The sequence below is a fragment of the Sphingomonas sp. genome, assembly GCF_036402235.1.
Taxonomy (GTDB): Bacteria; Pseudomonadota; Alphaproteobacteria; order Sphingomonadales; family Sphingomonadaceae; genus Sphingomonas.
In genome coordinates, this window is the sequence record NZ_DASWTG010000015.1 from 1 (window position 1) to 54,406 (window position 54,406).

Here is a 54,406-nt window from a genome sequence, read left to right on the forward strand (position 1 = left end):
GAAGCGCGCTTCGGATCGCCGATCCTTGCCCCGAGCTCCTCGGGACATGCCGGTGGAGAGCCCGGGGCTAGACGCCCGCCAGGAGTTGTCCCGCATGGGTGCGGTATCGCCGCCGATGTTCGGAACAAGACATGCCGCGAAGATGTGCGTCCGCGCCTGCGAAGTCAAACCGCTGGAGTTGCGAAACGGGAAAATGGTGACCCCGGCGCGATTCGAACGCGCGGCCCTCAGATTAGGAATCTGATGCTCTATCCTGCTGAGCTACGGAGTCACTCGACGCCTCAATAGCCAGCTTTGAAAGGCGCCGCCAACCCCGTTTTACAAGGGCAATCGGCATCAGTTGCGCTGTTCGGGCGGCACCACGGGCAGCGGAAGCGGCGCGACGGGCACGCCTTCCTCGATCAGCGCCTTCGCCTCCTCGGCGCTCGTCTGGCCGTGGATCGGAGCATGCGTCTCCTCGCCCAGGTGCATCGCCCGCGCCTTGTCCGCAAAGGCCATGCCGACCCATTGCGAGCCCTCGAGCATCTTCGCCTGCGCCTCGGCCAATGCGGCGATGAGCTGCTTGGGGTCCGGTCTTCCGGTTGCCGGAGCATCGCCGCGGCGATTGCCTTTGGCCGCGACATTCGGGGCCATCACCGCCTTGTCGATCACGCTGTCGCCGCACAGCGGGCAGACGATCAGCGTGCGCTCACGCTGGGTTTCATAATCGGCGCTCGATCCGAACCAGGCCTCGAACACATGGCCCCCGCCGCATTTGAGATCGAAGACGATCACGTCACGATCTCCACCGGAGGGATCGCGCGGCGATGCGCGAGCGCGGGGACGCGCGAGCGCACGTCGGTGACGCGCGACGGATCGATCTCGGCAAAGCCGAGGCCCGCGCCCTCGCCCATGTCGAGCAGCACCTCGCCCCACGGATCGATCGCCAGGCTATGGCCATAGGTCGCACGACCGTCTTCATGCTCGCCGGTCTGCGCGGCGGCGATGACGTGCACGCCCGCCTCGATAGCCCGTGCGCGCAGCAGCACATGCCAGTGCGCCGCACCCGTCGGGCGCGTGAAGGCCGCAGGCACCGACAACAGGGTCGCGCCCGCATCGGTCAGCGCACGGAACAAGTCGGGGAAGCGCAGGTCATAGCAGATGGCGAGGCCGAGCTTGCCGAGCGGGGTTGCGACCACCGCGGCGCCCGCGCCAGGCGCATAGGCATCGGATTCGCGCCAGCGCTCGCCCGTGGGCAGGTCGACGTCGAACAGGTGCAGCTTGTCGTAGCGCGCGCGGACCTCACCAGCGCCGTCGATCACGAAACCGCGATTGACGAAGCGCCCGTCCGCCTCGCCCTTCAGCGCCAGCGATCCCAGATGCACCCACAGGCCGTGCTTCGCCGCCGCCTCGCGCACTGCGGCCAGAACGCGATCGTCACCCTCGGCGGCGATGTTCGCCGCGGCCCGCTCGCGCTTGCGGTCGAGCAGGCCCGACATCTCCGGCGTGAACAGCATCGCCGCACCGCGCGCCGCTGCCTGCGCGATGCCGTCAGCCAGCGCGCGCGCATTGGCGAGCGGGTCGATCCCGCTCGTCATCTGGAGGATCGCAGCCTTCATCGGCCCAGCAGCGCGTCCAGCCTGCCCTCGCGCTCAAGCGCCGCCAGATCGTCCGATCCGCCGATATGGTCGCCGTCGATGAAGATCTGCGGCACCGTGGTCCGGCCGTTGGCGCGCTGGATCATCTCCTGCCGCTTGGGTCCGCCCATCGTGAGGTCGAATTCCTCGTAATCGGCGCCCTTGCTGTCGAGCAGCGCCTTGGCCCGCGCGCAGAAGCCGCAGAATGCCTTGGTGTAGATTTCGATCTTTGCCATCGCCTTCTGAGGTGAGAGCGCTGGCCGCCCTTGTCAATCTCCGGGATCGTCGGGGTCGAGCACGCGCGCCCAGCACAACACCGTCACCCGCGCGGCGCCCGCGCGCTTGAGCACGCGAGCGCAGGCATCGGTGGTCGCGCCGCTGGTATGGATGTCGTCGACCAGCACCACCGCCCGGCCCTTGAGCCTTTCCCATGCGCCGGGTGCCGTGCCGAATGCCCCCGCCACCGCCTTCGTCCGCCCCCGGGCGCCAAGCCCGCGCAGCACGGGCGTCGCCTTCACCCGGCGAAGCAGATCGATCTCGGCTGCAATGCCGGAGCGCCGCGACAGCTCCCGCGCGATCAACGCTGCCTGATTGAAGCCCCGCCCCCAGATCCGCCAGCGATGCAGCGGCACCGGGACGAGCAGGTCGGCGTCTTCGGGCATCAGCCGCAGCATGAGCCGTGCGGCGGTGGCGGCGTAGGCGGTGCGCCCGCCATATTTGAGCTTGAGCGCGAGCGTGCGCGCCGCCGGGCCATAGGCGACCGCCGCGCGCACTCCGTCATGCACGGGCGGCGTCGCGAGGCACTGGCCGCATTGCGCCACGGGGCCGCGGTCATAGTCGAACGGCAAGTTGCAGCTCGCGCACCAAGGCGGCGCGATCAGCGTCAACTGGCTCCAGCACGCCGCGCAGAAGCGATGGTCCGCCTCCACCACCTCGCCGCAGCCCGGGCAGCGTGGCGGGAGCGCCAGCGCGACGAGCTTCAGAACCGGTTCGGCTACCCCCATCGCGCGCCCCTCACAGCCTGCTTGTCGCGCGGGTGCGAACGCGGCACAAGCCGCCGCGTGACCGCCGCGACTCCCCCCGAAATCTTCGACCGCGCCCGCCGCCGCGCCCGCCGCGACCGCGCCGCGCCCCGTTTCTCCGAGGCATCCTTCATCCGGGACTGGATGCTCGAAGGGATCGGCGAACGGCTCGGCGCGGTGCGCCGCGACTTCACCGATGTGCTTGACCTGGGCTGTTTCGACGGCGGTTTCATGCCGCCGCCGGGCGCGCGCGTGACGCGGATCGACGCCGGTGCACGCTTCGCTGAAATGGCGGGCGGGATGCAGGGCGAGGAGGACCAGCCGCACTTCCCCGAGGCCAGCTTCGACCTCGTGATCGCTGCGGGCAGCCTCGATACGGTCAACGACCTTCCCGGCGCGCTCAGCCTGATCCGCCGCGCGCTGCGCCCCGACGGGCTGTTCCTCGGCGCGTTCCTCGGCGGCGGCACGCTGTCGACGCTGCGCGCGGTGCTGCTCGAAGCCGAGGCCGATCGTCCGGCAGCACGCGTCCATCCACAGATCGATGTGCGTGCCGCCGGCGACCTGCTGATGCGCGCCGGCTTTGCCTTGCCCGTCGCCGATGTCGAGACGCTCAGCGTGCGCTACGCCAGCCTGTTCGATCTGGTACGCGACCTGCGCGGCATGGCGGGCGCCAGCCTGTTGCCGTCGTCACCGCCGCTGAGCCGCGCCACGGTCGCCCGCGCTGCCGCGGGCTTTGCGACCCGCGCCGACGCCGAAGGGCGCACCACCGAGCGATTCGATGCGATCTTCCTCACCGGCTGGGCGCCTGATCCCTCACAGCCCAAGCCTGCCCGGCGGGGTTCGGCGACGGCATCGCTCGCCGCCGCGCTCAAGCCGAAGCGCTAGATCAAGGCCTCGAGCAGTCCGATCAGCGGCTTGTCCGCCGGCGGCATTTCGAGCCGGTGCAGCTCGAGCGGCCGCACCCATTTGAGCGCGGTCGCATGGTGCGCTTGCGGCACGCCACTCCATTTGCGCAGCGCGTAGAGGAGCAGCAGCAGGTGCCGGTCGCCCAGCGATTCGCTCGCGAAGGTCGCAGGGGCGAGGCAGGCGCGCTCGACGCCGATGCCCAGCTCCTCCTCAAGCTCGCGGCACAGCGCCGCCTCAGGCAGTTCGCCCGGGTCGACCTTGCCGCCGGGAAACTCCCAAAGGCCGGCCATCGGCTTGCCCGGCGGGCGCTGCTGCACCAGCACGCGGCCATCGCCATCCACCAGCGCCGCGGCGACCACCATCAGCAGTCCACGCTTCGACATCTCCAGATCGGAGTTTCCCATTCTCTGCATCGACAGTTCGTTAATCTTGCTTCTCTAGGTTCCGATAGCCCTAATCGGAGAAGGCCGCATGATGCGACCGATGAAGCCATTGCTGGCCCGCCTCCTGAATTGCCGTCGCGCCGCGACGGCAGTCGAATATGGTTTGATCATCGCCCTCATCGTCCTTGCGATGGTCGCGGCGCTCACTGAATTCGCGCGCACCACCACAGGCATGTGGAACAATATCAGCGAAACGGTTCAGGGCGCCCACTGACGCCGCGCGCGACTCCGCGCCTCTAAGTCCTTTGTTAACTTCCCCCCCGTAATTTCCGTCCTTGCTGGACTCGGGCTTTACCCGCGGACAGCCGGGTAACTGAAGCCAAGTGAACAGGATGGAGACCGGTATGAAGACGATCCGCAAGATTTTTGGCAACAAGAAGGGCGCCACCGCCATCGAGTACGGCCTGATCGCCGCTCTGATCGCCGTCGCCGCGATTGCCGCGATGCAGGGCCTGGGCAACCAGCTCACCAAGACCTTCACCAACGTTTCGTCGCACATGGCGAAGGGCTGAGCCCTTTCGCTTCAAAGACGGAAGACGGGGCGGCGGACCATGGGTTCGCCGCCCTTTTTTATTTGCCGGGGCAAACCGGTCCGCGGGTTCAGGGTCGAAACTCGATTAGAACGAGGATCGAGATTGCCCGTGGAAGGCCGCCGACAAGGAGTGCAGCGCAGACGCGTAGCGGCGCTACGCGCAAGCAAGCGACGCAGCTCGGCGGCCTTCCACGGGCAACCGCGCAGCGGCGGGCCGAATTTGCCGACAGGACGTCGTCGCGCGTCGGTCACGATGCGCCGCATCGCTTCCTTCTTGCTTCTCGCCTGCCGACAAATTCGGCTCCGTCTCGACCTCGTTCTAATCGAGTTTCGACCCTAGGCGCGGCCCATCGCCAAGAACTTGGCGCGCCGGCCCTGACGCAGCGTCTGGGCATCCTGTCCTGCCAGCTCGGCCAGCGCCCGCTCGATCGCGTCGCCCAGCGCATCGATCGCCGCATCGCGGTCGCGGTGCGCGCCGCCCAGCGGCTCCGGCACGATCGTATCGATCACGCCCAGCTCCTTGAGGTGCTGCGCGGTGATCTTCATCGCCTCGGCCGCGTCCGCCGCCTTGTCCGCGGTGCGCCACAGGATCGAGGCGCAACCTTCGGGCGAGATCACCGAATAGACCGCATGCTCCATCATCAGCACGCGGTTGCCCGCGGCGAGCGCCACCGCGCCGCCCGACCCGCCCTCGCCCAGGATCGACGCCACCAGCGGCACGCCGGCGTTGAGGCATGCCTCGGTCGAGCGGGCGATCGCCTCGGCCTGCCCGCGCTCCTCGGCCTCCATGCCGGGAAAGGCGCCGGAGGTATCGACCAGCGTGATCACGGGAATGCCGAACTTGTCGGCGAGCTCGACCAGGCGGATCGCCTTGCGATAGCCTTCGGGCTTGCCCATGCCGAAATTATGCTTGAGGCGGCTGGCGGTATCGTCGCCCTTTTCGTGCCCGATCACCATCACGCGCTGTCCACGGAAGCGGCCGAGGCCGCCCTGGATCGCCGCATCGTCGGCAAAGGCGCGGTCGCCGCCCAGCGGCATGAAATCGGTGATCAGCCGCGCGACATAATGCTTGAAGTGCGGCCGCTCCGGATGGCGCGCCACCAGTGTTTTCTGCCACGGCGTAAGGCGCGCATAGGCATCGCGCAGGAACTTGTCCGATTTCGCCTGCAACTTCGCGACTTCGCTGTCGATGTCGACCTCGCCGCCGGCCGCTGCGTCGCGCAGCTCGTCGATGCGGGCCTGAAGCTCGGCAATCGGCTTCTCGAATTCGAGGAAAGTAGCCATCGCGGCGCCCTATGCCCCCCGGTCCTTCGCGTCAACGCGTGGTTTGTCCGCCAGCGGATGCCGCTGGTTGACCAGTTGGACCAGCCGGCTGCTGTCGACATGGGTGTAGATCTCGGTCGTCGCGATATCGGCATGGCCGAGCATCGCCTGCAGAGCGCGCAGATCGGCGCCGCCCTCCAGCAGATGCGTGGCGAAGGCATGGCGCAGCACGTGCGGGCTGATCCGCTCGGCCGGGATTCCGGCTTCGGCCGCAAGCGTGCGAATCATCTGATAGAGCCGAACCCGGCTGAGATGCGCCTTCCCCGACGGGAACAGCCAGGGCCGCGTCGCGTCGACCTGCTCGCGCCACACCGCGACTGCCGCCCGTGCCCGGTCGGACAGCGGCACCAGCCGCTCGCGCCCGCCCTTGCCCTTCAGGATCAGATAGGGCTTGTCGGGCTGCACCGCATTGCGTGGCAGCGACACCAGTTCGGTCGCGCGCAGGCCGGAGCCGTAGAGCAGCTCGACCAGCGCCAGCAGCCGCAGGTCGCGCGGGTCCTTCGGCTCGCGCTCGATCCGCGCCTGGATCGCCGCGAACAGCCGGTCGACATCGGCCGCGGACAGCGTCTTGGGCAGCCCGCGCCCGCTCCCCGGCCGGGGCAACGCGGCGCCGGGATCATCGGCGCGCAGGCCCTCGTCCGCCAGAAACGCGAAGAAGCGCCGCAGCGCCGCCGACTTGCGCGCGACGGTGGCACGGGAGAGATCGCGCCATTCGTGCGCGAGCTCCTCGATTCGCCCGCGATCGGCGTCCGCCAGCCTGCCCGCCAGCGCGGTCGAGGCGAGGCGCAGATCGGTGCCATAGGCGGCGAGCGTGTTGGCCGAAGCCCCCGCCTCCGCCGCCATCATCTCGAGAAAGCGCTCGATCAGCGCGCGGTCGTCGCCGGTCGCGGGCGCGCTCAAGTCCGCGTGATCGCCTCGACGGCGATCATCCGCGCATAGCCGCCCAGCCCGACGCGGGTGAGCGCGCGAGTGATGTGGTAGAGCGCCTCGGGCGACACGCCGGCCCAGACCCGCGTCTGCATCCCCGTTGCGGCGAGCAACACCACGGTGCCCGGCTCGCCCCGCTGCGCCGCCTCGTCGATCGCACGGGTCCAGGCGTTGGCGGCTTCGACATTGACGCCCGCGCTGCGCATCAGCTGCGCGCCGTCGCTTTCGGAGACGCGGCCCGCTCCCGCCATCGCTGCGGCCATCAGCGCGCTGCCCTCGCCGCGATAGGCCCCGGCGTCCCCCGCCGAGACCGGGCGGCCCGACGGATCGGCGAGCAGCAGCATCGCCCAGCCCTTGCTCCCGCGCGAGGCGATGTCACGCCAGCGCATCGCCGCGCGATCGAGCCCCGCGCTCAGCATCGACGCGATCAGCCGGTCGGCATCCTCGCGCAGGGCCGCGTCGGGATTGAGCCGCGCCGCGGCCCGCGCCGTCAGGATCAGCCGGCTGTACCTTCCACCTGCGCTCTGCGGCTCGTCCCACAGCGCGCGCATCCGCTCGACGCGCTCGGCCGGAGTCGCCGCCGTGAAGGCGGCCCGCAGGTCGCGGGCGACCGCCACCTCGGTGGTGGTCGCGTCTTCCTGTTCCTCGATCTCGCCATAAAGGTCGGTCAGCGCCTGGCTCGAGAAGACGCCCTGGCCCGCCGCGGCCTCCGCCGCCGCGATCCGGTCGCGCCAGCCGAGCATCGGCGCGGTCGCGCGCCAATAATTCACCTGCGGACCGGCGGTGCCATAGAGTTCCGCGGGAACATCCGTCGCCGAAGCGACCGCGAGGCCCCAGCGCCACGCGCTCAGCTGATCGACGGCATCCCATTCAATCGTCACCGCGCGGCGGCCAGACACGCCCATGCCGACGACCTTTTCGGCGAGCAGCAGATCGATCGAATTGTTCATGCGGCGGCGAGCGGCATCGATCAGCGGCCCGGCCTTGCTGGGATTGCCTTCCAATCCCGCGCACATCGCCTCGGCAAAGCGCCAATTGCGGTCCGGCGCGGCGCGCAGGGCGGGCGTTACCATCGGGCACATCCCGCCCGGATCGGCGGTGGCGAGCATCGCCTGCATCCCCACCTGGAACAGCTTGGGGGTATAGTTGGCGATATCGACCGACTGTACCATCGCGCGCGCGGCCTCGGCCTCGCCCATGCGGACCAGCAGCCAGGCACGCTCGGCGGCGAAGTCCGCGCCGTTGAGGCCGGCGGGCGTGTCGACACGCGACAGCAGCGCGCGGCGCAGCGCGATCGACAGCCAGCGTGACGCGATCGGCACATCGATCCGCCGCATCAATGCCTGCAGGAAGCCGCCATCGGCACGGCCGAACGCGTTCGCCGGCAACCCGTCGCTCGCGGTTGAGGACGGCCCCACCTGCGCCAGCGAGCGCTTGGCAAAGTCGGGCAGCTCGTAGCGCTGGATCACCGCGTAATCGATCTCGCCCGGCACCCCGGTCGGGGTCGCACCAGGCGTCGGGAGCGGCAATGGCAGCGGCACACCCGGCGCCGTGGCCGTGGTGCCGCCCGGCGCGGGCGCGGGGCGCGGCGCGCCCGGTTGCGCAGGCGCGGGCGCAGGAACCGGCGCCGGAGCGGGCGCAGGGACCGGATCGTCGAACCCGGGCGGCAGCAGCGATTCGGGGCGGTCCTGGCCCAGCGCGGGGATTCCCACGCCGGCCGCCAGCACCACGCCGAGCGCGGTCAGCCCGATACTAGTTGGCGAGATTTTCAAGCGGCACGACCTTCTCGACGGTCACCGGCTGCTTCTCGGTGTTGCGTCCCGACAGGAAGAACAGGCCGCCGATCAAGAGCACGGCGACCACGATGATGATGACGAGCGAACGGGACATCGACCCCCTCAAGGAACGGAATTCGGTACAGGCGTTCAGGCCTTTTGCCCGAGCGCGGCCCTCGCTGTATAGCCCCCGCGACCATGCTGCAAACCCACGCTGCCCATCCCTTCGTTCCATCGCGGCCGATCGTGCTGATCGGGCTGATGGGCGTGGGCAAGACCACGATCGGGCGCCGCCTCGCCCAGCGGCTGCATCTTCCGTTCGTCGATGCCGATGCGGAGATCGAATCGGCCGCTGGGATGACCATCGCCGAGATCTTCGAGCGGTTCGGCGAGGCGCATTTCCGCGATGGCGAGCGGCGCGTGATCGCGCGGCTGGTGGACGGCAGCCCCAAGGTGATCGCGACCGGCGGCGGCGCCTTCCTCAATGACGAAACCCGCGCGCTGATCCTTGACCAGGCGACAACGATCTGGCTGGACGCGGCGCCGCATATCCTGGCGGAGCGCGTCACCAAGCGCGACCACCGCCCGCTGCTCCGTGGAAAGGATCCGTTGAAGGTGCTCACCGAACTCGCCGCCGTCCGCAACCCGGTCTATGCGCTCGCGCCGATCCATGTGGTGAGCAAGGTCGCGCCGCACGATGCGACGGTGAACGCGATCCTTGAGGCGTTGAGCGCATGAGGACGGTGCCGGTCGCGCTGGGCGCGCGCAGCTATGAGGTGCGGATCGAGAGCGGGCTGCTGGACCGCGCGGCCGAGCAGCTCATGCCCTTCGCGCGCAAGCGACCCTTCGTGATCGTCACCGACGCGAATGTCGCGCCACATGCGCAGCGGCTCGCGGCCAATCTCGCGGCCGCGAACCTCGCGAGCGAGACGATCATCCTGCCGCCGGGCGAAGGCACCAAGAGCTGGGGCCAGCTCGAATCGCTGCTCGACCGGCTGCTCGATCTCGGCATCGAGCGGGGCGACCATGTCATCGCGCTGGGCGGCGGGGTGATCGGCGATCTGGTCGGATTTGCCTCCGCCATCCTCAAGCGCGGCTGCAATTTCGTGCAGATCCCGACGACGCTGCTGGCGCAGGTCGACAGCTCAGTCGGAGGCAAGACCGCGATCAACAGCCGTGCGGGCAAGAATCTCGTCGGTGCGTTCCACCAGCCATCGGTCGTGCTGATCGACCCCGACCTGCTCGACACGCTGCCGCTGCGCGAGCAGCGTGCTGGCTATGCCGAGGTGGTGAAATACGGCCTGATCGACGATGCAGATTTCTTTGCCTGGTGCGAGGGCAATGGCGAAGCGCTGCTCGCGGGCGATCCCGACGCGCGCGCCTACGCTATCGCCCATTCGGTCGGCGCCAAGGCGCGCATCGTCGCCGATGACGAGCGTGAGACGACGGGGCGTCGCGCACTGCTCAATCTCGGCCACACCTTCGGCCATGCGCTCGAGGCAGAGACCGGCTTCTCCGACAGGCTGTTGCATGGCGAGGGCGTAGCGGCGGGCATGGCGCTCGCCTTTGCCTTCTCCGCGCGGCAGAGGCTGTGCCCGCCGGCCGATGCCGATCGCGTCGCGGCGCATCTCAAGGCAAGCGGCTTACCGCACGATCTCGCCAGCGCGGGCATCACCGCCAGCGGCGCACAGCTGGTCGAGCATATGCTCCACGACAAGAAAATGGACGCCGGCACCCTCCCCTTCCTGCTCGCGCAGGGGATCGGTGCGACCTATCTCGACAAGCACGTCGATCTGGCGGAGGTCGCGGCGTTCCTCGACGAGCAGCCGCGCCCTTGACCGTCACCCCAGCGGAAGCTGGGGCCTCCAGTCGCCCGCATCACGAGATCCCAGCTTTCGCTGGGATGACGGCAGAGGAAGTGGCTTGAGACGGAAGGCACAAGCCTCCCGCCCCGGTTCCCTCCGCTCGGGAGAAATTCAGGCTTCGAGCTGCCGCATCAGGCTCCGCACCGCGCCGTCAATCTCGCTGTCGGTGCCGCGCAGCTCCTCGATGCGGCGGACGGCGTGGATCACGGTGGAGTGATCGCGGTTGCCAAACTTGCGGCCGATCTCGGGCAGCGAGCGCGTGGTCAGGCGCTTGGCGAGGTACATCGCGATCTGGCGCGGGCGCGCGATCGCCACCGCACGGCGCTGCGACACCAGATCGAGCTGCTTGACGTCGAAATGCGACGACACCGCCTTCTGGATCTCGTCGATCGTGATGCGGCGCTGGCTGCCGCGCAGCGCCTCGCCCAAAACCGATTCGGCAAAGGCGATCGTCACCGCCTCGTCATTGAGCTGCGCATAGGCGACGAGCCGGTTGAGCGCGCCCTCGAGCTCGCGCACGCTGCTGCTGATCCGCGCGGCGAGCAGGTCGAGCACCTCGCCCGGAACCGCGGCACCGGGCATGTCCTCAAGCTTGCGATCGAGGATCGCGCGCCGCAAGCCGAGCTCCGCCGGCTTGATGTCGGCGGCAAGGCCCGCGCCGAGCCGCGACGCCAGCCGCGCCTCGATCCCCTCAAGCGCCAGCGGGCTGCGGTCGGCGGCGATGACCAGCCTTTTGCCCTCGCGCATGAACTCGTCGACCGTGTGGAAGAATTCCTCCTGCGTCGATTCCTTGCCAGCGATGAACTGGAGATCGTCGATCATCAGCAGGTCGACGCCGCGCAGCCGCGCCTTGAACGCGAACGTGTCCTTCTCGCGCACCGCGCGGACGAACTCGAACATGAAGCGCTCGGCGGGCATGTAGATCGCGCTCGCCTCCGGCCACGCCTCGAGAAAGGCGTGGCCGATGGCGTGCATCAGGTGAGTCTTGCCCTGTCCGGTCGAGCTGTGAAGGTAGAGCGGGCTGAAGCGCGGCTTGCCCGGCTCCGCCAGCGCCTTGGCGGCGTTGAACGCCACTCGATTCGACGTGTCGACCACGAACCGGTCGAAGGTGAAACGCGAATCGAATCGCGGTCGCTCGGCCGATACGGCAGGCCGGAGCGCGGCGGGCGACGCCGCCGTGGCAGGCGCCATGGCCGCCGCCGGCGATTCGGCCTCCGGGGCCAGCTCGCGCGATTCGCGCGCGAGCGTTTCGATCGAGACCGTGCGCACATCGGACAGCTGCGAGCGGAACTCCATCAGCAGCCGCTCAGCGTAATGGCTCTTCACCCAGTTGGTCATGAAGGGCGAGGGCAGGCCGAGACGCACGGTCTCGGGATCGCCGCTCTCGATCAGGACGATCGGCTTCAGCCACTGGTCGAACAGCCGCTGGCCTGCAGAGAGTCGCAGATTGCCGCGCACGCGTGTCCAGGCCTTGGCTTGATCCATCCCTTAGACACCCCTCTTCGTCATGGCCCGCGCGCGGGCACAGCTTTCCCAACGCGGAAAGCCCCCTCTCCGCACGTCGATTTCACTCAGGCAAAAGCTACCCCCAGCCGGAATCGCATCCGCACTGATTTGGCGCCCTTCGCTGATTCCGCCTGCGAGAAACGCCGCGGCGGAAGGTCGTTTTAGGGGGCATTTTTCGAGTCGATCAAGAGGGCGGCATGTAAAGAATCTGAAATAAGTAGGCTTGACTCGTTCCAGCCCCGGATTTCCGCGATTCAAGCCTCAAGCCGCTGGAATCGCGCCTGGAATTCGCAACGTTACAATGGCGTGACGACGCGACTCGCGCGAATCTGCGGGTTCGCGGACCCGAAGCATATCAAGCATTTGAACACGCATGAAAAACCCCGCCGGGGTCGTCCCAGCGGGGTTTCTAAATCGCTGAAATCGCGTGGCTCAGGCGAGCGCGGCGAGGCGCTTCGTCAGACGCGAAAACTTCCGCGCGGCGGTGTTTTTGTGCAGAACGCCCTTGGCCACGCCGCGCGCCAGTTCCGGCTGCATCGCCTTCAGCGCCGTCTCGGCCGCCGCCTTATCGCCCGACTCGAGCGCGCTCTCAGCCTTCTTGACAAAGGTGCGGATGCGGCTGACCCGCGCGCCGTTGACTTCGGCGCGGGCAGCGTTGCGGCGGATGCGCTTCTTGGCTTGCGGCGTGTTCGCCATGTAGATCTCGTTCCTATTTTCGATGCGAAAAGAGGCGCGGAAATCACATCCCCACGCCGGGAAAGCGCGCCCCTTAGCGAGGGCGGGCGATTCGGTCAACCTTGCTGGTCGAGTTCCGCACCGGCCCGCCCCCCACCCGGCCACCCACCGGATGCTGGCGCTGGGCGGCCGGGTGGGGAGCGGGCCGGTGCCGCTTCAGCGAAGACGGAACGCAAATCAGCGCTGGCATTTCGGGCACCAGAAGGTCGAGCGTCCGCCCTCCGCATAGCGCGCCACCGTGCCGCCGCACTCACACGGCTCACCCTCGCGCCCATAGACCTTGAACTGCTTCGAGAAATAACCGAGCTCGCCATCGGGCCGGGCATAGTCGCGCAGGCTCGATCCGCCCGCCTTGATCGCCGATTCGAGCACATCATGGACCGCGGCCACGAGCCGTTCGAGCCGCGGCCTCGTCAGCGATCCGCCAGCGCGTTGGGGCGAGATGCGCGATTCGTATAGCGCCTCGCACACATAGATGTTGCCCAGCCCCGCGACGATTCGCTGATCGAGCAGCAGCAGCTTGATCGAGGCGTTGCGCCCTTCGAGCGCCCGGCACAGATGCGCGGCGGTGAAACCCGGCCCCAGCGGCTCGGGGCCCAGCGCCTTGAATGCCGGCCAGTCCGCGACTTGCGCCGTCGGCACCAGATCGATCGACCCGAAGCGCCGCGGATCGTTGAGCGCGAGCGTGCGCCCTTCCTCGGTCTCGAGGATCAGGTGATCGTGCGCCAGCAGCTCGGCCGGGTCGATCCGCCAGCGGCCCGACATGCCGAGATGGAAGATCATCGTGTCGCCGCGATCGGTGTCGATCAGCCCATATTTGGCGCGGCGGCCGAGCGACGTGACGGTCGCGCCGGTGAGTCGCTGGCCTAGGTCCTCCGGCATCGGACGCCTGAGGTCCGGCCGTCGCATGAGCACACGGCGGATGCGGCGCCCCTCCAGCGCTGGGGCAAGACCGCGCACGGTCGTCTCGACTTCGGGAAGCTCGGGCATTGGATTGAGCTATGTTGCGTTTGCTCCGCCCACAAGCCTTGGCTAGAGCGCAGCGCATGACCGACACCGTCTCCTTCGGCTACGAAGATGTCACCCCCGAGGACAAGACCCGCCGCGTCGGCGGGGTCTTCTCCAGCGTCGCCTCCAGCTACGACCTGATGAACGACGCGATGTCGGGCGGGCTGCACCGCATCTGGAAGGACGTATTCGTCCGCCGGGTGAAGCCGCGCGCGGGCGAGGCGATCCTCGACATGGCCGGGGGCACCGGCGACATCGCCTTCCGCATGACCGAATCGGGCGCGGCGGTGACCGTCGCCGACATCAACCCCGACATGCTCGCCGTCGGCATCGAGCGCGCCGCCAAGCGCGGCATCGATGGACTCGTCTGGAGCGAGGCCAATGCCGAGACGCTGCAATGGCCCGACCGCTTCTTCGACGCCTACACCATCGCCTTCGGCATCCGGAACGTGACCGACATCCCCAAGGCGCTGCGCGAGGCGCATCGCGTGCTCAAGCGCGGCGGGCGCTTCTACGTGCTCGAATTCTCGACTACGGTCTGGCCTGGCTTCTCGGACGTGTACGACGCCTATTCGCACCACATCGTTCCCAAGCTCGGCAAGCTGCTGGCGAATGACGAGGACAGCTATCGCTACCTCATCGAATCGATCCGCCGCTTCCCCGACATGCCGACGTTCGAGCGGATGATCAAAGAGGCCGGCTTCGTGCAGACGCGCGTCGAGCCGATGCTGGGCGGCTTGGTGGCGATCCATAGCGGCTGGAAGATTTGACCGCCCCCGCCATTCATCTGTGGCGCCTCCTGAAATGGGGCCGCACGCTGGCGCGCCACGGCGCGCTGCGGGGGATCGAGCACGACCGCAACACGCCGCCGCTGGTACGCCGCGCCGCGCGTGTTCTTCGCTTCGGCGCGCGCATGCCCGAGACGCCGCGCTATGCCGACGCATTCCAGGCGATCGGCCCAGCCGCGATCAAGCTCGGCCAGACGCTGGCGACACGTGCTGACCTGATCGGCGAGGCCGCAGCGCACGATCTGATGCGGCTGCAAGACGCGTTGCCGCCCGTCCCCTTCCCGGTGATCCGCGCCGCGATCGAGCGCAGCTTCGAACGGCCGATCGCGGACCTGTTCGCGGAAATCGAGGAAGTGCCGATCGGCGCCGCCTCGATCGCACAGGTCCATCGTGCGACCACCACCGACGGCCGCCAGGTTGCGGTCAAGGTGCTGCGCCCGGGGATCGAGGCGGAGTTCGCCAAGGCGATCGACACCTATGAATGGGCGGCGGCACAGCTCGAGGCGCAAGGCGGCGAGATTGCGCGGCTGCGGCCGCGGCTGGTGATCGAGACCTTCAAGCGCTGGACCGCACGCGAGCTCGATCTGCGGCGCGAGGCCGCCTCCGCATCCGAGCTTTCCGAATCGATGGAGGCCGAGCCCGACTTCACCGTTCCCGCGATCGACTGGCAACGCACCACCGGCAAGGTGATGACGCTCGAATGGATCGACGGCATCAAGCTGTCGAACCGCGACGCGCTGCGCGCCGCCGGCCACGATACCGAGAAGCTCGCCAACACGCTGGTCCGCGCCTTTCTGCGCCAGGCGATCTCCGAGGGATTCTTCCATGCCGACATGCATCAGGGGAATCTGTTCGCGCTGCCGGGCGACCGCATCGCGGCAATCGATTTCGGGATCATGGGTCGGATCGACCGGCGCGCGCGCGTCTGGCTGGCGGAGATTCTCTACGGCCTGATCACCGGCAATTACCGCCGCGTGGCCGAGATCCATTTCGAGGCGGGCTATGTGCCCCCGCACCATAATGTCGAGGAGTTCGCGACCGCGCTGCGCGCGGTGGGCGAGCCGATGCGCGGGCTGCCGGTCAAGGACATGTCGGTCGGCATGATGCTCGACAGCCTGTTCAACATCACGCGCGACTTCGACATGCAGACTCAGCCGCATCTGCTGCTGCTCCAGAAGACGATGGTGATGGTCGAGGGCGTCGCGACGCGGCTGCATCCGGACATCAACCTGTGGGATTCGGCCGCGCCATTCGTGCGCGAATGGATCCGCACCGAGCTGGGCCCCGAGGCGTTCATCGCGGACCGGCTGGCCGAGGATCTCAAGACCCTCGCGCGCCTGCCCAAGCTGATCCGTAACATCGAGCGCCATTTTCCCGATCCCGGCGGCGCGCCGCCTGCGCCGCCGCTCAAGGAGATCGAGGTGGTGCGCGTCGGCGGCGGATGGCGCTATGCGGCGGTCGCGCTGCTCGCCGCAGGTGCGGGCGTCGCCGCAACGCTGCTGATCACCTGACAGCGCCGGTTCGTCGCGGTACAACCCCGCCCGAATGACCCATCCTCCCCTCTGGCTCGCGCACCCCAGCCGCTTCGCCGCACTCCCCGCGGCGCAGGCGCGGATTGTGCTGGGCGCGCTGGCCGCGCTGTTGCTCGCGTCGCTCACCGTGCTGGGCGTCCCTGCGCCCGCGCCCGATACGGCAAGCGCCCAGACCGATGTGGTGCTGTACGAGGGGATCGTCTCCGCGGTCGCGCACGGGGAGGATTACTACCGCGCCGCCGCCGACGCGCTGCGCGCCGGGAGCTATCCGCTGCGCCCCTTCCTGACCTTCCGCCTGCCCGGCCTCGCGGTGTTGCAGGGCATGCTGCCGCTCGCCGCGACGCTCGCGCTGCTCTGCCTGCTCGCCTTCGCCACCGCCTATGCTTGGTATCGCCGCCTGCGCACCGCCGTGGCGCGCGTGCCCGCCCTGCTCGCCGCCCTGTTCCTGCTCGCGGCGGGGATGCTCGCCTTCGTGCAGCCGGAGCTGGCCGTGTTCCACGAAATCTGGGGCGGGCTGCTGATCGCGCTCAGCCTGGCGCTGCGCCGCCCCGGCCGCTGGGTCGAGGCCGCGGCGGTCGCGCTGATCGCGATGCTGATCCGCGAGACCGCGGCGCTTTACGTCATGGTCATGGCCGCCCTCGCCTTTGCCGAGGGATTCCGGCGCGAGGCAATCGGCTGGGCGGCGACGCTTGGCACCTTCGCGCTGGTGCTCGCCGCGCACGCGGTCGCGGTACACGGGGTCACCGGACCGCTCGATGCCGCGTCGCCCGGATGGGCAGGGATGCACGGCTTCGGGCTGTTCGTGCGCGCGATGACGCTGGCGACCGGACTGACGCTGCTCCCGGCACTCGCCGCTGCGCCTTTGGTCGCGCTGGCGCTGTTCGGCTGGGCGAGCTGGCGCGATCCGCTGGCGCTGCGCGCGGCGGCGACCTTCTGCGGCTATGCGCTGGTGATCAGCCTCTTCGCGCGGCTCGACACTTTCTATTGGGGGCTGATGGTCGCACCGACCTTCCTGGTCGGCCTCGCCTTCGTGCCAGATGGCGTGCGTGATCTACTGGCACGCGCGCTCGACAGGCGGCGCGTGCAGGTGCAGAGGATCGAACGATGAAGCGCATCCTTCTGATCGTCGGCGGCGGGATCGCGGCCTACAAGGCCTGCGAGCTGGTCCGCCTCGCGCGCAAGGCCGGGATCGGCGTCACCTGCGTGCTCACCGCGGGCGGGCAGCATTTCGTGACGCCGATGACCCTCGCCGCCCTGTCCGAGAACCAGGTGTTCACGACGCTGTGGGACCTCAAGGACGAGGCCGAGATGGGGCATATCCAGCTCAGCCGGAACGCCGATCTGGTCGTCGTCGCGCCCGCCACCGCCGATCTGCTGGCGAAGATGGCGTCAGGCCATGCCGACGATCTCGCCACCACGCTGCTCCTCGCCACCGACAAGCCGGTGCTCGCCGCGCCGGCGATGAACGTGCGGATGTGGCAGCACGCCGCGACGGTTCGCAACGTCGCGCAGCTCCGCACCGATGGCGTCACCGTGATGGAACCCGACGAAGGGCCGATGGCGTGCGGCGAATACGGCCCCGGCCGCCTGCCCGAGCCCGCCGCGATCCTCGCCGCGATCGAGGCCGCGCTGGCGCCCGCCTCGGGGCCGCTCGCGGGCAAGCACGTCCTCGTCACCGCCGGGCCGACCCACGAGCCGATCGACCCGGTGCGCTACATCGCCAACCGATCATCGGGGAAGCAGGGGTTCGAGATCGCCGGCGCGCTCGCCGAGCTGGGCGCGCGCGTCACGCTTGTCGCCGGGCCGGTGACGCTGCCGACCCCGCGGGGGGTCGACCGGGTCGACGTCGAGACGGCGCGCGAGATGGCGCAGGCGGTCGATGCGGCGCTCCCGGCCGACGCCGCCGTGATGGTCGCCGCGGTTGCCGACTGGCGCACCGCGGACGCGGCGGAGCATAAGATCAAGAAGGGCGATGCCGCCTCTTCGCTGAACCTCACGGAGAACCCCGACATTCTCGCCACCCTGGGCCATGGCCCTCGCCGCCCCAAGCTGGTAGTCGGGTTTGCCGCTGAAACTGAACGGGTGATCGAGCACGCCACCGTGAAACGGACTCGCAAGGGCGCAGACTGGATTGTCGCCAACGACGTTTCCGGCGATGTGATGGGCGGAGATGCGAACACGATCCACCTCGTCACGGGCGGCCGCACCGAAAGCTGGGAACGGCTGTCGAAGCAGGATGTCGCGCGCCGCCTGGCGCAGAGGATCGCCGATGCGCTCTAGCCTGATCGCCCTGCTGCTGCTCGCGGGCTGCGCGGGCATGCCGCGCGGCGGCGCGGACGCACCGCTGCCCGAACCGCCCCTGTTCACCGAGACGCTGGGCGACGCCAAGCGCGACGCCGAGACGCTGTTCATCCTCGTCCATGGCGACGGCAAGGGCGGCACCGCGGTCGACCTCAGGCCCTTCGCCCAGTCGCTCGCCGCCGCCACCCCTACCAGTGCGGTCGTTCGGCTGCTGCGGCCGGGCTTCGACGACGGCGCCGGCAACCAGTCGCCGGGCGTGCAGGGCGAGGGCATCGGCGACAACTATACCGCCGATCGCATCGCGACGGTCGCCGACACCATCGCCGCGCTGCGGACCCGCTATCGCCGCGCGCGCGTGGTCGCGATCGGCGAAGGCGGCGGCGCGGCGATCGTCGCCAACATCGCCGGCCTCAAGCCGGATCTGCTCGACGGCATGGTGCTCGTCTCCTGCCCCTGCGCGCTGCCCGAATGGCGCCGCTACATGGCCGGGCGCGAGAAGCCCGCCGACCCGTGGCGCGGCAAGGTCGAGAGCCTCGATCCGTTGCAGACCGCGGGCGGCATCGCGCCGGACCTGCGCGCGGCGCTGCTCAGCGGCGGCGACGACCAGAAGGTGCCGGCGCGGTTCGCACGATCCTATGCCGAGGCGCTGACGCTGCGCGGCATCGCCACCGATTTCCGCATCCTGCCCGCGCGCGGCAGCAACATCCTCGACGATCCCCAGGTGATCGAGGCGGCCCGCCGCCTCGCCGCCGCCTTGCCCCGGAAACCCGCATGACCGCCGCGCCGATCACGATCGAACTGACCCGCCTGCCGCATGGCGAGGGCCTGCCCCTGCCCGCCTATGCCACCGCGGGCGCCGCCGGCATGGACGTGGTCGCGGCGGAGGACCTGATCCTCGCCCCCGGCGCGCGTCACGCCGTCGCCACCGGCTTCGCCATCGCGATCCCGGAAGGGTTTGAGGTGCAGGTGCGGCCGCGCTCGGGCCTGGCGCTCAAGCATGGTATCACCTGCCTCAACACGCCGGGCACGATCGACAGCGACTATCGCGGCGAGGTCAAGGTGATCCTGGCCAATCTCGGCGGCTATCCCTTCCCGATCGCGCGGGGCGAGCGCATCGCCCAGCTGGTCGCCGCGCCGGTGCAGCGCGCGGTGTTCGCGGAGGTCGCAACGCTCGACGAGACCGTGCGCGGCGCCGGCGGCTTCGGATCGACGGGGCGCTGATGGCGGGAGGCCTGATCCCTCTCCTGCTGCTTGCCGCCGGGGTGCAGGAAACCCCCGCGCCGCCGCCCGCGCCTGCGCCTGCGGCACCGCCTGAGCAGAGCGCCGGGATCGACTGGACCAAGCTTCCCGACCTGCCCTATCGCCAGCCGCCGCAAATGACGGCGCCGATGAACGCCTATGTCCAGGGGCAGGTGCGCGCGCACAAATGCCGCCAGCGGCGCACCACCGACGGCCGCCCCGCGATGCGCGTCGAGGTCGCGGTGCTGGTGCATCCCGAGGATGGCGTGCGCGCATCGATCCCCCGCGCGATCGGCTGCACCGCGGTCGAGCAATATGCCGCGGGCCTCGTCTCCGGCTTCGCGCGCAACAACCTGGCCCCGCGCGCCGCTGCCGCCGAGCAATGGTATCGCGCCACCGTCACCTTCGTCTGGAAGCAATGACCCTCCCCGATACGGGCCTGACCGACGAGGAGCTGGAGCGCTACGCCCGCCATATCGTGCTCAAGGAGATCGGCGGCACCGGGCAGATCCGGATCAAGGCCGCGCGGGTCGCGGTGATCGGGGCGGGCGGGATCGGGTCGCCGGCGCTCCAGTATCTCGCCGCGGCGGGCGTGGGGCGGCTGACCGTGATCGACGACGACCGCGTCGATCTCTCCAACCTCCAGCGCCAGACGCTGTTCGGCACGGGCGATGCGGGCGCGCGCAAGGGGAATGCCGCCGCGACGGCACTGCGCCGCCTCAACCCGCATGTCGCGGTGACGGCGCAGCCGCTTCGCATCGACGCCGGCAACGCCGCCGGCCTGCTCGCGGGGCATGATGCGATCCTCGACGGCACCGACAATTTCGATACCCGGCTGGCAGTGGCCGACGCCGCGCTGGCGTTGCGGATCCCGCTGATCGCCGCCGCCGTGGGCGAGTTCGAGGGCCAGATCGGCGTGTTCCGCGGCTGGGAGGCAGACAAGCCCTGCTATCGCTGCTTCGTAGGTGCGAGCCCCGAGACGCCTGGCATCAACTGCGCCGAGCAGGGCGTGATCGGCGCGCTGACCGGATTGATGGGCAGCCTCGCCGCGCTCGAGACGATCCGCGCGATCGTGCCGTTCGGCGAGGACAGCGCGGGCAAGCTGCTGATCGCCGACACGCTGGCGCTGCGCTTCCGCACGCTAAGCCTGCCCAAGGACCCCGGATGCCCGGCATGCGCGGCCTGACGATCATCGCCGCGGCCGCCGATGCGGAACGATTCCGCGCCGCGTTATCGCTGGCCTGCGCGCATGCCGCGCTGGGCGGCCGCGCCCGGCTCTATTGCCACGAGGCGGCGGTGACGCTGCTGGTGCCCGGCACCGATCCGGGCGATGCCGGACTGGCCGGCAAGGGGCTGGCGACACGCGAGCAGCTCCTTGCCGAGGCGCTCGAGAGCGGGGTGGCGCTGATCGCCTGCCAGACCGGCCTCGCCGCCGCGGGCATCGCCTTCGACGCGCTCGCGCCGGGTATCGAGCCGGGCGGGCTCGTCTCGCTGCTCGCCGCGCTGGGCGAGGACCGGCTGGTCACGCTCTAGATCGATGCGCCAACACCCCTCCCGCGCCAGGGGAGGTGGCGCGCCGCGCGACGGAGGGGGAGGAAACGAGCCGCTAGCGTATGGCGTCCGCCCCCTCCGTCAGCCTATAGCTGCCTCCTCCCCCCGGGGGGGGGAGGGCTGGAGTCAAGACAGCTCAGGCGCGTTCGCCTCGATCCATTCGACCGCGAAGGCCAGCATCGGCGCGGCATTCACGAGCACGCTGTCAGCGTCGCCGACCTTGCCGCGCACACCCTGCCCGCTCGCCAGGAACGCCTCGACGATCATGCCGAAATAGTCGTCGGCGAACCCTTCGCGCGGATCGGCGGTGTCGAATTCCTCGACCGTCCGCCAGTCAGTGCCGCCGCCGGCGGCGAACGGCACCTCCTTGCGCAGCACGCGCTTGGGGATGTCCGCCAGATGCTCGGCGTGATGGATCAGCGTCATCGTATCGAGCGGGGCGCCGAGCATCAGCACCTTGCCGCCCGCATGCGCCAGCTTCGCGAGGGGCGAGCCCGGCCCATAGCCATAATCGACTGGATGATCCGCGGTGAGCCACGCGGCGCCCGCGCCCACGGCCACCATCCGCGCGCCGGGATTGCCGCTGGCCGCCGCGCCGCGCGTCGTGCGCAACAGCTCGGGGAAGATGCCGTTGTCGCGGATCGCGCGCGATTCCGCCGGATCGAATGGCGGCACGTGCGCGCGCCACCACATCGGCACCCGGCCATGCTCGTCGAGCAGATCCTCGTAATTCGCTTCCCAATCGGCATAGGCCGCGACCGTGCCGTCCGGCCCGACCGCGTCGCGCAGCGCACCGATCACTGCATCGCCGCTGCCCAGCACGGGGCCGATCCGGCGCAGCGCCGCATGCACCATCACCAGATCGCCCGGCCCAAGGCCCAGCGTGCGCAGATCGGCGGCCAGTTCCGCGCGCGTGCGCATCAGTCCGCCGGGAAGCCTTGCCGCTTGCCGGCCGACTTGTGAACCACGCCATGGCGCATCACGAAATCGACCTTCTCCATCCGCGTCACATCCTCGAGCGGGCTGCCCGCGACCGCGATGATATCGGCGTCCTTGCCCGGCTCGATCGTGCCGATCGACGCGGATCGGCCCAGCGCCTCCGCCGCATTGACCGTCGCGGCCCTGAGCGCCTGCGCGGGGGTCATCCCTGCCTTCACCATCAGCGCGAACTCCCGGGCGTTGTCGCCGTGCTTCGAGACCCCGCTATCGGTGCCGAAGGCGACCTTGACCCCCGCGGCATAGGCTTTGGAATGGCTCGCAAAGGCCGCGGCGGCAGCCTCCTCGGCCTTGGGGATCGTGGCAGGCGGCAGCACGCCGGCACGCGCGAATTCCAGTGCGGCGGCGGGCGCCATCATGGTCGGTACGAGCCAGGTGCCCTTGGCCTTCATCGCGCGGATCGCTTCATCGTCGAGAAACGAGCCATGATCGATCGTGTCCACACCCGCCGCGATCGCAGCCTTGGTTCCCGCGACGCCGTGGCTGTGGGTCGCGACCTTACGACCAAGGCCGTGCGCGGTATCGACGATCGCCTTCATCTCCTCGTCGGTCATCGCGCGGCCCAGACCGCCCGAGACGTTGGAGAGCACGCCGCCGGTGGACATGTACTTGATCACCTGGGCTCCCAGCGCGACCTGCTGACGCACTGCGCGACGGCAATCGTCGGGGCCGTCGCAGGTATTGATCTTGTGCTGGTGGACGGCGTCGGCGAATTCCGCGCCCAGGCCGTTGGTCGGGTCCGCATGGCCGCCCGAAACCGAGACCGCAGTGCCGGCATTGACGATGGTGGGCCCGGCGATCACGCCGCGCTCCACGCCCTCGCGCATCGCCCGCATCCCACGGGAATTGCCGCCCAGATCCCGCACCGTCGTGAAGCCCGCCTCCAGCGTCACCCGCGCGTTGGCAATCGCGTACATCATTTCGTCGGCATCGTCGCGATTGACCGCGGTGAGCCGCTCGCGCAGCGGATCGCCGCCGATGCCCCACAGATGGACGTGCATGTCGACCAGTCCCGGCAGAACGAACCGGTCCTTGAGGTCGATCAGCTCGGCGCCGGCCTCGGGCGCCGCATGGCCGTCGTGCACTTCGGTCACCTTGCCGTCGCGCACGACGATCGTGCTCGGCCCGCGCGGCGCCTCACCCGGCCTGGCGAGCAGTGCGCCGGCATGGATGAACGCGACCTTTGGCGCGGGCGCCGCGGTCTGCGCGGCCAGCGGGGTGGTGGCAAGCAGAGCGGCGGTGACGGCGGCGATACGGCGCATTTCAGAACTCCCCTTTGTTGCGCGGGAAACTAGCGGCAACCCGGTCTGCCGCCATCACTTTTTCGAGTCTGAGCCGGTTAGCGGCAGCACGTGGGTGAGCAATGCGGCGAAGGTGCGTCCCGGCTCCTCGATCATCGGCAGATGCGCTGAATGCTCGAACCACACGACCTGCTTGCGCGGCGCCGAGAGACGGCCAGCCCAGTCGGCAGCGAGCTTCGAGTCGGTGGTCGTGTCGTGGCTGCCGAGGAACAGGATCACCGGCGTCTCGACCCGGCGCAGCGTGGTGAAGCTGACATCGGCGAGCCGCGGCCACAGCGTGGTGACGGTGAACAGGCTGCCGTCGATCCATGCCTTGCGGTCGGCGGCACTGTACTCGGGCGAGAGACGCGGCGCGCGCACGTAGAAATTGGCATCCTTGCGATAGGCCGCGAGCGAGCCGTAGCGGATCGCATATTTGCGCCACTCGTCGGCCTGCTGGATCGTGAAGCGATCGCCGTCGGGATAGGGCGCCAGCGCCGCCAACCCCTTCACTGCCTCCTGATCGCCGCGCGCCTGTGCCTGCGCCAGCGTCCACGCCATGCCGGCACGCTCATTCTCGCGCCAGTCGATGATCTGGCCCATGCCGATATAGGCGTGGAGCAGGTCGGGCCGCTTCGCCGCCACGGCGAGCCCCACGGCGGTGCCCCAGCTGTGCCCGAGCACCACCACCTTGCGTTTGCCGTAGCGTTTGCGCAGCGCGTCGATCAGCTCGATCGCATCGTCGCGATAGCGGTCGAACGTCATTGTCGGGGCGAGCGCCACGGGATCGTTGAGCGGATAGGAGCGCCCGGCCCCGCGCTGATCCCATTGCACGACCGTGAAATAGTCCTCCCATGGCCGCTGGAACGTCCAGGCGATCGGCATCTCGACCGCGCCGGGCCCGCCATGGATGAACAGCAGGATCGGGTTGTCGCGGTCCGCGCCGCGCACATTCACCACCTGGCGTGCGCCGCCGAGCGTCAGCTCAAACGTCTCCTGCACGCCATCTGGTGTCACGATGCGATTGATATCCGCGATGATCTCCTTCCCGGGCGCATAGGCGTCGGCCTGAGCAGCGGCCGGCAAAGCGACGAGCAACGACATGATCGGGGCGGCGATCCAGCGCATTCGGAACTCCTTTTGATGCCGCGCACGCTAGGTTTGCGGCACCCGTCCCGCAATCGGAGCAACGCCATTATCCACTGAAAATCATGCAGCCACCGTTCATCGATACGGGCGCACATCTCGCCGCATCAGCACGGAGAGACTCGATGCGCGGCACGGGACGAACGGGATTGGGAATGTGCAGCGCGCTGGCGCTGGCCTGCGTGCTCGCAGGCTTCGCGCCGGCCGCCGCGCAACCGGCCACGCTCCAGGTCGACGCGCAACCGCCCGAGAGCCTGCCCGCGGTGGATGATGCCGACTATCAGTGGATCGACGACGCCGATGCGCTGCTCGACGCGATCGGCGACTCGCCGCCCGATTTCACCTTCGCCTATGACGGCGCCGACATCTGGGGCTGGCGCACCGGCACCGGTCACGAAATCTATGGCGAGCCGAGCGGCGGCGCGATCCGCTACTATTATTTCGAGCCAGGCAGCCGCGAGCCGTTCCTGGTGCAGGATGCGGACTTCGCCTTCGGCTATGGCCCCGGCGGGCAGCTGATCGTCGTCTATGACGCCGACGGCAGGCTGTTGTCGCGCAGCGAGGGCGACCGCGAGGCAGCGCTTGCCGACCAGCTCTACCGCCGCGGGCGCGCGATCCACGCCTCGGCGCAGAACGACCGCGGCTGGGAGCCGGTCGATGCCGGTTATTGGGCGCAGCAGATCCCGGTCATCGTCGACCTGCGCCTGCGCTGGTCCGAAGGGCGCGAGCGGCATCAAGGCTGGAAGCGCTGGCATGGCCGCAGCGGTGCAGGGAAGTGGCGCAGGCCGCTCGCCGCCGAGCGTCAGCGCCGCTGGTCCGCGGGCGACCGCTTTCGCCGCTGGCAGCGCGAAGGGTTCCGCGGACCGCCGCCGCGCTGGGGTGAGGGCGGCACGCACGAAACGGCGCGTCCGCAACGCCCCGATCGTCCAGGCTGGAGCCAACCGAGGCCATCCGCGACCGGCACGCCGCCCATGACCAATCCCGTGCCGGGCACCGAGCAGCCGCAGCGCCCCAGTGGCCCGGGCTGGGGCCGGCAGCGGCCGCCGGCAGGCGGCGAGAGAACCCGGCCGCCGCGCTTCGAGGCCCCGCCCGTGATGCCGCGGCGGACAGCTCAACAACCGGGCGCAGCGCCGCCCCCGGCCGCATCCGGCCGGCCCCAACGCCCGCACTGGCGCCGGGACGGAAGCCCCCGGCCCGACCGGCCCAGCTTCACCCGCCCGCCCGGCTTTGCACCGGCCGAACGGCCGCATTCGGCTCCGCGCCCGCAGCCCGTGGAACGCCCGCAATTCGCGCCACGGCCGGCGCCGCCGGCCCGTGTCGCACCACCGCCTCCGCCACCACCACCGCCGCCCCGGATACAGGAGCGGATGATCGAGCACCCGCAATAGCTCAGGCGATGCGGCCCGGGTTGGAAACGAAGGGCAGGATGCCGCGATATTGCTCCAGCGGCGGCGCGCCGGGGATCAGCGCGCCGCGGCGGAGCAGGAAGATGTGGCGGACGATCTCCGCCTGCTGCTCGAGGCCGTAGCGCTCGAGCCGCCAGCCGGGCTTCAGGCTGTAACCATAGCGGCAGAAGGGATGGCGGCGCAGCGGCAGGAAGATGCCCTTCTGATGCTGCCAGATATGCGTCATCTCATGGATGAACAGCCCCTGCAGGTCGAGCGGTGCATTGGCGAAATCGTCGCGATAGTTGCAGCCCTTGGGGTGGAAATGGATGCAGCCCATCGGCGCCATCGTCACCCCGCGCGGCTGGAAGAAGGCCCATTTGCGGTTGGCGACCCGCGCGCGATCATAATCGATCGCGTCGCCGAAGATGCTGCGGGCGAGACTCACCTCGCCGATGGTGAGCGGGCGGCGTTCTCCGCCTTGCAGCTGCGGCACCTCAGATATCTTCGTGCACCATGTCGATCTCGCGCACGCCGCGCTCGCGCCGGGCGGCGTTGACCAGCTCGCGCAGCTTCTCGCGCCGGGCGCGGGCGGAATCGACGTCGCGGATCACCAGCGGCGCGGCCCTGGTGGTCTCGTCGGACGAGGCGATGGTGATCGTGCCGATGTCCGCCCATTGGTTGATCAGGCTGAAGTCGATCCGCACGTCCTTGACGCGATACAGTTCGATCTCGTCGATCGACTTCACGAAAATGCCCTTGTGCAGGATCAGCCGGTCCCCGGTCACTTCATAGGTGACGGCGAGGTTCGCGATCCATTTGATGAGGACGATGATCAGCCCGACGCCGACAAGGCAGAGCAGCAGCGTTCCCCACCCTGCCAGGGTCCCGCGCAGCCAGCCCCAGGTCGAAGAGCGAAAGCGGTCGATCGTCATGCGGGTTCCTTTACCGGCTCTGTTCGGCGAACATAACGCAAAGAAAGGCGGCGGAAAGCCCGCGCCGGAACGTCGGTCGCTACGGGTTCGTCCGCGTGCTACCGTCAGCGAAACGAACGATGGAGGGATGCCCATGCGGATCGTGATACGGGCCATGCTGGCTGCAACCCTGCTGACCGGCGCGACCGGCGCGACGGCAGCGCTCTTCACGCCGCAGCAACCGCCGGCAGCGGCAGCGACCACCACGCGCCCGCTGTTCGCGATCGTCTATCGTGCCGGCCCGGCATGGAAGCCCGGCGTGCCGATGAAGGGCCAGGGGCTGCGCGACCATTTCTACTATGTGAAGGCGCTGCACGAGCGCGGCGATATCGTCTATGCCGGGGCGATGGGGCCGGACGGCGGACTCATGCTGATCCACGCCGCCGATCAGGCGGCAGCCGACGCGATCGCCGCGAATGACCCTGCGGTGAAGACCGGCATCTTCATCGGCGAGGTGCGCGTCTACGCACCGCGCTTCGTGGGCGCTGGCGCAGCGACTGCGGCCAAGCCCTAAATCCGCTAGAGCGCGGCGTTGCCTGCGGCGCGCACAGCGGCGTTGACCTCGATCGTCTTGCCGTCGGCGAAGGACAGGCGCAGTGGGAATGTGCCACCCGCGCGGACCGAAGGCGAAAGATCGTAGAGCATGACATGCTTGCCGCCGGGCTTGAATTCGACCCGTTCGCGCGCGGGAATCGCGACGTCCTTGATCGGCGCCATCGTCATCATGCCGCCTTCGTGCTTCATTTCGTGAATTTCGGTGCGGATCGCCGCGGGACTTGAGACCGCGACCAGACTGGCCGCCTGCGCTCCGCCCTTCACGTTGAAATAGGCCGCGCCGGGGCGTCCGGCGACTGCGGGAAGGCGCACCCAGGCGTCATCGACAGCGAGGTCGGCCTGCTGGCAGCCAGCCAGTACCACACCCGCCAAACCCATCGCGAAAATCGCCCGCATCACGCCTTCTCCTCCCGATTCGGGAACCCTGGAGGCGTTCCTATGGCCCGCCCTGTCTTGCGGCAAGGCGCGGCTCACCTATATCGCGGCTTGTAACAACCGGATTGCCGTCTCAGGGGTCCGGTAAATGGTTGAAACTTTTAGATTAGGACACGGGGGCCAATAGAGGACTCATGGCAAAGGTAATCGGAATCGATCTCGGCACCACCAACAGCTGCGTCGCGGTGATGGAAGCGGGCAAGCCCAAGGTGATCGAGAATGCCGAAGGCGCACGTACCACGCCTTCGATCGTCGCGTTCGCCAAGGACGGCGAGCGCCTGGTCGGCCAGCCGGCGAAGCGCCAGGCGGTGACCAACGGCGACAACACGATCTTTGCGGTGAAGCGCCTGATCGGCCGCCGCTTCGACGATCCGATCACCAAGAAGGACACCGAGCTGGTGCCCTACACCATCACCAAGGGTCCGAACGGCGACGCATGGGTCAAGGCAGGCGGCGAAGACTATTCGCCCAGCCAGATCAGCGCCTTCATCCTTCAGAAGATGAAGGAAACCGCCGAATCGTATCTCGGCGAGACCGTGACCCAAGCGGTCATCACCGTTCCGGCATACTTCAACGACGCGCAGCGCCAAGCAACCAAGGACGCCGGCAAGATCGCGGGCCTTGAAGTGCTGCGCATCATCAACGAGCCGACTGCCGCGGCGCTGGCCTATGGGCTCGAGAAGACCGACGGCAAGACGATCGCGGTCTATGACCTTGGCGGCGGCACCTTCGATATCTCGATCCTCGAGATCGGCGACGGCGTGTTTGAGGTGAAGGCCACCAACGGCGACACCTTCCTGGGCGGCGAGGATTTCGATTCGAAGGTCGTCCAGTTCCTGGCCGACGGCTTCAAGAAGGATGAGGGCATCGACCTCACCAAGGACAAGCTCGCGCTGCAGCGCCTGAAGGAAGCCGCCGAGAAGGCGAAGATCGAACTGTCGTCGGCCGCGACGACCGAGGTCAACCTGCCCTTCATCACCGCCGACGCCAACGGGCCGAAGCACCTGGTCAAGACGATCAGCCGTGCCGACCTGGAGAAGCTTGTCGACGACCTGATCCAGCGCACGCTGGAGCCGTGCCGCAAGGCGATGGCAGATGCCGGCGTCAAGGCGAACGCGATCGACGAGGTCGTGCTTGTCGGCGGCATGACGCGCATGCCCAAGGTGCGTGACGTCGTGAAGTCGTTCTTTGGCAAGGAGCCGCACACCGGCGTCAATCCGGACGAGGTCGTCGCGATCGGCGCCGCCATCCAGGCCGGCGTGCTGCAGGGCGACGTCAAGGACGTGCTGCTGCTCGACGTGACCCCGCTGAGCCTCGGCATCGAGACGCTGGGCGGCGTGTTCACGCGCATGATCGATCGCAACACGACGATCCCGACCAAGAAGTCGCAGACCTACTCCACCGCTGACGACAATCAGCAGGCGGTGACGATCCGTGTCTTCCAGGGCGAGCGCGAGATGGCCGCGGACAACAAGATGCTGGGCCAGTTCGACCTGGTCGGCATCCCGCCAGCGCCGCGCGGCGTGCCGCAGATCGAGGTGACGTTCGACATCGATGCCAACGGCATCGTCAACGTTAGCGCCAAGGACAAGGGCACCGGCAAGGAGCAGCAGATCCGCATCCAGGCTTCGGGCGGTCTTTCCGACGCCGACATCGACCAGATGGTCCGCGACGCTGAGCAGTTCGCCGAAGAGGACAAGAAGCGCCGCGCCGCGGCCGAGGCGAAGAACAACGCCGAGAGCCTGGTCCACACCACCGAGCGCCAGCTCGCCGAGAATGGCGACAAGGTGGACGACGCACTGAAGGGCGAGATCCAGACCGCGATCGATGAGGCCAAGGCCGCGATCGAGGGCGGTGACGCTGACGCCATGAACGATAAGAGCCAGGCGCTCGCGCAGGTCGCGATGAAGCTGGGTCAGGCGATCTACGAGAAGCAGCAGCAGTCGGAGGCTTCACCTTCGGCCGATGCGGGGACTGCGGAGAAGGCGGATGGCGACGATGTCGTCGATGCCGAATTCTCCGAGGTGGACGACAACAAGGCGTAAGCTATGACCTTTAACCGTCACCCCAGCGAAAGCTGGGGTCTCCGGCCCCAGGCGCACCGCTTGCGGCACGAGATGCCAGCTTCAGCTGGCATGACGGGTGAAAGGCGGGGGCCGAGTGAATGACCACCCAGACTGACTATTACGAGCTGCTAGGCTGCTCCCGCGACGCGGACGACGCCACGATCAAGGCCGCTTTCCGCAAGCTCGCAATCAAATTCCATCCCGACAAGAATGGCGGGTGCAAGGATCATGAGGCGAAGTTCAAGGCGATCAACGAGGCCTATGACTGCCTGAAGGACCCGCAGAAGCGCGCGGCGTACGACCGCTTCGGCCACACCGGCTATCCCGGCGGCGGCCAAGGTCCCGGCTTCGACGCCTTTTCCGACATCTTCGAAAGCGTGTTCGGCGAGTTCATGGGCGGCCGTGGCGGCCAGCAGGCCCAGCGGCGCGGCGCCGACCTGCGCTACGACATGGAGATCAGCCTGGAAGACGCCTTCCACGGCAAGCAGACCGACATCACTGTCGATGTATCCGGTATCTGCGATCCGTGCGGCGGCACCGGCGCTTCGCCCGGCACCATGGCCAAGACCTGCGGCACCTGCCGCGGCCATGGCAAGGTGCGGGCGCAGCAGGGCTTCTTCATGGTCGAGCGGACCTGCCCCTCGTGCCACGGCGCGGGCAAGACGATCACCGATCCGTGCCGCAACTGCCGCGGCGAGGGCCGGGTCGACCGCACCGTGACGCTCGCCGTCAACGTGCCGCCTGGCGTGGACGAAGGGACGCGCATCCGCCTGTCCGGCCAGGGCGAGGCGGGCGCGCGCGGCGCGCCGCCGGGCGACCTCTACATCTTCCTCCACATCAAGCGGCACGCGATCTTCGAGCGCGAGGGCACCACGCTCTACGCGCGCGCGCCGATCAGCTTCACCACGGCGGCGTTGGGCGGCGAGATCGAGATCCCGGGGCCGGACGGCGAGCTGCACAATATCCGCATCAATCCCGGCACCCAGTCGGGCCGCGAGGTACGGCAGCGCGGCGCGGGCATGCCGGTGCTGCAGGGCCGCGGGCGCGGCGACCTGGTCGTCAAGCTCGAGGTCGAGATCCCGACCAAGCTGTCCGCCGAGCAGCGCGAACTGCTCGAGCAGTTCCGTACGCTGGAGACCGGCGAGGAATGCCCGGCATCGACCGGTTTCTTCGACAAGCTCAAAAAGGCGGTGGGCGGCTGCTAGGGCCGCCCACCAACCTTGCCGAAAACCATCTAACCTAGCGCGTCGCGGATCGCCGTCTCGACGGGCGCCGCATCCGCCCGCCACGGATCGAGCGGCACCGCCGGGAGCAACGGCGGCTGGGCAAGGATGCGCGGACGCGTGCCGCGATGCGGCTGCGCGGCGTGGACGAGGAACGGGTGGCACAGATAGACCGTGCCCGCCGCCCCGGTCGCCAGCACTTCGCGCCGGTGCGCCGACGCCGCAAAGCCGTCCGCGGCGAGCTCGCGCAGGGTGAGCCCCACTTCGTCGGCGGGGGCCAGCCGTTGCGCGATGTCGCGGTGCGATCCCGCGCGGATGCGGGTCGGCGCGTCCTCCTCCCCGACATCGGTGAACAGGAACAGCATCAGCAGTGCCCGGCCCCGACTGACGACATTGGCGCGCCAGTCGAGAAAGTCGGGCGTTTCCGTGCCGAAGCTCACATCGATGTGCCAGCCATCGTCATTCGGCGCTTCGGGTGTAGGGAAGCGCAGGACGAAAGTTCCGAGCGCTCCCGGCGGCAGCCAGCGACCAGGACCGACAAGCTGATCGAAGGCCGCATGCAGCAGCTGGGTGTTGGCGGTCCCACGGAACACCGGCTGGGCATAATGGCCGAGCCGGATCACCGGCGCGTGCCAGCTGGCCGGATCGGCGGGGTCGCACCCGGCGTCGCGCCACAGGAGGGCGGCAGCCTGTTCGGCAAGGTCGCGCGGAAAGGCATTGTCGATGCGGACGAAGCCGTCGGTGATGAAGGCGTTGATTTGCGCCGGAGACAGTCCCGGCGCATTGGGTTCGGACGTCATGACGAAAGTTCCTCAAGCTGACGGGCACGCCGGACCTGTCGTCCGGCGATGACGTGCAGGCGAAGGACCGATAAGCCGGTCCGCTCAGCCCAGGAGCGGGAAACCCTGAATGTTGCGCGCGAACATCGTCATGGAGCTGAAGATAGGTCTGCGTCCGCCGATGCCAAGCGCGCGGTGCCGAGATGGGTCGCGGCGGGGCTTGTGCGGCAGCGACACGCCCAAACGGAAAAGGGGGCCGACGTTTCCGCCAGCCCCCCGTGTCGCCGGACTTTCGGCCTCGCGCCCGCCACAGGGGGCTGCGCGCGCCTTCATGTCGGCGGCATGCTCAGCCCGCGCCGGCAAGGGAAGCGGGCCTCGCGTCCTGGTCAACGCTCGGCGGACGCCTCCCGTTGGCCATCTCCGACCGGCAAGCCGCCCGGAGGACCCGCCAGCGGCAAGCCGCGGGTGGGCTGCCCGTCCGGCGGCGAACCGCCCTGGGGCCGGTCACCGGGGCGGGTGTGATCCCGAAGGATCAGCTTCCCACCTCGATGTCCTTTGCTCGGCCTTTGCCCGAAGGCTCCGGCCTCGAGGTTTCGGTCATCCAGAGTTGCCGATCCCGAAAGATCGCCGTGTCTCGATGGCCTCGCCCGGGTGGTTCAGCCCGAAGGCCTCGCGTTCCGAACGTCTGGCTGTCCGGCCTGACCTGCGCCGAAGCGCCTGCCTGCCCTGACAACCCGCTCCACTTCCGCCCGAAGGCGTCGGCTTCGCGTTCGGTCGCCTGGCTTGTCCATGCTCCGGGGGAGCATTTTCCGCCCTGGCGGCCCGCCCTTCCCATGCCGAAGCATGCGAGAGACGTTTTGGACACTCGATCCGTTTCGTTTCCATCCCACCCGCTCTCGCGAGCGGGACAGGCCGTTTCCCGGGGTGGTGTCCCCGTATCGATCCATGCGGTTTCCCGAAGGCACCCTGCGCAGCTCGATCCGTTGTAAACTTCTGATTTCGCTTTGATTTCTCGCCGCGTCATCGTCCGCTTACAAGGATGATGCTGTCATCGTTTCCGAGTCGCGCAAACCCGCAATCGACGCGATACGGCCTGTTGATAACGTGGATAACGGGGAGGGATCAGGCGCTTCTGAGCGGGGGCGGTGCCCATCCTGGCGGGGCCATCTCGAACCCGGCAAAGTCGAAGCCGGGGACGACGACGCAGCTGACCAGCGCCCAACCGTCCTCCGCTTCGGCCGCTTGCCAGCGAGTCGCGGGGACCAGTGCCTGGGGCGTGTAGCCGCGGGCCACGTCGCCGCCAAGCATGATTCTGGCCGGATTCGCGTCATTTGCGTCGGCGATCAGCAGATCGAGCGACGCGCCCGCATGCCATAGCCACAATTCGTCCGCGTCCACCCGGTGCCAGTGCGAGCGGCACCCCTGCTCGAGCAGATAGAGGATCGCGGTGCCGGGCGAGCGCGCCCCGCCCTGCTCCGCTGCGCGCCACGTCTCGCGATACCAGCCGCCCTCCGGGTGCGGGGCCAGCCCAAGGGCCTCGACGATCGATTCTGCTTTCTGCATCGCGTGTGAATGGCATGAAATGTTACGTTCATGAAACCGGCCCGATAGACAGGGCGTTGGGGGAACAGGGTTTCAGGTAGAGATGGAGTTTCACAATGCGTAACCTGCTCATGGCGCTTGGCGCCGCCTCGCTGGCGGTTCCCGCCGCTGTCGTCCTTCCCGCCTCGCAGGCCGAGGCCGGGGTGCAGAAGAAGCGCTATTCGTACCGCGAATGGCGCGGCCGCGACGGCCGCCGCTATTGCCGCAAGTCGGACGGCACCACCGGCCTGGTAGTCGGCGGTGTGGCCGGCGCGCTGGTTGGCCGTACGATCGATTCCCGCGGTGACCGTACGCTCGGCACCGTGCTAGGCGCCGCCGCAGGTGCCGTGGCGGGCCGCGAGATCGAGCGCAGCGGCAGCAAGCGCCGCTGCCGCTAAGACCGCAAATACGGATCGACGGGGGGCCGAGGGAAACTTCGGCGCCCCGTTTCGTTTGAGGAACGAGTTGGGGGGCATCCCGGCAGGGGAGATGCCCGATGAAGAAATGGATGATCGCAGCGAGCACCGCGGCAATGGCCGCGACCGGCGCTTGCACCGACTATGGCTATGACCGTCCCGGCTATGCCGGCGACGACTATTGGGATGCGCCGCGCTATTATCGCGACGGCAGCTACGAGGAACGCCGCCTCGGCCGTGACGAGCGCGTCTATCGCGGCCGCGACGGGCGCTATTATTGCCGCCGCAGCGACGGATCGGCGGGGCTGATCGTCGGCGGGCTGGCCGGCGGTGTGCTCGGCAACATCCTTGCGCCCGGCGGATCGAAGACGCTGGGCACGATTCTGGGTGCCGCGGGCGGCGCGGCGATCGGCAGCACCGCGGACCGTGCCGGCGAGGTGCGCTGCCGATGACCTAATGCGCTTTTAACCCGGGCGGGTGTAGCATGCGGGCAATGCTCCGCGTACTCACCCTCTCCTCGCTCTTCCCTGATGCTTCCCGCCCCAATTTCGGGGTGTTCGTGGAGGGGCAGATGCTCGGCCTCGCCGCGCATCCCGACGTCGCGCTCAAGCTGGTCGCGCCGCTCGGACTGCCGCCTTGGCCGCTCGGCCATCGCGGCCGCTACGCCCAGCTTTCCGCCCTGCCGCAGCATGAGGACTGGAAGGGGGTCGAGACATGGCGCCCGCGCTTCCTCAACCTGCCCGGCACGGGCGGGCGTTTCCACGCCGCGATGCTGACACGCGCGCTGGTGCCGCTGTTGTCGCGAATCCGCAGGGACTTCCCGTTCGACGTGATCGACGCGAGCTTCTTCTTCCCCGACGGCCCCGCCGCGGTGGCGCTGGGACGGCGCTTCGGCGTTCCCGTCTCGATCAAGGCACGCGGCGCCGATATCCACCATTGGGGACGTGCCCCGGCGACCGCGGCGCAGGTAATCGCCGCGGCACAAGCCGCGGACGGCCTCCTCGCCGTCTCGCAGGCTATGAAGGCCGATATCGCCGCGCTCGGCATCGCGCCGGACCGGATTCGCGTACACCACACAGGGGTCGACCTCACCCGCTTCGCGCCGCGCGACCAGGGTACGGCAAAGGCCGCACTCGGCATCGACGGCCCGCTGATCGTCTCGATAGGCGCGCTGATCCCGCGCAAGGGACACGACATGGTGATCGACGCGGTGAGCGCCCTTCCCGGCGTTCAGCTGCGCATCGCGGGCGAAGGACCCGAACGGCCGCGCCTCGCCGCGCAGATCGCCCGGCTGGGACTGGAGGATCGCGTCAGGCTCCTCGGCAGCGTCGCGCATGGCGATCTCCCGCCGCTGCTCGCTGCCGCCGATGTGATGGCGCTCGCCTCCTCCTCGGAGGGGCTCGCCAATGCCTGGATCGAGGCGGTGGCCAGCGGGACGCCGATCGTCATTCCCGCTGCCGGCGGCGCGGCCGAGGTCGTCACCTCCCCCGCCGCGGGCCGTATCGCCGGGCGCACCGCTCCAGCTTTTGCCGCGGCGATCGGGGAACTCCTCGCCGCTCCGCCCGCGCGCGACGCTGTGCGTGCAGCTGCCGCCGGGTTCACCTGGGAAGCGAACACCGCCGCGCTGTACGATCACTTATCGGGGCTAGTAGCCTCGCGCGCTCAGTCCAGCGGGTAAAGCGCGGCCGCGATCCAGCGCAGCTCGGCGCGCAGCACGCCCCAGGCGCGCGCCGCGGCCCGGCTGTCCATCACCTCGATCCCGAACGGCAGTGCCGCCTCGAGCGCGAGCCACGGGCGGCGCAGCCGGCTTCCAGTGCCGAGCAGCAGGAATTCGGGCTGCGGGTCCATCGCCAGCAGCGGCGCAAAGGCGTCCGCGGTCAGATCCTCCAGCGGCGGCGGCGTCCAGCCCTCGGCCCGGCTCGGCGTGAGCAGCAGGCCGAGATAGACATTGTCGTCGACTCGGAAGCCGCCGCCCGAGAAGCCCGACACCACCGGACCCTCGATCCGGGTCCGGTCGATCTTCATCAGGGCATGTCCTTGAAGCTGACGCGCTCGGCGCCCTCCACGCCCTTCGGTCCCGCGGCTTCCTTGGGCAGAAAGCTGTCGGGCCGCAGCTTGAGCCACAGCAGGATCGCCGCCGAGACATAGACCGACGAGAAGGTGCCGATGACGATGCCGAGCAGCATCGCGGCGGTGAAGCCGAAGATCACGTCCGGGCCCAGCACCAGCAGGACGGTCAGCACGATGCCGATCGACAGCGAGGTGACCACGGTGCGCGACAGCGTCTCGTTGATAGAGAGGTTGAGCAGCTCCTCCATCTCCATCTTGCGGTATTTGCGCATATTCTCGCGGATCCGGTCGTAGACGACGATCGTGTCGTTGAGCGAATAGCCGATGATCGTCAGCACCGCAGCGACGATGTTGAGGTCGAATTCGAGCTGGGTCAGCGCGAAGAAGCCGAGCGTCAGCGCGACGTCGTGGAACAGCGCGAACAGCGCGCCGATACCGAACTGCCACTCGAACCGGACCCAGATGTACAGAGCGATCGCCAGCATCGCGAGGCTGAGGCTGATCGCGCCGTTGCGGAACAGCTCTTCCGACACCTTGCCCGACACGCTCTGAGCGCCAGCGACCTGCGCGCCGGGATAATTCTTGATCAGCGCTGCGCGGATCACGCTCGCCGCCTTGTTCGCGGCTTCCTCGCCGCCCTCGGGCAGCGGGGTGCGGATCGAATATTCGGTGGTGTCCGCCACCTGCTGTACCGTCGCCTCGCCTACGCCGAGCGCCTGGATGCGCTCGCCCAGCGTTGGAATGTCTACATGCTGGGTGAAGGTGACGCGCGTCTGCTGGCCGCCGACAAAGTCGATGCCGAGGTTGAACCCCTTGATGAAGCAGAGCGCGATCGAACCGGCGATCAGGAGCAGCGACAGCGCCATCGCCACGTTCCGGTATTTGAGGAACGCGATGTTGGTGTTGTCGGGTACGAGCTTGAGGGGACGCATATGGCCTTACCTTACCCCGTTCGGGCTGAGCTTGTCGAAGCCCTGCCTTTCTTGTGCGATCGGGTCGGGAGAAGAACAGCCCTTCGACAAGCTCAGGGCGAACGGAGAAAGGAGGTTCATCCTACCGTCCTTAAATGTTGATCGTCTTCGGGCGGTTGCGCTTCAGCCAGTCCGCGACGAGCAGACGGGTGAAGGTAACGCCGGTGAAGACCGAAGTGACGATGCCGATGGCGAGCACGACCGCGAAGCCGCGGATCGGGCCGGAGCCGAACATGAACATGATCGCCGCGGAGATGACGTTGGTGATGTTCGCGTCAAAGATGGCGCGGCTGGCTTCCTTGTACCCGAACTCGACCGCGGAGACCGCGGCGCGGTTGCGGATCCGCTGCTCCTCGCGGATGCGCTCGTTGATCAGCACGTTGGCGTCGACCGCCGCGCCGATCGTCAGCACGAAGCCGGCGATGCCGGGCAAGGTCAGCGTCGCGCCGAAGAACGCCATGATGCCGAACACCATCACCGCGTTAACCAGTAGCGCGAGCGAGGTGTAGACCCCGAAGCGCAGATAGGTGAACAGCATGAACAGGATCAGCGCCACCGTGCCGATCACGCCGGCGAGAATGCCCTTCTCGATCGATTCCTGACCGAGCTCGGCCGAGACCGTACGCTCCTCGACCACCTTCAATGCCACGGGCAGCTTGCCCGAGCGCAACGCGATGGCGAGCTCATTGGCGCTCTGGACGGTGAAGCCGCCGGAGATCTGGCCGCGGCCGCCGAGGATCGGCTCGTTGATGTTGGGCGCAGAGATGACCGAGCCGTCGACGATGATCGCGAACGGCTTGCCGGTGTTCTCGCGCGTTGTCTGGCCGAAGCGGAACCCGCCCTGGCTGTTGAAGGTGAAGCCGACCACGACCTGCTGGTTCTGGTCGAACTCCTGCTTGGCGTCGATCAGCTGGTCGCCGCTGACGATCGTCTGCCGCTTGAGCGCGATCATCGGCTGCTGCCCCTCGCGCTGCGGATAGGCGACGTAGGGCAGAGCAAATTGTCCGGTGGGCGCAGACGGATAGGGCATGATCTCGCTGCCGATCGGCGCGCGGCCGGCGGCGATCTCGGCGGGATTGGCGGTGATGTCCACCAGCTTGAACTCGAGCCGCGCTGTCTTGCCGAGCAGCTGCTTGAGCGCCTCGGGATCCTTGAGCCCCGGCACTTCGACGAGGATTCGGTTGCGGCCTTCGAGCACGATCGTCGGCTCGAGCGTGCCCAGCGCGTTGATGCGGCGATCGACCACCTCGCGCGCGTCCGCCATTGCCTGCTTGACCGCCTGGTCGAGGCCCGCGTTGGTCTGCGTCACGATGAAGCGCGTTCCGTCGCGCACCTCGATCGTCCATTCGCGCTGGCCGGTCATGCCGGCGCCGCTGCCGGTCAGCTGGAGCAGACGCTCACGCGCCGCATCCACCTTTGCCACATCGCGCACCATGAAGCTGATCGTGCCGTCCCGCATCGAGATGTCGCCGATATCGATGCGGGGATCCTGGCGGCGGAACTCGGTCTCGATCTCGTCGCGCTTGGCGGCGAGCCGCGTGCGCGCGAGATCGGCGGTGTCCGCCTCGAGCAGGATCGAGCTGCCGCCGGCAAGGTCGAGGCCGAGGTTGATCGACGGCTGCGGGATCCAGCCCGGCCAGCGTTCACGCATATTCTCGGGCACGAAGCTCGGAATCGTGAGCAGGAAGCAGGCGGCGATCGAAAGCCAGACCGCCCAGACCTTCCACTTCGGGAAATCGAGCATGTTCAGTCGTTCGCCGGCTTGCCGCTGCCCAGCGGCTGGACCTCGACGATGGTCGCCTTGACCACCTTGACCTTCACGCCGGTCGCGATCTCGACATTGGCATAGACGTCGTCGACCGACACCACCTTGCCCACCAGACCGCCCGCGGTGACGACCGTGTCACCCTTCTTCATCCCGCCAATCGAAGCCTGAAGCGTCTTCATCCGCTTCTGCTGCGGGCGAATCATCAGGAAGTAGAAGGCGATGAAGATCAGGATCAGCGGCGCGATCGACAGAAACGATCCGGCGGCGCTGCCCTGTCCCGCCGCGCTTCCCGCGGCCTGTGCATATGCTGGTGAGATGATCATGGTTCCCCGGGCCTGTCTGCTGGCCAGAATGGTGGGGGCTGGAGGCCCCGCGTTCAAGCGGCGCGCGCTACCATGCGCGTTGCGCAGGTGCAACCATTGCCGGGACTGTGGCCCGGCTGCAACGGGCCATCTCTACCCCCTTGCATCGCCTGTCCTGTGCGCCTAGAGGGCCGTGCCTCGGTCGGGGCGTAGCGCAGCCTGGTAGCGCATCACACTGGGGGTGTGGGGGTCGCAGGTTCGAATCCTGTCGCCCCGACCAACAAGCTTCGAGGCGGACCTGCCGCCTTGTCCTTTCCTGACAGCTAGAGCGAGCCGATTCGCAGACGCGGAGCGGCGACCCGCGACCCGCCAGTGGCGCAATCATCTGTTGCGCGCACGCCCGGCGCCGGTTACTTACATTGATGTAAGTTCATCGCCTTTGTCGTTGGGGGGATCCGATGTCCACGCGCACGCCGCCTTGTCCGGAACCTGCGGCATGATCCGCACGCTGTCGATCGTCACCGGCCTAGCCGCACTGGCATTGCCTGCGGCTGCGCGCGATCTGACCGGGACCTGGGCGACGGGCAGCGCGGGCGGGCGGGTCCAGATCTATCGCTGCGGCGATGCGCTGTGCGGCAGGATCATCGATGCCGCCCGGCTGCGCACCAATCCCGGCCTGACCGACGAGCGCAATTCAGACCCCAAATTGCGGACGCGCCCGCTCAAGGGTCTGGTCGTGCTTCAGGGCTTCACCGGCGGCCCGGCCGAATGGCAGGGCGGGCCGGTCTATGATCCGGAAACCGGCAGCGGCGCGCGCAAGGGCTATCTCAAGCTGCTGCCCGACGGCAGGCTCGAGCTAAAGGGCTGCGTCGCCTTCTTCTGCCGGACCAAGGTGTGGACCCGGGTGCGCTGATCCGTCGCGGCGGAATCCTATAGCCGCTTGCGCAACGTCAGCCGGATGATCCGGCCGAGCGGATCGATCTCGTCGCGGCTGAAGCCGGCGGGTATGGTCCCATCCTGTAACGTCACGCGGCGATAGCCGTTGAAGACGTTCTGAATGGCGAGCGTGATTTTCAGGTTGTCCAGCAACCCACTCTTGCGGGTCTGGCCGGCCAAGTGCTCGGGCTCGACGAACAAAGTCAGGTTGAAGATCACGGGCGGCTTGGTGTTGAGGGTCCGGTCGCCATTCTCGACACGAGAGGCGCCGCTCCAGTTCCCTCCAAACGTCGCGCCCCAACCTCGCTGGCCGGCTGTCGTCTGAAACGACAGGGAGTGACGGGATTGGCCGCTCTGGGTGAGTTGATCGATCACGGGAACGCCCGGATGGGTCAGCAATTCGCTCTTCAGCCGCCAACGGTGCCTGAGCGAAAAGCTGAGCTGCGTGGCATTCGCAACCGGTTTGCCCGGAAAGCGCAATGCAACGCTCGAGGACAGCTCGGAATCGGTCGCGCGGGCGATGTTGATCGGGCGCGCATCGACCGCGATCAGCCGCCCATCGGCATCGCGAGTGACGCGTTCGGGAAAGGCCGCTTCGATGACGGGTGTCAGTTCGGGGAATCCAGCGACACCGCCTTTGGCCGTGTCCTGCCGGTAGGCTGCGTTCAGTGTCACGGTTTGGTTGCCCAGCGGGCGCACCATCGCCTCCAGCGCCAGGCTTTGCTGGCTGCCGCGCCCTAGCGCTGGATTTCCGCCGGTTATCCAGACCGGTTCAGCGACCTCGCCGCGCGAATAATCGAATATCCGGTTGATCGTCGTGACGATCGGATCGTCAAGCTGCCCGAACGACGGCGCGGTCTCGGCATGGCCGATCGACCCCCGAAACCGGAGGTTCCGGGTGGGGGACCAGTTGAGGTCGCCGCCATAGCGCTTTTGCAACCGGCTACGCGTCATCGTCTGCGCGCTCGCGGTCAGATCAAGGTCCAGGCTTCCGAGGGACATTATCTCCCCTTCGCCTGGACGGGAAAGCGGCAGACTCAGGCCGAACGCCCCGTCCAGCCGCTCGAGCGCCGACCCGCTGCGCACAGCGGAGCCACCGAGATTGTCCCCTTGCCGGCTCTCGGACCGGCTACGCCCCGCATTCACCGAGAGGTTGGCGGTCACAGGCCCGGCGGGCAGGTTAAGGACATTCCTTTTGACGTTGAGTCGGGAGGTGATGCTCTCGCCTCGCGAACGATTGCGGCGCGCGAGCAGTAACCGCTCGTCCCACGGCCTATAAGGGTTGAAGGCCGGATCAGCGCTATCGAGCAGTTGCTGGGCGCGTGTGGCATCGATCCCGCTTTCGAGCAGGCTGCGCGTCCAGCTTCGAGAATAGCTGGCGGAGAAGCTGGCCTGCCAATCGCCGATCATGCCCGTCAACGACAGCGACGTGCCGATCGATTCGGAATCAGTATTGCTGCGCAGCGCGCGCGCCCCCGCAAAGGGCCGCGTCAAGAGCACATCGCCGGCAAAGGGGGACCAGGGGCTGTCGGCGGGGACGATGATCGATGTCATCGGTAGGCCGCGCATCGCGCGGCTTGAGCTGCGGCTGGCGTCGGCGCTCAGGGAGACCGAGAAGGATCCGAGAGGGCGGGTCAAACCGATGCCGAGCGCCATGCTGCGCCGCGATGGCAGCAGTGTTTCGAATTCATTCGGATCGAGCGCATGGCTGTCGCCAACAGTGGCGATGAAATCGGCGAGCAGAGGCGCCTTCGACATGGCGCCGGGCGGGATGGCGGCAGTCGCGACCGGTCTTCCGGCAAGGTGGCTGAGCGCCGGATCGACCTCACCACCTTCAGGCGCGGAAACATAGCCGGTGCCGTCAAATGTGCCGGGGCGCGGGGGAATATTTCTAGCACTCTTGCGCAGGGCGCTGTCGTAGCTGGCGCGCGCCTGCACATTCCAGCGCGCCGGTCCGTCAATCGCCGCCCGGCCGACAGACAGGCTCCCACCATATTGCCCGCCCCCCGTCGCCAAGCTGGCGCCGGCATCGGCATTTAGGCTCGAAAAATGTTTCTTGAGAACCAGGTTGACGACCCGCTGACCGGAAGGGTGACCATAGCGCGCAGCTGCCTCTGGCTTGAGCACGGCAAGGCGGTCCAGCGCCTCGGCGGGAAAGGCCAAGATCGAACGGTCGAAACCTGCGGGTTGACCGTTGATGAGAAGGACCGGCTCTTCTTCGCCATCGCCGATGATCGGCTGAAGACGCCTCAGCAAATCCTGGATGCTGTCGGCACCATGGCTGGCGATCTCTTCCTCACTGAATTCGGATTCCGCGGCCACCTTGGCTTCGCCGTAGCGCCGGCCGACGACGAGGATTTCGTCCGGACCCGAAAGATCGCCCGGCGGGGCAGGCTCTTTCGAGTCTGCCACCGCACGGACGCCCCCTTTATCATTCTGTGCCCCGGCTTCGGGGCAAAACGTCAGCGGCAAGGCGATGGAGAACAGCGAAACGAGGCGAGTCGAGCTCATCGCAATACGCACGCAATGTCACCCCACGCCCAGCTGCCACGCCCCTTCGTCGGGCCGCGGCGAAGCGGGCGCACGAAACCGTGCGCCCGCCAACACTCCTATTCCAACGTCATAGCCTCAGGCATGACGATTGATACCCTCGCCTTACGAGGCCGACCCCACGATCGTGCAATCCGGGGTGCCCGGCGTCGCGGTCGGCAGGAAGGTGTCGATCAAGAACTCCGTCCCGTCCCAGGTCGCGGAGATATCGCCCGAGCAATCGCCGGCAGTGATCGTGTTGACGTACACGCCATGCACGGTGAACGTCCCGGTGCCGGGGCCGGTGCCCGGGGTATAGGTGTAGTTGTAGGGATTGCCGGTGAAGCTCAGCGCGGCACAGAACGGATTCCCGGCAGTCAGCGAGACATGCACCTTGCCCGGGGTAGTCGAATTCACGTCAAGCCCGACGACGCAGTTCAGCTGAATGCCCTTTTCCACAGTAGCATTGCCGGAATAGACACCAGTCGGCGCGGTCTGCGCCATCGCCGCGGTGCTCGCAAACTGCGCACCAACAAGGGCCGACGAGAACATGACGAGTTTAGCCAACTTATTCATGATCATCTCCTAGCGTTTATTTATATCATTCTTGCTCAGCGCGAATCGCCTAGCAACTACATTTTATGTAACTTTGAATTTTTCGTCAAATATCCAGACTCCTTCTTATATTTACTTAAATTGATCTTAATCCGACGTCAGAAGCGCTTCGTGATGTTGAACCCGAAGATTCTGGGATCCAGCGTGAACACGTTCGAGGTCAGCCCGGTGTCGTCGGAGTTGATGAAGAAGTCCGTGATCGGCGCATCGTTGAGCACGTTCTTGACGTAGAACTGGAACACCAGGTCGGACGCGGGACGTGCGAGCGTGACGGCCGCGTTGAGGTTACCCCAAGATTTCAACCGGTCGATTTCGGTGTTGTAGATGCGCGCAAAGCTGCTCGACTGGCGATAATAGTCACCGCGAAACGTCAGCTCCCAATCACCACCATCGATGAAGAAGGTGTATTGGGCACCGATATTTCCGGTCCAGCGCGGCGCGTTAGGCAGCTCGTTGCCACTTACATCGGCAAAGAAGCCGCGTCCGCCATTGGGCGCGCCGCTGCCGCCCTGGTTGATGTTCAGGCCCACCGTGGCGGGATTGTAGGGCGCGAACGGATCGTAAGTGAAGCCGTAGAGTGCGTAGAGCGGGAACTTGGTGCTGACCGCCGGGTTGAAGCTTCCGATCCGGTTCGCGCCCGGACAAAGCGCCGCGAGCGCCACCTCATTCTGAGTGGGCAGCAGGCGCTCGACCAGCACGCGCGGCGCGATGCAGTTCGACGGAACCTGAACCCAGGGACGCAGCACCACCCAATCCGGATTGCCCTGCGTCCGGTCCATCACATCGATCGATTGCGACCCTTTACCAAGCCGCGTCCGGAGATAGCCGAAATTGGCGTCGACGCGGAACGCCCGGGAGGGGCGCCAGGCGGTTTCAAGCTCGAGGCCCCAGGTCGTCGCGTCGAAATTCTCGTTGTACGCAATGCGATCGACGATCTGCGAGATCTGGTAATCCTTGTAATCATAGAAGAACCCGGTGGCGTTCAAGGTGAAGCGCCCGCCGTCGAAGCTGTTCTTCACGCCGATCTCGAAGGCGTTGAGAAATTCGGGCCGGAAGGTCTGCGGCAGGAACTGATACTGCACGACCTGCGGATTGAAGTCGACGCGCGGCGGGTTGGTGCCGCCGCCCTTGTACCCGCGGGCGGCGGAAAGATAGACCAGCGTCTCGTCCGTGAAGTTCAGGTTCGGCTTCCAGTCGAGTACCGCGCGTCCGGTGAACTCGCCCCATTCCTGCTCGATATCGGGCAGCGCGGGATAGCCGCTGTTCACGCGTCCGCCGGTCGTATCACCCGGAAAGCTCGTCTGCGTGCCACCGCCCAGCAGCAACTGGCTCGGCACCTGATCGGACCTCTTGCGGTCGCGCGTGTAGCGCGCGCCTAGGGTCAGCTTCACATCGCTGCTGATCTTCCAGTACAGCTCGCCGAACAGGCCCAGGCTCTTGATCCGGATGCCGTTCTGGCTGAGGAAGTAATTGTGTCCCTGGTTGTCGAGCCGGTCGATCGGGTTGCGATCGACATAGGGACACTCGCGCCCTTCGAAACCGAGATCGCAGGGCCGAAGCGATGGGTTCTGCACCGTTCCGCCCTTGCTGTAGTACCAGTCAGCAATAAGCGTGAACATGTTGTTGAAGACGTAGTAATCGTCCTGCGATTTGAAATCGAGATAGTTGACGCCGACGTTGAAGTTGACCGGACCGTCGAAGCTGGACTGGACGCGCAGCTCCTGCGACCATTGCCGGTTGTTCGAGCGGCTGAGGTCCGCCGACATCATACGGTCCGAACAGCCCAGCTGGGGATCACAATAGATGCCACCCGGCGTGGGCAGCAGAGCCGTATTCACCCAGCGCCCGAGCGAATCAACCATCGGCTGCGACGAATCATTGAAGATCGGGTTGGTGACGAACCGGTTATAGTCCTGGGTCGAGTAGAAAAAGTCCTTCGAATAAGCGGTCTGCGACACGATCTGCAGCCCATCCATCGGCTCGAACTCGAGGTTCAGCTGAACCACGTCGTTCTTGGCCCGGAACTTGGGATCGTAGCTCGTCGAAACTTCGCGCAGGTTGCGCGATTGCGTCACACCGGCAAAGGGATCGCCGCTCTTGAGCGCACCGACAAGGGGGCCGCCGCGCAACTGGGGATGGCTGTAGTTCGGCTGATAGCCCAGAACGATGCCGGCCGGAATCTGAAGATAGACGAGGCTGCGGCCGTTGGGCACGCCATAGGCGGCATCGTCATAGAGAGACCCGGGCAGACAGCCCTGGCTCAGCTTGCCGCGCATCCCGGGCGTCGGGACCAGGACATTGCCGACCCGCTCGGGTCCCGGATCGTTGGTGCACAGTTGCTTGCCGGTGCGGGAACGGTCGTCGTCTTCCTCGAAATGCTGCCAGATCGCGTTCACGCGAAACCGGTCGCTGGGCTCCCATTGCACCGACACGCGGGTCGACCACAACTCACGCCCGTTGACGCGCCGCTGGGTAAAGGTGTTGTAGTCAAACCCCTCACGGCTGGTGAAGGCGCCTGCAAGACGCACGCCCAGCGTGTCGCTGAGCGGTACGTTGAGCATCGCGTTCGCGCGCATCGTATCGAAATTTCCGACCTCCAGCCGCACCTCCCCAGCCAGATCGCGACCCGGAAGCGCCGGGATCATGTTGACCACGCCGGCCGTGGCGTTGCGGCCATAGAGCGTGCCCTGCGGCCCGCGCAGCACCTCGACCCGCTGCATGTCGAAGAATTCGGACTCGAACAGCCGGTTCCTGACCAGCGGCGTGTTGTTGAAGCTCACCGCCACCGCCGGGTCGCTCGACGCCGAGATCGCCTTGGTCCCGACCCCGCGGATCGAGAAATTGTACATGCTGAAGTTGCTCTTCGAGAAATTCACGTTCGGGATCGCGCGCAACAACTCCGAACCGCCCTCAATCTTGCGGTCGTTCAGCGCGCTTGCCGACAGGGCGGTGATCGCAATCGGAACGTCGGTGATCCGCTCCTCGCGCTTCTGCGCGGTCACGATGATCTCATCGTCATCCTCGGCCACGGCATCCTGCGGCACTACCGGCGCCGGCGCAGGAGCCGGCGTGGGCACCGGCACGCTGGCCGCCGGCTGCGCCGCATTGGTGGCCGGAACGATCACATAGATGCCGCCGTCGCGGCGAAAGCGCATGCCGGTTCCGCGCAGCAGCGTCTGCAGCGCAGCTTCGGGGGCGGCGCGCTGGCGATAGCGCGCGCTGCGCTTGCCGCGTAGCGCGCTGCCGTCGAAGATGACCTGGACGCCCGAAGTCCGGGCAAAAGCGCGCAGGGCACTGCCGAGGTCCTGCGCCGGGATATCGAAATCATAGACCTGTTGCGCATAAGCCGGCGACGCTGTCGCACTGGCAATCAACGCAACACTCGCCAGTCCGGAAAGCAAATACGGCCTATGCGACATCATCATCTCCCCCAATGTTCAAGGGGGTCGATTGATATGCCCCTCTGTTTCTAGAGACGCGGGTATGCCGGATTCGCGCCCATCTATTTTGAAGCGAGCGGTTCCCTGCCGCTGACGAGCGTGACCTTGCTGTTCTCATACTTCGCCGAGAGCGGAAACAGCGTGGTCATTCCCCGGACGAAGCTTTGCGTGTCGCCCGCGTCGAACACGCCGTTCACCAGCAGGCGGCCCGCCGCGACGTCGCCCACGACGATCGGCGTGTCGGTATAGCGGTTGATGCGCTCGACCGCCCGCGCCAGCGGCTCATCGACGAAGTCGAGCCGTCCGTCTTCCCATGACAGCGAACGGTCCATCTTTGCAGGCGCGACCTTGACGGCCCCCGACGACAGATTCGAGACCAGTTCCTGACCTGGCAGCAGCTGCTCAGTCGCCCGCGCCGCCCCGGCCGGCTTGGGCGTCTTGGCGGCGGCGGCCACCCGGCCGGCGACCGGCTGGGCAACCACCTCGACCTCACCCTCGTAGAGCAGCACGCGCATCTGGTCGCGCAGCAGCTCGACGCTGAAGGCGGTGCCGGTTGCCACCACGGCCTGATTGCCCGCGGCCACGGTGAACGGCCGCAGCGGATCCTTCGCCACGTCGAACTTCGCGCGGCCGCGCTCGAGCCGCAGCGCGCGCCGATCGTCCGAATAGGCGACCACTACCCGGCTCGATGCGTCGAGCGAGATGCGCGAGCCGTCCTCCAGCCGCACGATCCGCCGCTCGCCGATGCCAGTGCCGTAGACGTCAGCCCCATCGGCGAAGAACCACAAGCCGCCGAGCGCCATGAGGAGGATCGCGGCAACAGCGGCAAAGGCGCGGAACCAGCCTGAGCGGCCGTAGGACGACACCTCGTCGCGATCCCGCGCGCTCTCCATCGTCGTCAGCGCCTTCGCGCGAAGCGACAGGAAGCCTGGCATCTCGGCGATCGTGTCGGTCCCCTTCCACACCGCCACCATCTCGTCGAACACCTGCTGGTGACGGGGATCGGCGCGGATCCAGGCGTCGAACTGCGCCTGCTCCGGATCGGTGAGCGCGCGATCGGCGATGCGCCAGCACCATTCGGCGGCCTGCTCCTCATAGCCCATCGGCGCGCCGTCATCGGTCAGCGGGATCATGCCCGGCCTCCCATACGGCGCGCAAGGAACACCAGCGCGCGGGAAATATGCTTCTCGACGGTTCGCACATTATATCCGAAATTGTCCGCGATCGTCTGCTTCTGGATGTTCTCGACGCGGTACAGGATGAAGATCTGCTGGGTCGGCTCGGGCAGCGCCTGGATCGCCGCCCACAGGATTCCGATCGTCTCGCGCGACGCGGCGATGCGATGCGGATCGAGGATATCGACCCCGATCCCGTCCTCCTGCTCGAACGAGGCGCGATAGGCCGCGCGCACGCGATCCCGGCGCGATCCGTCGCGGAGGAGGTTGGTTGCCACGCGGAAGATGAAGGCCTCGGTCGATTCAACCGCATCGATGTTCGATTGCGCCAGCCGCACGAACACCTCCTGGGTCAGATCCTCGGCCTCGGCCGGGCTGGCCACCCGCCGCGAGAAGAACGCCACCAGCGCCGGCCGGAATTGCCGCACAAGTCGTTCCAGATCTGACACCGCCTCGGCTGCCACCTGCTGCCCTATCCCGCCGCTCCTGCACTTATGACGCACATATAGCCGGTTCGCGCCCAGGAATCTTCAAACCCGTGATATCGATTTGACGCTGCGGAATCCGGGGGTTTGCGCCGTACAGGCCGGGTGGGCCGCACCGATGAGGCGTAAGTGGCGGAGAGGGTGGGATTCGAACCCACGTTACGGTTCCCCGTAAACCGCATTTCGAGTGCGGCGCGATCGACCACTCTGCCACCTCTCCGCGAGGGGATCCGGACGCGGCAACAGCCGGTCCGGTCAGTCGAGCGCGGGCCTCTAGACCAAAGATTCCACCCGCACAAGCACCCTCCCGCACTTCTTGTGCGGCGCGCAATCCGCACTAGATTGAAGGCATGACTCGCGCCCACGACTTTCTCGATCTGTCCACCGCCGGCGTACCCGTGCCGCCGGTCGCGCATGCGCGCTTCAATGTGGGCGACGTGGTGAAGCACCGACTGTTCGATTTCCGCGGCGTGATCTTCGATATCGATCCGGTCTTCGCCAACAGCGAGGAATGGTATGAGGCGATCCCGGAGGACGTGCGCCCGCGCAAGGACCAGCCCTTCTACCACCTGCTCGCCGAGAACGCCGAATCGAGCTATGTCGCCTATGTCAGCCAGCAAAATCTGGTCACCGACGACAGCGACGAGCCCATCAACCACCCCGCGATCGGCGGGTTGTTCGATCACTACAGTGACGGCCGCTACCAGCTGAAGCGCGAACACCGGCATTGAGGCTTTGGTAACGCGCGTTGCGCGTTCTGCGGCGTCGACAATCCGGGTGAAAGCCCGGCATAGAGGTTGACTTCAGGCCGTGATTCGCATAGTCGCGCCCTTCCTCCCGCCGGGCCAGGCCTGCGCGGACACATGCTTTTGAATTGAGAAGAGGCCCATGTTCGCAATCGTGCGCACGGGCGGCAAGCAATATCGCGTTGCCGCTGGAGACAAGATCGTCGTCGAGAAGCTCGACGGTGAAGCAGGTTCGTCGATCACGCTGGGCGACGTTCTGCTCGCCGGCGAAGGTTCGGAGCTCAAGCCCACCGACGGCCTGACCGTTTCCGCCGAGATCATTGCGCAGGCGAAGGGCGAGAAGGTTATCGTCTTCAAGAAGCGCCGCCGGCACAACTACCGTCGCAAGAACGGCCACCGCCAGCAGCACACGATCCTGAAGATCACCGCGATCGGCGCGCAGGAGAAGAAGGCGAAGGCGAAGAAGGCCGATGCGGCGCCGGCGGAAGCCGCTGCCCCGGCTGCGGAAGCGTAAGGAGTAACGCGAAATGGCACATAAGAAGGCAGGCGGCTCTTCGCGTAACGGCCGCGATTCGGAATCGAAGCGCCTTGGCGTGAAGAAGTTCGGCGGCCAGCTGGCCATTGCCGGCAACATCCTCGTCCGTCAGCGCGGTACGAAATTCTATCCGGGCGTCAATGTCGGCATCGGCAAGGATCACACGCTGTTCGCGCTTACCGACGGCCGCGTACGATTCCACGACGGCAAGCTCGGCCGCAAATTCTGCTCGATCGAGATGATTGCGGAAGCAGCCGAGTAACATAGGGTAACCAGCCGGGTTGCCCGCCAGGGCGATCCGGGTCCCCGCTTCAGGGGACCGCAAAAGGGAGACGGGTCGCCCCGGTCTCCCTTTTTCTTTGCTCCCTCCCATCCTGATCGTCGCTGTTCCGTCATCAAACCGGGCCAGTGGCGACACGCGAGGAGAGTGCAGATGTTCGCGAGAACGCAAAGACTGATGCTGCGGCCCGGCTGGATCGAGGATGCGCCCGAGCTGGCGCGCGCGATCGGCCATCACGAGGTCGTCCGCAATCTCGGCCGCGCCCCCTGGCCCTACACGCTCGGCGACGCGCAGGCGTTCTTGTCCGGACCCGAGCGCATGCGCAAGACCAGCTTCCTGATCTGCGCGCTGGAGGACGGGAACAGCCGGATCGTCGGCGGGGTCGGTTTCGGCCCCTACGACAACGAGCCCCATGAGATGGGCTATTGGATCACGCCCGACGCCTGGGGCCGCGGCTATGCGACCGAGGCGGGCCGGGCGGTGATCGCGCTTGCCAGGACGTTGCGCGTGCCACGGCTCGCCGCGGGCCATTATGTCGACAACCCCGCATCCGGCCGCGTGCTGCGCAAGCTCGGCTTCCGGCCCACGGGCCGCGTCGTCCCCCGCTATTCGCGCGGCCGCGGGGGCGAGGTGCAGTGCGTCGAATATGAGCAGCGCCTGTCGGGCGAGGGGCGCAGCGACGATCCGTGCGATCGAATGGCGGCCTGACTAGCTGGCCGGAACCGGTGGCGTGCTGCGCGGATGCGCGGCGCGCCATTCGGCCGGCCGCTGGAAGGTGCCGCGCCAGATGCCGCGCTTGGCGGCACGCGCAGCGGCCTCCTCAACGGCATGAAGGCCTTCGCGCTCGCCGTCCCCGCTGACCGCCCAGCCCTGTGCCACCAGTGCCGCGCCGATGTCCGCGATCCCCTCGACCGAGCAGGTCGATATCGCCCGGCCGAAATTGTCGGTCGCGTGCGGCTCGCACACCAGTTCACCCCTGCCCGTCAGCGCCGCCAGCGCCTTGCGCGCCTCGACGCCGCAATGCCATTCGCTGCCTTCGGGCGTGCGGCACGGCTGATGGAACTCCACCGCATCGATACCCTGGAGCCTCACCGTCCGCTCCCCGATCTGAAGGCTGTCGCCATCCACCACATGGACCTGCTTGCCGTCAGCGGTGAGCTGTTCGGGCGGCGCGCGCAGTTCGGCGATCACCAGCATGATCAGGAACAGCAGCGCCAGCACGGCCAGTTGCCGCAGCCATCGCCCGGGTCTCATGCCGCCGGCACCTCGCGCGCATAGGCGGCCGAAAGCTGGCGATAGGCCCGCGAGTTGAACGCCGCGATTGCGACCAGCACCCCGATCAGCCCGGCGATCGTGAATACCAGCGCCATCCCTCTCTCCGGCCCGCGGCCATACCAGTCGCCGATCGCGTCGGCCCCTGCCCCGGTCGTCATAAAGGGAATGAACACGAACTGTGTGAGCGGCGCAATCAGGAAGGCAGTGAGCGGCGACGCAGCCTGTTCGATCGACTGGGCAAAGCCGAATACCCTGCCCTGCCGCTCGAACGGCACTACCTTCTGCAGGGTGGTCTGCTCCGCCGCTTCGGCATAGGGGCCGAGGAACAGCCAGATGAAACAGCCCGCAGCCAGCAGCGCGATCGACGACTGGATGGTGAATACCGCCGCCACCGACCAGACGATGACGTTGACCAGAAGCAGCGTTCTGAGCGGATTACGCCCCAGCCCCGTGCGCGAGATCAGCAGCCCGGAAAGGATGAAGGCGCAGGAAACGAACGCCCAGAGCAGCCCCCAATGCTCGACCTTCATCAGCGACAGGCCATAGGCATCCATCAGCGCCATGAACACGCCGCCGAGCAGGTTGTTGAAGGCGGCGAAAAAGATCAGCGCGAACAGCCCCGGCACCGCGCCGACCACCCGGATCGTGCCCGCCAGATCGATGCGCTTGGGCCGGCCATGCGTATCGGCGGGAACCTGCTCCTCGACGCGCACGAAGGCGAGATGGAGCATCGCCAGCGCCGACAATGCGATCGCGAAGCCCAGCGTCGCAGCCATCCCGCCCCAAGCGACGAGGAAGCCGCTGATCGCCGACGTGGTCAGGAAACCGATCCCGGTCACCATGCCGACCAGCCCATTGGCCTTGTCGCGCCGGTCCTCGGGCACCAGCAGCGTCACCAGGGTCGGCAACGCGATGTTGCGCAGATTGCCCGCGATCACGCCGAGCATCACCGCGAACAGGAACAGCCACAGCGGCGCGGCGGCGATCCGCCCCATGCTGCCCTCGGCCGCAAGGAAATAGCCCGCGAGCGACAGCGCATAGAGCAGCAGCGAGGCGGCACTGGACGCCATCATCACGCGCGTCTTGCGGTGATGATCGACGAGGCTGCCGAACCAGATCGCCAGCGCGGCGGTGAGCACGAGGTACATGCCCGCGATCATCCCCGTCGCGAACACCGACTTGGTCTCGAGGAACACCCAGAAGGTCACCGCGAACCACACGGTCAAGTTGGTGATGCTCGCGACCAGATTGTTGATCAGCAGATGATGAAACGGGGTCATGCGGTCCTCGGGGTGGCACGATGGCTGTTCGCACGCGCCAGCGCTACCCCCAAAGGACGGAGCCGGACGCCCGCCACCGTCACGCTACACGGCGGGCATCCGGCTCCTGGGGTTCAGGGCCTTCGCCCTAAGGGGTAACCGCCGCGGCCTCGCGCCGCACGGGAACCGGAGCATCTTCCCAGCCGCCGCCCAGCGCCTTGAACAGAGCGACCTGGGCCTCGGCCAGTGCTGCGTTGCTAGCGGCGAGCGCGGCGCGCGCGCTGGCGCGATCGCGCTCGGCGTCGATCCGCTGGAGCAGGCTGTCGCGGCCCGCCTCGAAGCGCAGGATCGCAATCCGCGCGGCATTGGTCGCCGCCGTATCCGCGCGGCGCAGCGCCACGTTGCGCTCGATCTCGCCCGAATAGCGCGCCAGCGCCTGCTCGACCTCGCGCAGCGCGGTCAGCACCGTGCCGTCGAAGGCCGCGAGCGAGCCTTCGGCGCCGGCCTCGGCCTGGCGGATCTGCGAGCGCGCCGCGGTGATGTTGGGGAAGCTCCAGCTGAGCAGGGGCCCGAGCGAGAAGTTGAACGACGAGCTCTTGCCGAGATCATCAAGGCTCTGCGCGCCCAGCGACACCGACCCCAGCAGACGGATCGACGGATAGAGCGCCGCCGTCGCCACGCCGACCCGCGCGGTATCCGCCGCAAGCTGGCGTTCGGCCTGACGCACATCGGGGCGCCGCGCGAGCAGCGCCTGCCCGTCGCCGACCGGGATCAGCTCCGAGACGCCTGGCGGGGTCGCGCACGCGCTCGCCTGCGTATCCAGCTCGGCCGGCGGCTTGCCGGTCAGCGTCGCCAGCGCATAGAGCGCCGCTCGCCGCTCGGCCTCGAACGCCGGAACCTGCGCGCGGGCGTTCTCGGTCAGCACCCGCGCCTGATCGATGTCGCGCGCGGTGCCGCGCCCGGCCTCGACCAACCGCTGGGTCAGCTCGAAGGTGCGCGTCTGGAGCCGCACCGTTTCGCGCGCCACTTCGGCCTGCGCCGCAAAACCGCACGCCGAGGCATAAGTCCGCGCCGTCTCCGCTGCGACCGCCACGCGCGCGCCGTCGAGCGCGGCCTGCGCCGCTTCGGTGTCGCCGCGCGACGCCTCGATCGAGCGGCTCACCCGGCCGAACAGGTCGACTTCATAGGATGCGTCGAACCCGACCTGGAACGAGTCGAACTCGAACCCGTCCACGCCCGGGGGAAGCTGGACGCCGGCCTGTCCGGCCGCGCCGATCCGCTGGCGGCTATACTGGCCCTGCACCGTCGTTCCCGGCAACCGCTGGCCGCGTGCCTCGGAGAGGATCGCACGCGCGCGCTTCAGGTTCGCCGATGCTTGGCGGATGTCGGTGTTGTGGCTCAGCGCTTCCACCACCAGCCGGTCGAGCACCGGGTCCTTGAACAGGCGCCACCATTCGCCCTCGACGGCCCCCGGCGACACCTTGGTCATGCCGGGGTCGACAAAGGCCGCAGCTGCGGTGGGCGGCGTCTCGGGCCGTTCATAGTTCGGCCCCACCGCGCAGCCCGCGAGCAACGAACCCGCAAGCAACGGAGCAATCAGATTGAGGCGCTTCATTCTGCGGGCTCCGCAACAGGGTCTTGGGGTTTGTGGCGCAGCTTCGCGACCTGAGCCTTGGTCCAGTCGCCGAACTGGCGGCTGATCACGTAGAAGGCCGGGGTGAAGATCAGGCCGAAGATCGTCACGCCGATCATGCCGAAGAACACCGCGACGCCCAGCGCCTGGCGAAGCTCGGCCGCCGCGCCGCTCGCGATCACCAGCGGCAGCACGCCCAGGATGAACGCGATCGACGTCATGATGATCGGACGCATGCGCTGGTGCGCTGCCTGCTCGGCCGCGGCACGCGGATCGAGCCCTTCCTCCTCGCCCTGCCGTGCGAACTCGACGATCAGGATCGCGTTCTTCGCTGCCAGGCCGATCAGCACGACCAGGCCGATCTGGGTGAGGATGTTGTTGTCCATCCCCATCAGGTTCACGCCCAGGATCGCCGCGAGCAGACACATCGGCACGATCAGGATCACCGCCAGCGGCAACACCAGGCTCTCATAGAGCGCGGC

General features: G+C 67.7%; 59 protein-coding genes and 3 tRNA genes (1 of these 62 cut by a window edge). 27 read left to right on the plus strand and 35 right to left on the minus strand.

What is annotated here, in order from left to right; all coding sequences use genetic code 11:
* Window positions 1-194: 194 nt before the first annotated feature.
* The 5 genes from VGD28_RS02435 to VGD28_RS02455 all read right to left on the minus strand — a co-directional run bounded on the left by VGD28_RS02435 (window position 195) and on the right by VGD28_RS02455 (window position 2,620).
* Window positions 195-271: transfer RNA gene (locus tag VGD28_RS02435), tRNA-Arg, on the minus strand.
* 65 nt (window positions 272-336) lie between these two features.
* Window positions 337-774 carry a DUF1178 family protein gene (locus VGD28_RS02440; RefSeq protein WP_331026743.1) on the minus strand — a complete coding sequence of 146 codons (438 nt, stop codon included), beginning with the start codon at window positions 772-774 and terminating at the stop codon, window positions 337-339.
* Window positions 771-1,598, minus strand: coding sequence for a carbon-nitrogen hydrolase family protein (locus VGD28_RS02445; RefSeq protein ID WP_331026744.1), 828 nt, complete (start codon window positions 1,596-1,598; stop codon window positions 771-773). Before VGD28_RS02445 ends, VGD28_RS02440 begins: the two co-directional genes overlap by 4 nt.
* Entirely contained in the window at window positions 1,595-1,852 is a 258-nt protein-coding gene (gene grxC, locus VGD28_RS02450; RefSeq protein WP_331026745.1) for a glutaredoxin 3, read from the minus strand. The genes VGD28_RS02445 and grxC overlap by 4 nt, the downstream gene beginning before the upstream one ends.
* Window positions 1,853-1,885: 33 nt before the next feature.
* A complete protein-coding gene (locus tag VGD28_RS02455) occupies window positions 1,886-2,620 on the minus strand; it encodes a ComF family protein (RefSeq protein ID WP_331026746.1) in 735 nt (244 codons plus the stop codon).
* 57 nt (window positions 2,621-2,677) lie between these two features.
* Here VGD28_RS02455 and VGD28_RS02460 point away from each other — a divergent pair, with 57 nt between their 5' ends.
* The gene (locus tag VGD28_RS02460) at window positions 2,678-3,523 is read left to right on the plus strand and encodes a methyltransferase domain-containing protein (protein ID WP_331026747.1); all 846 of its coding nucleotides are present in this window, start codon (window positions 2,678-2,680) and stop codon (window positions 3,521-3,523) included.
* Here VGD28_RS02460 and VGD28_RS02465 read toward each other — a convergent pair.
* Window positions 3,520-3,948, minus strand: coding sequence for a (deoxy)nucleoside triphosphate pyrophosphohydrolase (locus tag VGD28_RS02465; protein WP_331026748.1), 429 nt, complete (start codon window positions 3,946-3,948; stop codon window positions 3,520-3,522). The two genes, VGD28_RS02460 and VGD28_RS02465, sit on opposite strands and share 4 nt — an antisense overlap.
* Before the next feature lie 70 nt (window positions 3,949-4,018).
* Between VGD28_RS02465 and VGD28_RS02470 the strand changes: the two genes are divergently transcribed.
* Window positions 4,019-4,201, plus strand: a complete 183-nt coding sequence (locus tag VGD28_RS02470) for a Flp family type IVb pilin (RefSeq protein WP_331026816.1) — start codon at window positions 4,019-4,021, stop codon at window positions 4,199-4,201.
* 130 nt (window positions 4,202-4,331) lie between these two features.
* Window positions 4,332-4,499 (plus strand): Flp family type IVb pilin, encoded by a 168-nt coding sequence (locus VGD28_RS02475; RefSeq protein ID WP_331026749.1) that lies wholly within the window; start codon window positions 4,332-4,334, stop codon window positions 4,497-4,499.
* Between the two features lie 356 nt (window positions 4,500-4,855).
* Here the strand turns inward: VGD28_RS02475 and VGD28_RS02480 are convergent, their stop codons facing one another.
* Genes VGD28_RS02480 through VGD28_RS02495 form a run of 4 tightly spaced genes read right to left on the minus strand, consistent with a single transcriptional unit; the run spans window position 4,856 to window position 8,659 of the window.
* Window positions 4,856-5,803: an acetyl-CoA carboxylase carboxyltransferase subunit alpha gene (locus VGD28_RS02480; RefSeq protein ID WP_331026750.1), complete on the minus strand. Its 948-nt coding sequence runs from the start codon at window positions 5,801-5,803 to the stop codon at window positions 4,856-4,858.
* Window positions 5,804-5,812: 9 nt separating this feature from the next.
* On the minus strand, window positions 5,813-6,742 hold the full coding sequence (locus tag VGD28_RS02485) for a tyrosine recombinase (protein WP_331026751.1): 930 nt from the start codon (window positions 6,740-6,742) through the stop codon (window positions 5,813-5,815).
* The gene (locus VGD28_RS02490) at window positions 6,739-8,541 is read right to left on the minus strand and encodes a hypothetical protein (protein WP_331026752.1); all 1,803 of its coding nucleotides are present in this window, start codon (window positions 8,539-8,541) and stop codon (window positions 6,739-6,741) included. The genes VGD28_RS02485 and VGD28_RS02490 overlap by 4 nt, the downstream gene beginning before the upstream one ends.
* Window positions 8,522-8,659, minus strand: coding sequence for a hypothetical protein (locus VGD28_RS02495; protein ID WP_164519405.1), 138 nt, complete (start codon window positions 8,657-8,659; stop codon window positions 8,522-8,524). Before VGD28_RS02495 ends, VGD28_RS02490 begins: the two co-directional genes overlap by 20 nt.
* 83 nt (window positions 8,660-8,742) lie before the next feature.
* Between VGD28_RS02495 and VGD28_RS02500 the strand changes: the two genes are divergently transcribed.
* Both VGD28_RS02500 and aroB read left to right on the plus strand, forming a co-directional pair.
* Window positions 8,743-9,282 carry a shikimate kinase gene (locus VGD28_RS02500; protein ID WP_331026753.1) on the plus strand — a complete coding sequence of 180 codons (540 nt, stop codon included), beginning with the start codon at window positions 8,743-8,745 and terminating at the stop codon, window positions 9,280-9,282.
* Window positions 9,279-10,382, plus strand: a complete 1,104-nt coding sequence (gene aroB / locus VGD28_RS02505) for a 3-dehydroquinate synthase (RefSeq protein WP_331026754.1) — start codon at window positions 9,279-9,281, stop codon at window positions 10,380-10,382. Before VGD28_RS02500 ends, aroB begins: the two co-directional genes overlap by 4 nt.
* A gap of 138 nt (window positions 10,383-10,520) precedes the next feature.
* On the opposite strand, the gene dnaA is transcribed toward aroB, so the two are convergent.
* The 3 genes from dnaA to mutM all read right to left on the minus strand — a co-directional run bounded on the left by dnaA (window position 10,521) and on the right by mutM (window position 13,640).
* Window positions 10,521-11,894: a chromosomal replication initiator protein DnaA gene (gene dnaA, locus VGD28_RS02510; protein WP_331026755.1), complete on the minus strand. Its 1,374-nt coding sequence runs from the start codon at window positions 11,892-11,894 to the stop codon at window positions 10,521-10,523.
* 453 nt (window positions 11,895-12,347) lie between these two features.
* Entirely contained in the window at window positions 12,348-12,611 is a 264-nt protein-coding gene (gene rpsT, locus VGD28_RS02515; RefSeq protein WP_331026756.1) for a 30S ribosomal protein S20, read from the minus strand.
* 216 nt (window positions 12,612-12,827) lie between these two features.
* Entirely contained in the window at window positions 12,828-13,640 is an 813-nt protein-coding gene (gene mutM / locus VGD28_RS02520) for a bifunctional DNA-formamidopyrimidine glycosylase/DNA-(apurinic or apyrimidinic site) lyase (protein WP_331026757.1), read from the minus strand.
* 56 nt (window positions 13,641-13,696) lie between these two features.
* Between mutM and VGD28_RS02525 the strand changes: the two genes are divergently transcribed.
* The 9 genes from VGD28_RS02525 to VGD28_RS02565 are packed head-to-tail and all read left to right on the plus strand — an operon-like array spanning window position 13,697 to window position 21,051.
* The gene (locus VGD28_RS02525; RefSeq protein ID WP_331026758.1) at window positions 13,697-14,428 is read left to right on the plus strand and encodes a class I SAM-dependent methyltransferase; all 732 of its coding nucleotides are present in this window, start codon (window positions 13,697-13,699) and stop codon (window positions 14,426-14,428) included.
* Window positions 14,425-15,957, plus strand: coding sequence for a 2-polyprenylphenol 6-hydroxylase (gene ubiB, locus VGD28_RS02530; RefSeq protein WP_331026759.1), 1,533 nt, complete (start codon window positions 14,425-14,427; stop codon window positions 15,955-15,957). Before VGD28_RS02525 ends, ubiB begins: the two co-directional genes overlap by 4 nt.
* Window positions 15,958-15,991: 34 nt before the next feature.
* Window positions 15,992-17,086, plus strand: coding sequence for a hypothetical protein (locus VGD28_RS02535; RefSeq protein ID WP_331026760.1), 1,095 nt, complete (start codon window positions 15,992-15,994; stop codon window positions 17,084-17,086).
* The gene (gene coaBC / locus VGD28_RS02540; RefSeq protein ID WP_331026761.1) at window positions 17,083-18,258 is read left to right on the plus strand and encodes a bifunctional phosphopantothenoylcysteine decarboxylase/phosphopantothenate--cysteine ligase CoaBC; all 1,176 of its coding nucleotides are present in this window, start codon (window positions 17,083-17,085) and stop codon (window positions 18,256-18,258) included. Before VGD28_RS02535 ends, coaBC begins: the two co-directional genes overlap by 4 nt.
* Entirely contained in the window at window positions 18,248-19,054 is an 807-nt protein-coding gene (locus VGD28_RS02545) for an alpha/beta hydrolase (RefSeq protein ID WP_331026762.1), read from the plus strand. Before coaBC ends, VGD28_RS02545 begins: the two co-directional genes overlap by 11 nt.
* Entirely contained in the window at window positions 19,051-19,500 is a 450-nt protein-coding gene (gene dut / locus VGD28_RS02550; protein ID WP_331026763.1) for a dUTP diphosphatase, read from the plus strand. The genes VGD28_RS02545 and dut overlap by 4 nt, the downstream gene beginning before the upstream one ends.
* Window positions 19,500-19,940, plus strand: a complete 441-nt coding sequence (locus VGD28_RS02555) for a hypothetical protein (protein ID WP_331026764.1) — start codon at window positions 19,500-19,502, stop codon at window positions 19,938-19,940. Before dut ends, VGD28_RS02555 begins: the two co-directional genes overlap by 1 nt.
* A complete protein-coding gene (locus VGD28_RS02560) occupies window positions 19,937-20,704 on the plus strand; it encodes a molybdopterin-synthase adenylyltransferase MoeB (protein ID WP_331026765.1) in 768 nt (255 codons plus the stop codon). Before VGD28_RS02555 ends, VGD28_RS02560 begins: the two co-directional genes overlap by 4 nt.
* Window positions 20,683-21,051: a peroxiredoxin gene (locus VGD28_RS02565; protein ID WP_331026766.1), complete on the plus strand. Its 369-nt coding sequence runs from the start codon at window positions 20,683-20,685 to the stop codon at window positions 21,049-21,051. The genes VGD28_RS02560 and VGD28_RS02565 overlap by 22 nt, the downstream gene beginning before the upstream one ends.
* Before the next feature lie 144 nt (window positions 21,052-21,195).
* Here VGD28_RS02565 and aac(3) read toward each other — a convergent pair whose 3' ends face one another.
* The 3 genes from aac(3) to VGD28_RS02580 are packed head-to-tail and all read right to left on the minus strand — an operon-like array spanning window position 21,196 to window position 24,473.
* Window positions 21,196-21,990: an aminoglycoside 3-N-acetyltransferase gene (gene aac(3) / locus VGD28_RS02570; RefSeq protein ID WP_331026767.1), complete on the minus strand. Its 795-nt coding sequence runs from the start codon at window positions 21,988-21,990 to the stop codon at window positions 21,196-21,198.
* Complete coding sequence (locus VGD28_RS02575) at window positions 21,990-23,327, minus strand: amidohydrolase family protein (RefSeq protein ID WP_331026768.1); 1,338 nt, start codon at window positions 23,325-23,327, stop codon at window positions 21,990-21,992. The genes aac(3) and VGD28_RS02575 overlap by 1 nt, the downstream gene beginning before the upstream one ends.
* Before the next feature lie 54 nt (window positions 23,328-23,381).
* Window positions 23,382-24,473, minus strand: a complete 1,092-nt coding sequence (locus tag VGD28_RS02580) for an alpha/beta fold hydrolase (protein ID WP_331026769.1) — start codon at window positions 24,471-24,473, stop codon at window positions 23,382-23,384.
* Window positions 24,474-24,646: 173 nt separating this feature from the next.
* Here VGD28_RS02580 and VGD28_RS02585 point away from each other — a divergent pair, with 173 nt between their 5' ends.
* Window positions 24,647-25,879, plus strand: coding sequence for a hypothetical protein (locus VGD28_RS02585; RefSeq protein WP_331026770.1), 1,233 nt, complete (start codon window positions 24,647-24,649; stop codon window positions 25,877-25,879).
* 1 nt (window position 25,880) lies between these two features.
* Here the strand turns inward: VGD28_RS02585 and VGD28_RS02590 are convergent, their stop codons facing one another.
* Window positions 25,881-26,363 carry a vgr related protein gene (locus tag VGD28_RS02590; RefSeq protein ID WP_331026817.1) on the minus strand — a complete coding sequence of 161 codons (483 nt, stop codon included), beginning with the start codon at window positions 26,361-26,363 and terminating at the stop codon, window positions 25,881-25,883.
* A gap of 10 nt (window positions 26,364-26,373) precedes the next feature.
* On the minus strand, window positions 26,374-26,811 hold the full coding sequence (locus VGD28_RS02595) for a PH domain-containing protein (protein WP_331026771.1): 438 nt from the start codon (window positions 26,809-26,811) through the stop codon (window positions 26,374-26,376).
* Between the two features lie 154 nt (window positions 26,812-26,965).
* On the opposite strand from VGD28_RS02595, the gene VGD28_RS02600 reads away from it, so the two are divergent.
* The gene (locus VGD28_RS02600) at window positions 26,966-27,364 is read left to right on the plus strand and encodes a YciI family protein (RefSeq protein ID WP_331026772.1); all 399 of its coding nucleotides are present in this window, start codon (window positions 26,966-26,968) and stop codon (window positions 27,362-27,364) included.
* Window positions 27,365-27,369: 5 nt separating this feature from the next.
* Here the strand turns inward: VGD28_RS02600 and VGD28_RS02605 are convergent, their stop codons facing one another.
* Entirely contained in the window at window positions 27,370-27,879 is a 510-nt protein-coding gene (locus tag VGD28_RS02605; RefSeq protein ID WP_331026773.1) for a copper chaperone PCu(A)C, read from the minus strand.
* A 95-nt stretch (window positions 27,880-27,974) separates the two neighbouring features.
* On the opposite strand from VGD28_RS02605, the gene dnaK reads away from it, so the two are divergent.
* Together dnaK and dnaJ are read left to right on the plus strand one after the other, a co-directional pair.
* Window positions 27,975-29,885: a molecular chaperone DnaK gene (gene dnaK / locus VGD28_RS02610; protein WP_331026774.1), complete on the plus strand. Its 1,911-nt coding sequence runs from the start codon at window positions 27,975-27,977 to the stop codon at window positions 29,883-29,885.
* 119 nt (window positions 29,886-30,004) lie between these two features.
* A complete protein-coding gene (gene dnaJ, locus VGD28_RS02615; protein ID WP_331026775.1) occupies window positions 30,005-31,111 on the plus strand; it encodes a molecular chaperone DnaJ in 1,107 nt (368 codons plus the stop codon).
* Window positions 31,112-31,140: 29 nt separating this feature from the next.
* On the opposite strand, the gene VGD28_RS02620 is transcribed toward dnaJ, so the two are convergent.
* Together VGD28_RS02620 and VGD28_RS02625 are read right to left on the minus strand one after the other, a co-directional pair.
* Window positions 31,141-31,929, minus strand: a complete 789-nt coding sequence (locus VGD28_RS02620) for a phytanoyl-CoA dioxygenase family protein (RefSeq protein WP_331026776.1) — start codon at window positions 31,927-31,929, stop codon at window positions 31,141-31,143.
* Window positions 31,930-33,030: 1,101 nt separating this feature from the next.
* Entirely contained in the window at window positions 33,031-33,471 is a 441-nt protein-coding gene (locus tag VGD28_RS02625; protein WP_331026777.1) for a cupin domain-containing protein, read from the minus strand.
* Window positions 33,472-33,566: 95 nt separating this feature from the next.
* Here VGD28_RS02625 and VGD28_RS02630 point away from each other — a divergent pair, with 95 nt between their 5' ends.
* The 3 genes from VGD28_RS02630 (at window position 33,567) to VGD28_RS02640 (ending at window position 35,583) form a co-directional block, all read left to right on the plus strand.
* A complete protein-coding gene (locus VGD28_RS02630; protein ID WP_331026778.1) occupies window positions 33,567-33,887 on the plus strand; it encodes a glycine zipper 2TM domain-containing protein in 321 nt (106 codons plus the stop codon).
* 98 nt (window positions 33,888-33,985) lie between these two features.
* Window positions 33,986-34,357 (plus strand): hypothetical protein, encoded by a 372-nt coding sequence (locus tag VGD28_RS02635; protein ID WP_331026779.1) that lies wholly within the window; start codon window positions 33,986-33,988, stop codon window positions 34,355-34,357.
* 41 nt (window positions 34,358-34,398) lie between these two features.
* Window positions 34,399-35,583 carry a glycosyltransferase gene (locus VGD28_RS02640; RefSeq protein ID WP_331026780.1) on the plus strand — a complete coding sequence of 395 codons (1,185 nt, stop codon included), beginning with the start codon at window positions 34,399-34,401 and terminating at the stop codon, window positions 35,581-35,583.
* On the opposite strand, the gene VGD28_RS02645 is transcribed toward VGD28_RS02640, so the two are convergent.
* From VGD28_RS02645 to yajC, 4 genes are all read right to left on the minus strand, one after another.
* Window positions 35,568-35,930: an Mth938-like domain-containing protein gene (locus VGD28_RS02645; protein ID WP_331026781.1), complete on the minus strand. Its 363-nt coding sequence runs from the start codon at window positions 35,928-35,930 to the stop codon at window positions 35,568-35,570. The two genes, VGD28_RS02640 and VGD28_RS02645, sit on opposite strands and share 16 nt — an antisense overlap.
* Window positions 35,930-36,907 carry a protein translocase subunit SecF gene (secF, locus tag VGD28_RS02650; protein WP_331026782.1) on the minus strand — a complete coding sequence of 326 codons (978 nt, stop codon included), beginning with the start codon at window positions 36,905-36,907 and terminating at the stop codon, window positions 35,930-35,932. Before secF ends, VGD28_RS02645 begins: the two co-directional genes overlap by 1 nt.
* A gap of 130 nt (window positions 36,908-37,037) precedes the next feature.
* A complete protein-coding gene (gene secD / locus VGD28_RS02655; RefSeq protein WP_331026783.1) occupies window positions 37,038-38,690 on the minus strand; it encodes a protein translocase subunit SecD in 1,653 nt (550 codons plus the stop codon).
* Between the two features lie 2 nt (window positions 38,691-38,692).
* On the minus strand, window positions 38,693-39,037 hold the full coding sequence (gene yajC, locus VGD28_RS02660; RefSeq protein ID WP_331026784.1) for a preprotein translocase subunit YajC: 345 nt from the start codon (window positions 39,035-39,037) through the stop codon (window positions 38,693-38,695).
* Between the two features lie 182 nt (window positions 39,038-39,219).
* Here yajC and VGD28_RS02665 point away from each other — a divergent pair.
* Window positions 39,220-39,296 (plus strand) — tRNA-Pro (locus VGD28_RS02665).
* A gap of 216 nt (window positions 39,297-39,512) precedes the next feature.
* The gene (locus tag VGD28_RS02670) at window positions 39,513-39,929 is read left to right on the plus strand and encodes a DUF2147 domain-containing protein (RefSeq protein ID WP_331026785.1); all 417 of its coding nucleotides are present in this window, start codon (window positions 39,513-39,515) and stop codon (window positions 39,927-39,929) included.
* Between the two features lie 17 nt (window positions 39,930-39,946).
* On the opposite strand, the gene VGD28_RS02675 is transcribed toward VGD28_RS02670, so the two are convergent.
* The 6 genes from VGD28_RS02675 to VGD28_RS02700 all read right to left on the minus strand — a co-directional run bounded on the left by VGD28_RS02675 (window position 39,947) and on the right by VGD28_RS02700 (window position 48,416).
* Window positions 39,947-42,463, minus strand: a complete 2,517-nt coding sequence (locus VGD28_RS02675) for a hypothetical protein (protein ID WP_331026786.1) — start codon at window positions 42,461-42,463, stop codon at window positions 39,947-39,949.
* Window positions 42,464-42,607: 144 nt separating this feature from the next.
* The gene (locus VGD28_RS02680; protein ID WP_331026787.1) at window positions 42,608-43,057 is read right to left on the minus strand and encodes a hypothetical protein; all 450 of its coding nucleotides are present in this window, start codon (window positions 43,055-43,057) and stop codon (window positions 42,608-42,610) included.
* A gap of 137 nt (window positions 43,058-43,194) precedes the next feature.
* Window positions 43,195-46,515, minus strand: coding sequence for a TonB-dependent receptor domain-containing protein (locus VGD28_RS02685; protein WP_331026788.1), 3,321 nt, complete (start codon window positions 46,513-46,515; stop codon window positions 43,195-43,197).
* 83 nt (window positions 46,516-46,598) lie between these two features.
* The gene (locus VGD28_RS02690) at window positions 46,599-47,669 is read right to left on the minus strand and encodes a FecR family protein (protein WP_331026789.1); all 1,071 of its coding nucleotides are present in this window, start codon (window positions 47,667-47,669) and stop codon (window positions 46,599-46,601) included.
* Window positions 47,666-48,214 carry an RNA polymerase sigma factor gene (locus VGD28_RS02695; protein ID WP_331026790.1) on the minus strand — a complete coding sequence of 183 codons (549 nt, stop codon included), beginning with the start codon at window positions 48,212-48,214 and terminating at the stop codon, window positions 47,666-47,668. The genes VGD28_RS02690 and VGD28_RS02695 overlap by 4 nt, the downstream gene beginning before the upstream one ends.
* Before the next feature lie 112 nt (window positions 48,215-48,326).
* Window positions 48,327-48,416: transfer RNA gene (locus VGD28_RS02700), tRNA-Ser, on the minus strand.
* Between the two features lie 130 nt (window positions 48,417-48,546).
* Here VGD28_RS02700 and hspQ point away from each other — a divergent pair.
* The 4 genes from hspQ to VGD28_RS02720 all read left to right on the plus strand — a co-directional run bounded on the left by hspQ (window position 48,547) and on the right by VGD28_RS02720 (window position 50,465).
* Entirely contained in the window at window positions 48,547-48,927 is a 381-nt protein-coding gene (hspQ, locus tag VGD28_RS02705; RefSeq protein ID WP_331026791.1) for a heat shock protein HspQ, read from the plus strand.
* A 157-nt stretch (window positions 48,928-49,084) separates the two neighbouring features.
* Window positions 49,085-49,456, plus strand: coding sequence for a 50S ribosomal protein L21 (rplU, locus tag VGD28_RS02710; RefSeq protein ID WP_331026792.1), 372 nt, complete (start codon window positions 49,085-49,087; stop codon window positions 49,454-49,456).
* A gap of 13 nt (window positions 49,457-49,469) precedes the next feature.
* Window positions 49,470-49,739 carry a 50S ribosomal protein L27 gene (gene rpmA / locus VGD28_RS02715; protein ID WP_331026793.1) on the plus strand — a complete coding sequence of 90 codons (270 nt, stop codon included), beginning with the start codon at window positions 49,470-49,472 and terminating at the stop codon, window positions 49,737-49,739.
* A gap of 171 nt (window positions 49,740-49,910) precedes the next feature.
* Complete coding sequence (locus VGD28_RS02720; RefSeq protein ID WP_331026794.1) at window positions 49,911-50,465, plus strand: GNAT family N-acetyltransferase; 555 nt, start codon at window positions 49,911-49,913, stop codon at window positions 50,463-50,465.
* Here VGD28_RS02720 and VGD28_RS02725 read toward each other — a convergent pair whose 3' ends face one another.
* The 4 genes from VGD28_RS02725 to VGD28_RS02740 form a co-directional block, all read right to left on the minus strand.
* Window positions 50,466-51,011, minus strand: a complete 546-nt coding sequence (locus VGD28_RS02725; protein ID WP_331026795.1) for a thermonuclease family protein — start codon at window positions 51,009-51,011, stop codon at window positions 50,466-50,468.
* A complete protein-coding gene (locus VGD28_RS02730) occupies window positions 51,008-52,312 on the minus strand; it encodes an MFS transporter (protein ID WP_331026796.1) in 1,305 nt (434 codons plus the stop codon). Before VGD28_RS02730 ends, VGD28_RS02725 begins: the two co-directional genes overlap by 4 nt.
* Before the next feature lie 127 nt (window positions 52,313-52,439).
* Window positions 52,440-53,906 carry a TolC family protein gene (locus VGD28_RS02735; protein ID WP_331026797.1) on the minus strand — a complete coding sequence of 489 codons (1,467 nt, stop codon included), beginning with the start codon at window positions 53,904-53,906 and terminating at the stop codon, window positions 52,440-52,442.
* Window positions 53,903-54,406: the end of a multidrug efflux RND transporter permease subunit gene (locus VGD28_RS02740; RefSeq protein WP_331026798.1), read on the minus strand. Its footprint extends 2,682 nt past the window's final position; 504 of the gene's 3,186 nt are visible here — the last part of the coding sequence; its start codon lies beyond the right edge, outside the window — the gene reads right to left on this strand; its stop codon occupies window positions 53,903-53,905. Before VGD28_RS02740 ends, VGD28_RS02735 begins: the two co-directional genes overlap by 4 nt.

Coding starts and splice junctions, on each gene's coding strand:
- VGD28_RS02445 (WP_331026744.1), bottom strand. CDS start 1,598: ATGAAGGCTGCGATCCTCCAGATGACGAGCGGGATCGACCCGCTCGCC.
- grxC (WP_331026745.1), bottom strand. CDS start 1,852: ATGGCAAAGATCGAAATCTACACCAAGGCATTCTGCGGCTTCTGCGCG.
- VGD28_RS02455 (WP_331026746.1), bottom strand. CDS start 2,620: ATGGGGGTAGCCGAACCGGTTCTGAAGCTCGTCGCGCTGGCGCTCCCG.
- VGD28_RS02465 (WP_331026748.1), bottom strand. CDS start 3,948: ATGGGAAACTCCGATCTGGAGATGTCGAAGCGTGGACTGCTGATGGTG.
- VGD28_RS02470 (WP_331026816.1), top strand. CDS start 4,019: ATGCGACCGATGAAGCCATTGCTGGCCCGCCTCCTGAATTGCCGTCGC.
- VGD28_RS02475 (WP_331026749.1), top strand. CDS start 4,332: ATGAAGACGATCCGCAAGATTTTTGGCAACAAGAAGGGCGCCACCGCC.
- VGD28_RS02480 (WP_331026750.1), bottom strand. CDS start 5,803: ATGGCTACTTTCCTCGAATTCGAGAAGCCGATTGCCGAGCTTCAGGCC.
- VGD28_RS02495 (WP_164519405.1), bottom strand. CDS start 8,659: ATGTCCCGTTCGCTCGTCATCATCATCGTGGTCGCCGTGCTCTTGATC.
- VGD28_RS02500 (WP_331026753.1), top strand. CDS start 8,743: ATGCTGCAAACCCACGCTGCCCATCCCTTCGTTCCATCGCGGCCGATC.
- aroB (WP_331026754.1), top strand. CDS start 9,279: ATGAGGACGGTGCCGGTCGCGCTGGGCGCGCGCAGCTATGAGGTGCGG.
- dnaA (WP_331026755.1), bottom strand. CDS start 11,894: ATGGATCAAGCCAAGGCCTGGACACGCGTGCGCGGCAATCTGCGACTC.
- rpsT (WP_331026756.1), bottom strand. CDS start 12,611: ATGGCGAACACGCCGCAAGCCAAGAAGCGCATCCGCCGCAACGCTGCC.
- mutM (WP_331026757.1), bottom strand. CDS start 13,640: ATGCCCGAGCTTCCCGAAGTCGAGACGACCGTGCGCGGTCTTGCCCCA.
- VGD28_RS02525 (WP_331026758.1), top strand. CDS start 13,697: ATGACCGACACCGTCTCCTTCGGCTACGAAGATGTCACCCCCGAGGAC.
- VGD28_RS02535 (WP_331026760.1), top strand. CDS start 15,992: ATGACCCATCCTCCCCTCTGGCTCGCGCACCCCAGCCGCTTCGCCGCA.
- coaBC (WP_331026761.1), top strand. CDS start 17,083: ATGAAGCGCATCCTTCTGATCGTCGGCGGCGGGATCGCGGCCTACAAG.
- VGD28_RS02545 (WP_331026762.1), top strand. CDS start 18,248: ATGCGCTCTAGCCTGATCGCCCTGCTGCTGCTCGCGGGCTGCGCGGGC.
- dut (WP_331026763.1), top strand. CDS start 19,051: ATGACCGCCGCGCCGATCACGATCGAACTGACCCGCCTGCCGCATGGC.
- VGD28_RS02555 (WP_331026764.1), top strand. CDS start 19,500: ATGGCGGGAGGCCTGATCCCTCTCCTGCTGCTTGCCGCCGGGGTGCAG.
- VGD28_RS02560 (WP_331026765.1), top strand. CDS start 19,937: ATGACCCTCCCCGATACGGGCCTGACCGACGAGGAGCTGGAGCGCTAC.
- VGD28_RS02565 (WP_331026766.1), top strand. CDS start 20,683: ATGCCCGGCATGCGCGGCCTGACGATCATCGCCGCGGCCGCCGATGCG.
- VGD28_RS02575 (WP_331026768.1), bottom strand. CDS start 23,327: ATGCGCCGTATCGCCGCCGTCACCGCCGCTCTGCTTGCCACCACCCCG.
- VGD28_RS02580 (WP_331026769.1), bottom strand. CDS start 24,473: ATGCGCTGGATCGCCGCCCCGATCATGTCGTTGCTCGTCGCTTTGCCG.
- VGD28_RS02585 (WP_331026770.1), top strand. CDS start 24,647: ATGTGCAGCGCGCTGGCGCTGGCCTGCGTGCTCGCAGGCTTCGCGCCG.
- VGD28_RS02595 (WP_331026771.1), bottom strand. CDS start 26,811: ATGACGATCGACCGCTTTCGCTCTTCGACCTGGGGCTGGCTGCGCGGG.
- VGD28_RS02600 (WP_331026772.1), top strand. CDS start 26,966: ATGCTGGCTGCAACCCTGCTGACCGGCGCGACCGGCGCGACGGCAGCG.
- dnaK (WP_331026774.1), top strand. CDS start 27,975: ATGGCAAAGGTAATCGGAATCGATCTCGGCACCACCAACAGCTGCGTC.
- dnaJ (WP_331026775.1), top strand. CDS start 30,005: ATGACCACCCAGACTGACTATTACGAGCTGCTAGGCTGCTCCCGCGAC.
- VGD28_RS02620 (WP_331026776.1), bottom strand. CDS start 31,929: ATGACGTCCGAACCCAATGCGCCGGGACTGTCTCCGGCGCAAATCAAC.
- VGD28_RS02625 (WP_331026777.1), bottom strand. CDS start 33,471: ATGCAGAAAGCAGAATCGATCGTCGAGGCCCTTGGGCTGGCCCCGCAC.
- VGD28_RS02630 (WP_331026778.1), top strand. CDS start 33,567: ATGCGTAACCTGCTCATGGCGCTTGGCGCCGCCTCGCTGGCGGTTCCC.
- VGD28_RS02635 (WP_331026779.1), top strand. CDS start 33,986: ATGAAGAAATGGATGATCGCAGCGAGCACCGCGGCAATGGCCGCGACC.
- VGD28_RS02640 (WP_331026780.1), top strand. CDS start 34,399: ATGCTCCGCGTACTCACCCTCTCCTCGCTCTTCCCTGATGCTTCCCGC.
- VGD28_RS02645 (WP_331026781.1), bottom strand. CDS start 35,930: ATGAAGATCGACCGGACCCGGATCGAGGGTCCGGTGGTGTCGGGCTTC.
- secF (WP_331026782.1), bottom strand. CDS start 36,907: ATGCGTCCCCTCAAGCTCGTACCCGACAACACCAACATCGCGTTCCTC.
- secD (WP_331026783.1), bottom strand. CDS start 38,690: ATGCTCGATTTCCCGAAGTGGAAGGTCTGGGCGGTCTGGCTTTCGATC.
- yajC (WP_331026784.1), bottom strand. CDS start 39,037: ATGATCATCTCACCAGCATATGCACAGGCCGCGGGAAGCGCGGCGGGA.
- VGD28_RS02670 (WP_331026785.1), top strand. CDS start 39,513: ATGATCCGCACGCTGTCGATCGTCACCGGCCTAGCCGCACTGGCATTG.
- VGD28_RS02675 (WP_331026786.1), bottom strand. CDS start 42,463: ATGAGCTCGACTCGCCTCGTTTCGCTGTTCTCCATCGCCTTGCCGCTG.
- VGD28_RS02680 (WP_331026787.1), bottom strand. CDS start 43,057: ATGAATAAGTTGGCTAAACTCGTCATGTTCTCGTCGGCCCTTGTTGGT.
- VGD28_RS02685 (WP_331026788.1), bottom strand. CDS start 46,515: ATGTCGCATAGGCCGTATTTGCTTTCCGGACTGGCGAGTGTTGCGTTG.
- VGD28_RS02690 (WP_331026789.1), bottom strand. CDS start 47,669: ATGATCCCGCTGACCGATGACGGCGCGCCGATGGGCTATGAGGAGCAG.
- hspQ (WP_331026791.1), top strand. CDS start 48,547: ATGACTCGCGCCCACGACTTTCTCGATCTGTCCACCGCCGGCGTACCC.
- rplU (WP_331026792.1), top strand. CDS start 49,085: ATGTTCGCAATCGTGCGCACGGGCGGCAAGCAATATCGCGTTGCCGCT.
- rpmA (WP_331026793.1), top strand. CDS start 49,470: ATGGCACATAAGAAGGCAGGCGGCTCTTCGCGTAACGGCCGCGATTCG.
- VGD28_RS02720 (WP_331026794.1), top strand. CDS start 49,911: ATGTTCGCGAGAACGCAAAGACTGATGCTGCGGCCCGGCTGGATCGAG.
- VGD28_RS02725 (WP_331026795.1), bottom strand. CDS start 51,011: ATGAGACCCGGGCGATGGCTGCGGCAACTGGCCGTGCTGGCGCTGCTG.
- VGD28_RS02730 (WP_331026796.1), bottom strand. CDS start 52,312: ATGACCCCGTTTCATCATCTGCTGATCAACAATCTGGTCGCGAGCATC.
- VGD28_RS02735 (WP_331026797.1), bottom strand. CDS start 53,906: ATGAAGCGCCTCAATCTGATTGCTCCGTTGCTTGCGGGTTCGTTGCTC.